The organism is Nonomuraea sp. NPDC050022 (assembly GCF_044460705.1).
Classification (GTDB): Bacteria; Actinomycetota; Actinomycetes; order Streptosporangiales; family Streptosporangiaceae; genus Nonomuraea.
In genome coordinates, this window is record NZ_JBITKE010000007.1 from 117,752 (window position 1) to 174,123 (window position 56,372).

The following is a 56,372-nucleotide window of genomic DNA, read 5'->3' on the forward strand; positions in this document are numbered from 1 at the left end:
CATCGACCAGCGACATCGACCAGCGACATCGACCAGCGACATCGACCAGCGACATCGACCAGCGACATCGACCAGCGACATCGACCAGCGACATCGACCAGCGACATCGATCAGCGGCGTCGCCAGAAGCGGCGCGCGGTGAGCCGGCGGGGAAGTCTGAGATGGAAGCCGGTGGCGTCGAGCACGGCGTCTAGGAGGGCCAGCAGGACGCCTGCTCCGCCCGCCAGCCCGGCGGCGCGGAAGTCCTCGGCCGGGGTGTCGCCGGGCGCGGCCGGGCGTGGGTCGATTCGTCCGGTGGGATCCCAGAGGACCGCGATGGTGGTGCCCGGCCGCGCCACGGAGATGCGAGTCGTCATCGAGTCCGGACCGCCCTGTGAGCAGCCCAGGCGGTAGTCGTAGTAGGTCTCGCTGCGCGTGGACGTCCATGTGGTGCCCGGGTCGCCGGGGGAGGTGCCGGGCTGGTAGTGGGTGTCGGTGACGGTGCGCTGTTGCGGGGTCTCCTGGCGTACCAGGCACTCGCTCACCTGGCCGCGCTGGGCCAGCGCCTGCCGCGCCACGGCCTCGTGGGCCAGATTGAGACAGTAGATCAGCGCCATGCCCATCGCGAGGCTCAGTAACACCCGGGTGCACCTGAAGAACGCCAGGCCGATCGGTGCCACCGCCACGAAGAAACCGATGATCGCCAGGACGACCCCGACCCAGCCTGCTGGGCCGTAGGCGTCGAGATAGCCTCTTCCGAAGGCCAGCGCGATCGCCAGCACGGCCGGCCACACGCGCAGCAGAATGCCCCGTACGTCCGTGGAGCGTGTGTATCTGCCAGGCATCTGATCACCCTCGCCATCGGTGCCCGCGCCGCTCACGACGTAAACGTCATCCCGTCGGGCCGCGGCTTCCCGAGAGGGGAGGTCATGGCGGCGTTCTCAGGTCAGCGACCGGCGGCGGAAGCTCACCATCCCGACGGCGGTCAGCGCCACGCAGAAGCCGGTGAGCACGGCGATCGAGATCCACGGCTCGATGTGCGGCACCTGCGGCTCCAGTGCCGCCCGTACTCCCTCGCTCGAGTACGTCATCGGATTGAGCGCCGTCAGGACGTGGAACCAGGGCAGCTTGCCGAGCGAGGGCCACGGGTATTGGGTGCCGCCGGTGAACAGCATCGGCGCGATGATGAGGGCGAACATGATGCCGACCTTGCCGGGCGGCAGCAGCGTACCGATGATCAGCCCGATTGCCCCGGCCGCCCAGCCACCGAGCAGGACCGACAGCACGAGCAGCGGAAGGCCGTCGACCCGGAACGTCGCGTCCTGGATGATCAGCATGCCGGCGGGCAGCGTGACCGCGGCGGCGAACAGCGCGCGCAGCGCCGCCGCCAGCACCTTCTCCAGGCCGACCAGGGAGATCGAGACCGGCGCCAGCAGGCGATCCTCGATCTCCTTCGTGTAGCCGAACTCCATCATCAGCGGCAGGGCGACGGCCTGGAGCGCCGCCACGAAGCCGCTCATCGCGACCACGCCGGGAAGCAGCACGTCGTTGTAGGAGGGGTCGACGTAGGCCAGGCGGCCGAGCACGCCGACGAAGATGAAGAGCATGACGAGTGGCTGGAGTACGACCTGGGCGAGCACCGAGGTGATGTCGCGCCACGTCACGACGGCATCGCGCCACAGGATCGCGAGAACCACGCGCAACGGGCTGACGCCCCTGCGGACGGCCGTCTGGGCGGACACGCTCATCGCAGGCTCCTCCCCGTGAGGGTGATGAAGACGTCCTCCAGGCTCGGCTCGCCGATCTGGACGTTGGTGATGGGACAGTCGCGCTTGGCCAGCAGCTGCGCCACCGGTCCGAGCACGGCGGCGGGATCCTGGCTCACGTAGAGCCGGAAACGCGTCTCGCTCATGGCTGGCTCGGCGGGTGCGGACTCCACGCGTTCAACGCGTTCGACGCCGTCGACATCGGCCAGGACGTCCAGCAGCTCCCGGGCACCCGGCGGCTCCTGGGCGCCCTGCGACGCTAGGACGTCCGGCAGCTCCCGGGCGGCCGGCCCGGGGACCTGCGCGATGGTGATGTCCAGCATGCTCTTCCCCTCCAGACCGCGCGTGAGCGCGTGGACCGTGCCGAGCGCGAGCAGCTTGCCGTGGTCGATGATGCCGACCCGGTCCGACAGGTCGGCGGCCTCGTCCATGTCGTGCGTGGTCAGGACGACCGTCACCCCCGCGGCGCGCAGCTCGCGGATCCGGTCCCACACGAAGAGCCGCGCCTGCGGGTCGAGCCCGGTCGTCGGCTCGTCGAGGAACAGCACGCGAGGGTCGTGCATCAGGGCTCGGGCGATCAGCAGGCGCTGGGCCATGCCGCCCGAATAGGTGTTGACGCTGTCGCGGCCCCGCCCGGCGAGCCCGAAGGACTCCATGAGCTCGGTGGCCCGGCTCTTGCTGACCGCTCGCGGTACGCCGTGGTAGGCGGCGTGGAAGAGGAGGTTCTGCCAGGCGTTGAGGGAGCGGTCGAGGTTGTTGACCTGGGGCACGACGCCCAGGAGCCGGCGCGCCGCCACGGGGCGGGCCACGACGTCCACGCCCAGGATGGTGGCCGTGCCGCCGGTGGGGATGACGCGGGTGGTGAGGATGCCGATCGTGGTGCTCTTGCCCGCACCGTTGGGGCCTAACAGGCCGAAGATCTCTCCTGGGCGGACCTCGAGGAAGAGCTCGTCGACGGCGTTCGCCGGAGCCCCGGGATATCTCTTGACCAGGGCGTCGATGGCGACGGCGGAGTCACCGACCTTCGCCGCTCTCTGTGTCTGCGATCCGGGCACGAGTGGCCTCCCGTTCGTCGAATTCGATCGTGTCGATGAGGAACGCGCGGATGATCGCCTCGTGCTCGGGGTCCGCCAGGCTGGGGGTGAGCGGGGGCGCCTCGCTCAGGACGTTCCCCACGCGCTCGGTGATCTTCTTGCCGCGCGGCGTGAGCGCCAGCAGGACCTTTCTGCGGTCCACGGTGTCCCGTAGGCGGTCCACGAGGTGATCGCGGGCGAGCGTGTCCACGATTCCGGTCAGGGTGGAGACGTGCACCCGGCAGCGCCGGGCGATCTCGCTGTGGGTGCCCGACCCGCGGCTCAGGGCCAGCAGCACGTTCATCCCCGCGACGGACACGCCGTGCTCCTGGCTCAACAGAGCGTTCCAACGGCTGTTCAGCACGTTTCCCGCGATCGACACCAGATAGGGGAGCGGTGCCTGCTGGAGGTCGGACTCCGCTGAATGGTCAGACGTCATGTTCGTCAGGATAGCGAATTTGTTTGGAGCCATACATTACGAGCTCGTATATTTTTGTCCCATAGCTTTTTGGGGTCGGCCGGTTTCGTCGGCCGCGATCATCAAGGGGCGTCTTCCCGGCGGATCTGCTGGAGGATGGTCTCGTCGGTGATCTTGCTGTCTTGGGCGAGCAGGAAGGCTTTGCTGAGGATGAGAGCCAGGCGGCCGTCCTCCTCGAAGGGCAGGAACAGCTTGGCGTCCCGCTTACGGGCTGTGACGATGCACAGGTAGACGTCGCCGGGGCTCATGAGGATGTTGCCGCTGCCCAGGTGGATCCGGTAGGTGCGCAGGACGCCGCGGACGACCAGGTAGCGGTCGGTGAGCGTGCAGCGGTCGGCGATCGCCGTACGGGGGAGGATTCGGGCCAGCGCGTCGCGGCGGACCTCGGCCGACGGCGGCAGCGCGCCGAAGGCGGCCTCCCGCACATACCCACCGAAACGTTCTCCGTCGCCGAATCGCTCCTGGCCGCTGAAACCGTCCTCGCCCCGGTCGATCCAATCCGGGTCGGCGGCGATCGAGGTGACCGCGATGAACAGGTCCACGTCCCGCATCGCCTCGCTGAACACCAGCGGCGGAACCAGCGCCAGCGGCGTCTCCCGCCAGGCGCGCCCCTCACGCCGGTCGAAGCGGACCTGATCGGTGGCGGCCAGGGTCACCTCGTGGTCGGCCACCGCGGCGGTCTCGTAGCGGAAGCGGACCCGCCAGGCGCCCTCCGCCAGTTCCTTCTTGGCCACGGCTTCCTGCTCGCCGTGGAAGGCGCGCAGCCAGAGCGTCTGCCAGCCGCGCTCCTTGAGCAGCGCGTACAGCCGCGCGTGGTCGACGATGTGGGCGGCGAACCGAGGGAAGTAGAAGCCGCCACGAGCGGGTCCCGTCGGTGGCGAGTCCGTGGGCCGGCACACCCCGCTCCAGCAGCTGGGCCGGTGTGATCCCGGCGTGTCCGGCGGCCGTGGCGAGCGCGGTGTCGACCTGCTTGCGCAGCGCCCGGTGCTTGATCGAGGTCTGGAGCCGCCAGAGCGGCTGCGGGTCGTCGCCCTCGCCGAGCGCGTTGATCGCGGCACCGGCGACCACCAGATCCTGCGTGAATCGGGCGCGGTCACCACCCAGATGGACGGCCAACCAGGTCAGAGTGGCCGCCAGATCGTCGACCCGGGCCAGCGTCGCCGCCCAGATGGTCCCGCGGGCCACATCCGTGTTCGCCTCGGACACCATCCGCCGGTTGCCGTCGTCGGACACCTCGCGGATGAAGGCCGCCAGCGCGAACCGCACGAACTCCCGCGCACCGGCGGGCTCCAGCAGGGTCAGGCAGCGGGCGCGCCACGTCTGGGTGGGCCGCGGCGTATGTACCTCGCACAGATGCTCGACCAGCTTGACCAGGTGGGGTGCGGGCGCGTCCCCAAGATGATCGCGTACGGACGAGGCCCAGGCGTCGGCGCGTACCAGTGCCGACAGCGGCAGCGTCGTCGGGTCGCCGGGCAGGGCCAGCGTGATCCGGCGGTGCAGACGTCGTCGGTCATCGGCAGGTAGCGGGACGTGGGCCATGGCCTCGATCAGCCGGGTGACTGACTCGCGCAGGGATTGCCGCTCGGCGATGTCGATTTCCAGCACCAGGTTCACGACCTGGCACACCCAGGTGACGTCCCAGTATTGAAGCTCCCGGCTGCCCACGACCGAGAGCAGCGCGGTCACGCCGGTTGCGGTCCAGCCGTCGGAGCCGGACAAGGCCAGCTCCAGCTCCTCGTAGTATTCGTCCAGCCCGGGTTGAGCCAGGTAGATCACAGCGGCCCGGCGGTCGGTTCCCTCGGTGTGGCGCAGCCGTGCCACCCGCTCCTGCCGGACATTCCGGGCCTGGCGCCGCAGTTTCTCGGCACCCCGTTCGTCCCGGTCATCCGGCCAGAGCCAGGAGTATGACCGTCCCTCCAGCTCAAGCTCCTGGACGATCGCCTCCATGATCCAGCTCGCGGACGCGAAGGCGGCCGCGACCGTCTCGTCGACGGTGAGTTCGCGCATGCCTGGATCATGCCGAAGCCGTCCGACAGAATTCGCCGCAGGCCAGTTTGTCGGAGGCGGCTGGTAGTCAAGGGTCATCCCACTGCCACAGGAGATCATCGATGGCTCAGGTCACCTTCCGTGATGAGAGCGCGAGTGGCCGGCCGCTGGAGGAGTTCACGCTGCCCGGCCTGCCGGACCGGATCACCGCTCGTGAGCTACTGCGGCTGCGCGTGCGCGAGGAGGTCGCCCGGTACAACGCGGCGCCCTCGCCCAGGTTCAACGGGCTGGTCAAGCCGGACGACGCCGAGGTCGAGCTGAACGGCTACCGGATGCGCGCGGCGCGGCGGATCGACTGGGAGCGTCAGGCGGACATCGCCGAGCGGGCGTTCGTGCGCAACGGGTTCATCCTGCTGGTCGGTGATCGTCAGATCGAGGATCTGGACGAGTCGATCGACCTGACCGCGGATCCGGTGATCTCGTTCGTCAAGCTTGTCCCGCTGGCCGGAGGCTGAGACGGGTGCGGCGGCGTCCTCCAGAGACCGCCGCCGCTGGTTGGCGGCGCGGCTGTCGCCCCTGGCGCCCGCTCGCGCCAGCGCCTCCTCGGCCGCGCGGGGCCGTCACAGAGAGCGTTTATACAAGTGCGCTGAGTGATATACGGTGGTCGGGTGGCTTCCGAACCCCCCACGGGCGCGTACATCCCGAGCACCTTCGACACCGAGCCGCGCTCCGCGGCCGGTCTGCCGCTGGCGCTGATCCAGCAGTGGCGTGACACCGGTCAAAGCCACGAGGACGCGCGGCGGCTGCTGGGCCGATTCGCGGTCCGCGGTTACAACGTGGTGTCCGACTCGGCCGGGCTGACGAAGCTCAGCCAGCGGCTGGGGCTGCTGGAGGTGCTGGCGCTCATCGACCGGCCCAAGCGGATCCTGCACGCCCGCACCAGGGCCATCGGCGGCGAGGCGGTGGGTGTGTGGGCGGCGGACAACGCCCAGATGTTCCATCCGGAATCGGCGGACGCGGGGGTGCTGCTGTCGGCCCTGCTGAAGGTCCAGGACGAGATCGAACGCTCTTGCCGCGTACGGATCGGCATCGGTGCGCACTGCGGGAGTTTCTACGGCCTGGCCGGTGGGCTGTACGGCGCGGAGGCGGACGCGATCGAGGACATCGCGGAGAACCACACCGAAGGCGGGGGGCTCGTGGTGACGGGGGCGGTCGTCGACCGGCTGCCGCCTGACCACGCCTTCGTCCTGCGCCGCAAGGACGGCCCCGAGAGCCTGGTCGGCGCCGTCCATCAGGTGCTCGACGGCCCCCGTCCGGAGGATGTGCGGCCGGTCGCCGAGGATCTGCGTTACCCGATTCCCTACTCCGCGGCCTTCTACGCCGACCTGCTGAGGTTGGAGCGCCGTCCCGAGGACGTCGAGCTGGCCCGGCGGCTGGCCGCCGAGCATCTCCAGGACCGGACTGTGGTCCTGGTCGAGCGGAGCGTCGCCCCGGCCGAGACGCCTGAGCTCGGGCTGCTGAGAGGGCTGGCCCTGTCGGCCGTGCTCAGGGAGACGGGGCTCCGGCTCATGCCCGCGCGGGGTGCCGTGGAGATCAAGATCGCTGGACCTCTGGCTCTCTACCTGTTCGAGGAGGCCGCGCCGGCCGTACGCTTCGCCCAGGGCTTGCGCGCGGGCCTGGCCGAGTACGAGATCGTCTGCCGGATCGGGGTGGCCGCCGGGCCGGTGCTGGCGGGTGAGACGCCGGGTGGTGGGTGGGATATCGCGGGCGCGCCGGTGAATCTCGCCTCCAAGATGGCGCAGGATCTCGGCGGGCCCGGTCGCGTCTATCTGAGCGAGGCCGTACATGAGCGGCTGGCCGAGGCCGGGAGCGAGCGCGCCCAGCTGGACGGGTTCGCCGCCGTCCAGCGCACGGTCTCCGGAGTCCAGCTGACCTTCTTCGAGGGCTGAATTCCCGGGAAACCACTCTTCCCCGGCGGGAGATCCTTCTTTATTCTCATGCTCAAGAGGGTCTGTGAACGTTCACAGAGAGGCGCTCAAGAGCCTCTGTGAACGTTCACAGAGGAGCCCACCCATTTCTTGAGCAAGGAGATCGGGATGGCCGTCAACCACCTGAACCGCCCCTGGAGGATCGGGGGCACGCTCCTCCTCGCACTGGCGACACTGCTCGCCGTCGCACTCGTGAACCCCGCCCCCGCCTCGGCCGCCACGCTGACCATGCGCGGCGCCGACGTCTCGTCGGTCCAGCGGAGCCTGGACCTCGGGGCCAAGTACTACAACGCCGCCGGGACAGCCGCCGACCCACTGGACATCCTCGCCGGCGTCGGCGTCAACTACGTCCGCTTACGCGTCTGGAACAACCCGGCGAGCGGCTACAACAACAAGGCGAAGGTCCTGGCCTACGCCAGGACGGTCAAGGCCAAGGGCCTCGGCCTGATGATCGACTTCCACTATTCGGACACCTGGGCCGACCCGGGCAAGCAGTTCAAGCCGGCGGCGTGGGCGAGTCACGGCATCGGCCAGCTCCAGACGGACGTCTACAACTACACCTACGACGTCTGCAACAGCCTGAAGGCGCAGGGCACCACGCCCGACAGCGTGCAGATCGGCAACGAGATCAACGTCGGGATGCTCTGGAACGACGGCAAGGTGATCAACAACGACTTCACCAATCTGAGCCTGCTGCTCAAGGCCGGGTACAACGCCACCAAGGCGTGCAACGGCGGCACCCAGGTGATCATCCACACCGCCGACGCCGACAGTCTCGCCAACGCCCGCTGGTTCTACGACGGGATCAAGGCCAAGGGCGTGCCGTGGGACATCACCGCCCTGTCCTACTACTGCATGTGGCACGGCCCGCTGTCCACCCTGTCCACGGTGATCAACGACGCGAGGTCCCGGTACGGCAAGCCGGTCATCGTGGCGGAGACCGCCTACCCGTTCACCGCGGCCAACGCCGACAGCGAGGGGAACGTGGTGACCGGCTCGGCGCCGTGCTCGGGCTACCCGGCCACCTGGGCGGGGCAGGCGAACGAGTTCGCCGCGGTCCAGAACACGGCGCGCGGCGCGGGCGCGATCGGCGTCTTCTACTGGGAGCCGACCTGGTACGCCATCTCCGGCAACGGCTGGGACCCGGCCAACATCAACGGCACCGGCGACCAGTGGGACAACATGGCCACCTTCAACTGGACGGGCGGCATCAATCCCAGCATCAGATGGACCCCGTAGGTCGCGGAGCCAAGATCTCCAGGTAGTGCTCGTTGTACATCACGCCGAGGATGTTCCCGAAGGGGTCGACCACGGACGCGGTGACGAATCCCGGCCCCCGCTCGACCGGCTTGTCGTGCGCGGTGGCGCCCAGGGACAGCAGCCGCTCGAAGGCGGCCTCGACGTCGTCCACGTGCCAGTAGATCACCGCGCCGCTGGCCTGGTCGGCCCGGCTGTGCGGGGCGAATCGGCGGTCGACGATGCCGAGCTCGTGCTGGTAGTCGCCGAGGCGGAACTCGACGTAGGCGGGCGGCCCCTCGACCGGGCGCGCGAAGTACGGCTCGATGCCGAGCAGTTCGGTGTACCAGTCCCGGGCGGCCGGGACGTCGTCGGCGAAGAAGCTGACGGTGGTGAGTCCACGCAACATGGGGTGTTCCTTACGTTCGGTCGGTGTCTATGGCCATCCTCCAAGCTAAAGTGCTCACCAATTGACCACTTTCTTGGCGAAGATGGGGACATGCGCGCTGACCGGCTCGTCGCGGCCCTCCTGCTCATGCAGAGCCGTGGCCGGGTGACCGCCGCCGAGCTGGCCGACGAGCTCGAGGTGTCCGTCGCCACCGCCCGCCGCGATCTGGAGGCGCTGTCCGCGGCGGGCATCCCGGTCTATCCGCAGGCCGGACGCGGCGGCGGCTGGTCGCTCGTCGGCGGCGCCCGTACCGATCTCAGTGGCCTGTCGGCGATCGAGGCGCAGGCGCTGTTCCTGCTCGTCGGACCGGCCGCGGCCGTCTCGGGTGAGGCGAAGGCGGCGCTGCGCAAGCTCGTACGGGCGCTGCCGCAGACCTTCCGGGCCGACGCCGAGGCCGCCGCCGCCGCGACGATGATCGACCCCACCCGATGGGGCGAGCGTGATCGCCGCCGCCCCGAGCTGGTCGACCTGCTCCAGGCCGCCGTGGTCCGCCGGCGGAAGGTCCGACTGACCTACGCCGGCAGCGCCCGCGAGCGGACCGAACGGCTGATCGACCCGTGGGGCCTGGTCGATAAGGACGACATCTGGTACCTGATCGCCGGGACCGAACGAGGACAGCGAACCTTCCGGATCGACCGGATCATCGAGGCCGAGCCGACCGACCAGCCCGCCGAGCGCCCGGACGATTTCACGCTCGCCGACGCGTGGGAGCAGGTCGTGGGGGAGGTGGAGCGGCGGCGTTCGCGTACGTGGGCGACCGTGATCATCGAGGCCAGGTTCGTGCCGGTGCTGCGCACCCACTTCGGGCGGCACTGCCACACCGACGGCGAGCTCGACCACGGCCGGGTCCGGGTCCGGGTCCGCCTCGCCGCGCCGACCCCGCTGGACATCGCCAGGAACCTGGCCGGCTGGGGCGCGATGATCGAGGTGGTCGAGCCGCGGTCGGTCCAGGCGGAGCTGGCGCGGATCGGCGCCGAGCTGGCCGGCCAGTACGCCGGCGAACGCTGACCTGGCAGCGGTCAAGGCCCAAACTTACCGAAGGTCCGCAGAAAGTCTCAGCTTTCAGGCCGGGGATGAATGCAGTCCCCTGCGGATGGCCCGCCGCAGGCGGGGCATCCCGGTGCGTGGACCTGGAACCTCAGGTGGGGCGGCGCCTCGATAGTGGGGCTCCGCCGCAGGAGGCGGCGAGGTAGCTGGGTGACCAGAAGGGGTCGTGCATGGTGGCGGGGTTGATGCGGCCGGTGAACTCCTTGCGCAGGTAGTGCGAGGAGACGCCTTTCAACGAGTTGACGAGTTTGCTGATCGCGACCTTGGGCGGGTAGTGGACGAGCAGGTGGACGTGGTCGTGTTCGCTGTTGAACTCGCGGAGTTCGGCCTCGAAACTGTCGCGCACCTCGATCATGATGTCTTCGCAGCGGCGCAGCATCGCGTCGTCGAAGGCGTTTCGGCGATATTTGGTGACAAAGACCAGATGGGCGTGCATCGCGGAAACCACGTGTCTGCCTCGTCGATATTCCGCTTCCTGGCTCATAGACCAGATGATAATGTGTTCGAGTCGGTGAGACGTGAGCATCCCGTGGAAGAGGGGGTGTTGCGCATGCTTGCGGGCCGGAAGTACCGCTTGGAGTTCGACTCCGGGCAGGCCGCGTTCGCCGAAAGGCTGGGCGGGATCTGCCGGGCGGTGTGGAACACCGGTCTCGAACAGCGGCGGGAGTACCGGCGGCGCGGAGGGTGGATCACCTATGCCGAGCAGTGCGGGCAGCTCGCCGAGGCGAAGAAGGACCCGTACTGCGGCTGGCTCGCTGATGCGCCCGCCCAGGTGATCCAGCAGACCCTCAAGGACCTGGACCAGGCGTGCCGCAAGCATGGCACATGGAAGGTGCGCTGGAAGTCGAAGGCGAAGTGGCGGCCCTCGTTTCGCTTCCCCACCGCCGGACACCTGCCCGTGGAGCCGATCGGCCGCAAGTGGGGGCGAGTCTTCCTGCCCAAGTTCGGGTGGGCGCGGTTTCGGATGTCGCGCCCGCTCGGGGGGAGCGTCAAGTCCGCGACCGTGTCCCGGGACGGCAAGCACTGGTTCATCAGTTTCCTGGTCGACGATGGGATCGCCGAGCGGCAGGAACACGCCCGCCCTGGATGGGTGGGCGTGGACCGGGGGGTGGTCACGGCCGCCGTGACCTCGGACGGGGAGTTCTTCGACCGCCGCCACGCCGGAAGCGGCGGTGTCTCCTCCAGGCGGCTGCCGCGGGAGACGAAACAGGACCGCAAGGACGACCTGGGGTATGTGACGGTCGGCGAAGCGGAACGGTATCTACGGCTGCAACGCCGGCTCGCCCGCACGCAGAAGGGATCGAGGCGGCGTCAGAGGGTCGTGGCCGCGATGGGTGAGGTCATGCGGCGGGTCCGGTGGCGGCGCGCTGACTTCAACGCCCAAGCCGCGCATCGGCTCACCGGTGTGTACGGGCATGTGGTCATCGAAGACCTGAACACGAAGGGGATGAGCGCGGCCGTCAAGCCGAAGCCCGACCCCGACCGGTCGGGCAGGTTCCTGCGCAACGGCGCGGCGGCGAAATCCGGGCTCAACACGGCGATTGTCGACAAGGGCTGGTACGGCCTGGGAGTCGCCCTTCGCTCGAAGGCGCGCTATACCGGCTGCGTCATCCATAAGATCAATCCTGTGTACACGTCCCAGACGTGCCCGGAACCTGTGTGCGGGAAGGTGGAGGAGAAGAGCCGCAAGAGCCAAGCGATCTTCTCCTGCACTTCCTGCGGGCACAGCGAGCACGCCGACATCGTCGGGGCGAGGAACATCAAGAGCAAAGGACAGGCGGCCGGGCTGGTCGTCTCAGGGCGTGGAGACCCACCCGGGTCCGCGAAACGTCAAGCACCCCGTTCCACAGCACAGGCCGCGCAAGCGGCACGAGCTGCCGCATAGCGGCACGGGAATCCCCGCCCCTTCAGGACGGGGAGCAGGTCAACTTGTACGATATGGCGCGGAGGTTGATCTAGGTGGCCACGCGGAATGGACCAAGGACCGAGCCCCGCACCCCGTTGAGCAGAGATCGGGTGCTCCGGGCCGCGATCAAGGTCGCCGACGAAAGCGGCATCGAGTCGCTCACGATGCGTCGTCTCGCGGAAGAGCTCGGCGCCGAGGCGATGTCGCTCTACTACCACGTGGCCAAGAAGGAAGACGTCCTCGACGGCATCGTCGGCGTCATCGCCGGCGAGATCAACGAGGCGGTCGGCCGGATCGACATGCCCTCCAAGGGAGCCGCCTGGAAGACGGCCGTGCGGCAGCGGATCCTGACCGCCCGCCAGGTCTTCCTGCGCCACCCCTGGGCGCCGCGCGTCTTCGAGACCCGTACCGACGTGAGTCCGGCGGTCGTGCGGTACTTCGATGCCCTGATCGGGCTCATGCGAGACGGTGGCTTCTCCAACGACCTGGCCCATCACGCGCTGCACGCCCTGGGGAGCCGGGCTCTGGGGTTCACCCAGGAGATGTTCGATCCGGGTGACGGGGCCGGTGACGATTCCGCGGCCATGCTCGACGCCATGGCCGAGCAGCTGCCCCACCTCGTCGGCATGCTGCGGGAGATCGCTCACGACGACCCCGACTCCACGCTGGGCTGGTGCGACGACCAGACCGAGTTCGAGTTCGGGCTGGATCTGATCCTCGATGGTCTCGACAGGATGCGCGAGAGCGCCTGACCCCCTTCGTGCTCGCCGGTCGCCTCCGGCGGCCCCTTGACCACCTTACGCCGTACGAGTACCTTACGGCGTACGACTTACGTTGTACGAATCGGAGGCACCCGCGATGAAGGCGATCGTCTTACGCACGTACGGCTCACCCGACGACCTGGCCGTCACCGAGATCGACAAGCCCGTGCCCGGCGCCGACGAGGTACTGGTCCGGGTCCGTGCCACCTCCATCCAGCCCTACGACTGGCACCACATGAGAGGCGAGCCGTACATCGCGCGCCTGATGCCCGGCAGCCTCGGGCTGCGCGGGCCGAAGATCCACATCCTGGGCGCCGATCTGGCGGGGCAGGTCGAGGCGGTCGGCAAGGACGTGACGGGGTTCAGCCCCGGCGACGAGGTCTTCGCGCAGTCCAACCAGGGCGGCTTCGCCGAATACGCGTGCGTCCGGGCGAGCGACCTGGCGCCGAAACCGAAGAACCTGTCCTTCGAGCAGGCGGCGGCGGTGCCGATGGCGGCCAACACCGCCCTGATGGGCCTGTGCGACCAGGGCCGCCTCCAGTCCGGGCACAAGGTCCTCGTCAACGGGGCGTCGGGCGGGGTGGGGACGTTCGCCGTGCAGATCGCCCGAGCGCTCGGCGCGGAGGTCACCGCCGTCTGTGGCGCGCGGAACGTGGACCTGGTCAAGTCGCTCGGCGCCACCGAGGTCATCGACTACACGACGGAGGACTTCACCCGGACCGGACAGCGTTACGACCTGCTGCTGGACATCGCGGGAAGCCGTTCAGGAGGGGCCTGCCGCCGGGTGCTGACCCCCAAGGGCACCTACGTCGCCATCGGCGGACCGCCCGGCCGATGGTTCCAGCCCGCCGCTCACGTGTTCGCGGCGGTGGCGTTCTCGCCGTTCGTGTCCCAGAGAATGGTCATGACGGACGTGGTCACCTGCCGGCAGAAGCGGCAGAATCTGCTCACGCTGACCCGGCTCATCGAGGACGGCGAGATCGCTCCGGTCATCGACCGCGGTTACCCGTTCGAGGAGATCCCGGCGGCCGTCCGCTACCAGGAAGAGGGTCACGTGGTGGGGAAGGTCGTCATCACGGTCTGAACGAAAGGGCCGAGGGTCGCCGACTACGGTCGCGCCGGCGACCCCCGCTGCGAAAGCAGGCCTCAGGCGCTCCGTGCCTTGGCGTACTCCGCGGCGCCGCCCGCGAAGTCGTACACCTCTACCTGCTCGTTCCCAACCACCCAGGCGTCGTGTCCGGGCGGGGCGACGAAGACCTCTCCCGGGCCGATCTCGGCCTCGGTGCCGTCGTCCATCCGGATGCGGAGCCGGCCTCGGACGACGAACCCGTTGTGATGGACCTGGCACGAATCGGTGCCGACGATCGGCTTGATGGACGCCGACCAGCGCCATCCGGGTTCGAACGTGGCCACACCGAAGCTCAGGCCCGTCAGGTTGCACACCTCGAAGTGGCCCATCGGGAAGTCCCGGCGCTCGTCGGGCTTGTCGATGCTCTTGACCTCGATCATGACGTCCCCCTTCGTCACCTTTCAGTCTCCCACCGGGTATTTCTCCGAACAAAGCCGACCAAGGGAACGAGGACGACGTGGGGTTGAGCCGTGGGCGCACCGGGTAGGCGAGCGCCATGGAGATCAGCCTGCAGGTCAACGGTTCGCGGCGGACCGTGGAGGTGGACCCGCGCGTCTCGCTGCTGGATCTGCTGCGCGAGCGGCTCGGACTGACCGGCTCGAAGAAGGGTTGCGATCACGGCCAGTGCGGCGCGTGCACCGTGCTGATCGACGGCCGGCGGGCCAACGCCTGCCTGGCGCTGGCCGTGGCGCAGGACGGATCGGACATCACCACCGTCGAGGGCCTGGCGGACGGCGACCGGCCGCACCCGCTCCAAGCCGCCTTCATCGAGCACGACGCCTTCCAATGCGGCTACTGCACCCCCGGCCAGCTCTGCTCGGCCGCCGGAATGCTGGCCGAGGGCGGTCCGAGCGCCGTCACCGAGGACATGGCCGCCGACCCGGCGCTGACGGCCGAGGAGATCCGCGAGCGGATGAGTGGCAACCTGTGCCGGTGCGGCGCCTACCCGAACATCGTCACCGCGATCGCGGAGGTGGCGCGATGAGACCCTTCGAGTACGCGCGGGCCGGCGACCCCGCCGACGCCGTGGCCAGGTTCCGGCCCGGTGCGATGTACCTGGGCGGCGGCACCAACCTCGTCGACCTCATGCGTCTGGGCGTGGCCGAGCCCGAGTTCCTGGTGGACGTGAGCCGGCTGCCGCTCGACCGGATCGAGCCCGACGGCGACGGGCTGCGCGTCGGCGCCGCCGTGCGCAACAGCGACCTCGGCGCCCATCCGCTGGTCCGCGAGCGCTACCCGATGCTGGCGCGGGCGGTGCTGGCCGGGGCGTCCGGGCAGATCCGCAACATGGCGACCGTGGGCGGCAACCTGCTGCAACGCACCCGCTGCTCGTACTTCCAGGACGTCTCCAAGCCGTGCAACAAGCGGCGGCCCGGATCCGGCTGCCCGGCGATCGGCGGCGACCACAGCAACCTCGCCATCCTCGGACATTCCCCCGCATGCGTGGCCACCCACCCGTCCGACATGGCGGTGGCGCTGGCCGCGCTCGACGCCCGCGTGCACGTCACCGGGCCCGGCGGCGACCGGGTGATCCCGATGCCGGGGCTGCACCGGCTGCCCGGGGACGAGCCCGAGCACGACACCGTGCTGGCGCCCGGCGAGCTGGTCACCGCCGTGCACCTGCCCGCCCCGCCACCGGGCGCCTCCCGTTATCGCAAGGTCCGCGAGCGCGCCTCGTTCGCGTTCGCACTGGTGTCGATCGCCGCCGCCCTCGACGTCGCGGAGGACGGGACCGTACGCGACTGCCGGATCGCGCTCGGCGCGGTGGCGCACGTGCCGTGGCGGTGCGAGCGCGCCGAGCGGGCGCTGCGCGGCGCCCGGGCGGACGAGGAGAGCTTCACCCGGGCCGCCGAGGCCGAGCTGGAGCGGGCCCGCCCGCTGCCGCGCAACGCGCACAAGGTGCCGCTGGCTCGCAACCTCATCGTCCGCACCCTGCTGGAGCTGGCACCATGACCCGGATCGAGGGGCACGACAAGGTCACCGGCCGCGCGACCTACTCGGCCGAATACCCGATCGAGGGCGTCACCTACGCCTACCCGGTCCAGGCCGGGATCGTCAGGGGCCGCATCACCTCGATCGACGCGGCGGAGGCGCTCGTCCTGCCGGGCGTGCTGGCCGTACTGTCCAGCGAGGACCCGCCCGAGCTGGCCCCCGACGCGGACCCGGAGCTGGCGCTGTTCCAGCGCCGCGAGGTCGCCTACCGGGGGCAGTTCGTCGCCGCCGTCGTCGCCGACACCTACGAGAACGCCCGCGCGGCCGCGCGGGAGGTGCGGGTCACCTACGAGGAGGACCCGCACGACGTACGGCTGCGCGGCGACCACCCCGGGCTCTACCGGCCGGAGAAGGTGAACCCGTTCTACCCGGCCGACACCGAGAAGGGCGACCTGGCGGCCGGGCTGGCCGCGGCGGCCGTCACCGTGGACGTGACGTACACGACCCCGGCCGTGCACAACAACCCGATGGAGCCGCACGCCACGCTCGCCGTCTGGAGCGGTGACGGCGACCTGACCGTCTACGACTCGACGCAGGGCGTGTCCACAGCTCGCGTCATGATCGCCAAGACGCTCGGCCTGCCCGCCGAGCGGGTGCGCGTGGTCTGCCGCCACATCGGCGGCGGCTTCGGGTCCAAGGGCACCATCCGCCCCGGCACCATGCTCGCCGTCCTGGCGGCACGGGCCGTCGGGCGGCCGGTGAAGGTGGCGCTGACCCGGCAGCAGCTGTTCGACGTCACCGGCTACCGGACGCCGACGATCCAGCGGGTCCGGCTCGGCGCCGACGCCGACGGCCGCCTCACCGCCGTCGAGCACGAGGTCGCCGAGCAGAGCTCGACGCTGGTCGAGTTCGCCGAGCAGACCGCCACCCCGGCCCGCACCATGTACGAGACGCCCGCGCTGCGCACGGCCCACCGGCTGGTCCGGCTGGACGTGGCCACCCCGTCGTGGATGCGCGCTCCGGGCGAATGCCCCGGCATGTACGCGCTGGAGTCGGCCATGGACGAGCTGGCCATCGCCACCGGCCTGGACCCCGTCGAGCTGCGCGTGCTCAACGACGCGGAGACCGAGCCGGAGAGCGGCCTGCCGTTCAGCTCCCGCAACCTGGTGGCCTGCCTGCTGGAGGGCGCCCGCCGGTTCGGCTGGGAGGGGCGCGACCCGACGCCGGGCGTCCGCCGCCAGGGGCGCTGGCTGATCGGCACCGGCGTCGCCTCCTCCACCTTCCCGGCCTTCCGGCGCCCGTCCCAGGCCACCGCCACTGTCGAGAACGGCGGCTATGTCGTGCGCGTGGCCGCCGTCGACCTCGGCACCGGCGCCCGCACCGCGCTGACCAAGATCGCCGCGACCGCGCTCGGCGTCCCGCCCGACCAGGTGCGGATCGAGCTGGGCGACAGCGATCTGCCCCCCGCCCCGGTGGCCGGCGGCTCCATGGGCACCGCCTCCTGGGGCTCGGCCGTGGTGGCCGCCTGCGAGGAGGCGCTGCGCGACGGCAAGCACGGCGCAGCCGACACCACCGACGCCATCAAGGCGCAGCAGGACCTGGCCAGACACGCCTTCGGCGCCCAGTTCGCCCGGGTACGCGTGGACATGGACACCGGCGAGATCCGCGTGTCGCACCTGCTGGGCATCTTCGCCGCCGGGCGGATCATCGACGAGCAGCTGGCAATGTCGCAGTTCGTCGGCGGCATGACGATGGGCGTGGGCATGGCGTTGATGGAGGAGAGCGTCATCGACGACGAGTTCGGCGGGTTCAGCAACCACGACCTGGCTCAATACCACGTGCCGGTGTGCGCGGACATCGAGCGGATCGACGCGGCCTGGATCGAGGAGGACGACCGGCACCTCAACCCGATGGGCACCAAGGGCATCGGCGAGATCGGCATCGTCGGCACCGCGGCCGCCATCGGCAACGCGGTCTATCACGCGACGGGCATCCGCGTCCGCGACCTGCCGATCACCCCCGCCCGCCTGCTCTCTTGAAGCTGGTCCTGCGCGAATAGATCGCACTTTCGCATGAAATTCCCTGATCTAGGTAGATGAAGGCACATGGAACCGGACAGGGAAACGCAGAAGGAGCGGGCCGATCGCAACTTCGTGGAGCTGCTGCAGAGCGCACGGGTGGCGGTGACCGGAGTCCAGGTGCTGTTCGCGTTCCTGCTGACGGTCCCGTTCTCGCAGGGGTTCGACAAGCTGAGCCTGGCCGACCGGCGGCTGTTCTACGTGGCACTGGTCAGCGCCGCCATCGCGTCGATCTGCTACATCGCCCCGGCCGCCCAGCACCGGGTGCTCTTCCGCCAGGGCCTGAAGGAGATGCTGGTCCGCCGCTCCAACTTGTACGGCATCGCCGGGGCGCTGGCCCTGGCCGTCTCGATGACCGCGGCCACCATGCTGGTGGTCGACTACCTGTTCCACAGCACGGTGGCGGTGATCACGGCCGTCGTCGTCGCCGCGCTGGCCGTGTGGACCTGGTTCGTGCAACCGGCGATGGACCGCTCGGCCAAGGGCGACGACGACACGAGCTGACCCCGGTCGCGCACGACCGGGGCCGGGTCAGATCTTCGGGCACATCTTCCCGTCGCGCGGCGGCACCCGGGTGATCAGATAGCGGTCGACGGAGGTGTTCACGCAGGCCGAGCCGGTGCCGTAGGCGGTGTGGCCGTCGCCGTCGAAGCTCAGCAGCACGCCCGAGGACAGCTGAGAGGCCAGCGCCTTGGCCCACTTGTACGGCGTGGCCGGGTCGCGCAGGGTGCCGACCACCAGGATGGGCGGCGCGCCCTTGGCGTGGATGGCCCGGTTGACCGTCTTGCTCCTGACCGGCCAGAAGTCGCACGCACTGGCCACGGCCTTGCCGGAGCTGATCGCCTTGGCCTGGCGCACCGCTCGCCGCCAGGTCGGGTGGTCGAGGCAGTCGATGGCCGCGTGCGCCTCCATCATGTTGGCGTAGGTCGCGTCGGGGCCGCGCTCGTTGTACTGGTCGGCGTACTGCAGCAGGAGCGTGCCGTCGCCCTTGAACGCCGTGCCGAGCGCCTGCCGCAGGGCCGGCCACGACCGCTGGTCGTACAGGAGGCTGTTGAGGCCGGTGTACACGATCGCCTGCGTGGCCTGCCTGCCGTCGTAGGTGTTGACCAGCGGCGCCTTCTCGGTCCGGTCGTGCAGGGCGCGCATCTGCTTGGTGATCGCGGTGACCGTGTGTTTCTTGAAGGGGCAGTCCTTGTGCTTGAAGCAGTCACGCGCGAAGGACTCGAAGGCCACGCCGAAGCCGTCCTGCTGGCCCGCGCCGAACTCCGTCGCCGTCGTCGTGGGGTCCTCGGCGCCGTCGAGCACCATCGCGCGCACCCTGGCCGGGAACAGGTTCGCGTAGGTGGCGCCGAGCAGGGTGCCGTACGAGAAACCGAGGTAGGTCATCCGCGACTCGCCGAGACCGGCGCGCAGCACGTCCATGTCACGGGCGGCGTTCGGCGTGCCCACGAAGGGCAGGAGCGCGCCGGAGTTGGCCTGGCACGCCTGCGCGAGCCGCAGCTGCGCGTAGTTGTACATCTTCACCTCGGCCTTCGAGTCCGGGGTGTCGTCGACGGAGTGGTACCAGTCGGCCACCTGGGTGGGCATGCAGCGCACGGGGCTGGAGGCGCCCACACCGCGCGGATCGAAGCTGACCAGGTCGAAGCGCGAGCGGAGGGCGGCGGTGAACTTCACCTTCGCGGTGCCTCTCAGCAGGTCGACGCCCGACCCGCCGGGGCCGCCGAAGTTGATCACCACGGAGCCCAGGCGCTTGCCGCCCTTCGCCGGCAGTTTGATCACGGCGATCTCGATCCGTTTGCCCGACGGCTTGGTGTAGTCGAGCGGCACCTTGAGCTTCGCGCACTGGAAACCCCCCTTGCAGGGGGTCCAGGCGAGCCGCTGCCCGTAGTAGGCGCTCAGGCCGGGCGGTGTGTCGGCCGTCCGCGCGGGCTGTGCCGTCGCGGGCTCGGCGGTGACCAGACCCGCGGAGAGCAGGCCGATGACTAACGGGGTGATGACCCCGAGAAGGCGTCGCATATCTCTGTCCTCGTCTGGCGGCCGAGTGGATATCGCTCAGTGACTCTCCGATGGTTGGGCGCGGTGGTTGCGAGGCTCTTGAAGGCCGCTGGCCGAGCGCGTGCAAGCGTTATTTGGAAAGTTTCTTTACTAGCGCGGATCACGTCCGTATGGTGAGGCCATGAGCCTGCGCACAGTGCTGATCCTGGTGGCGGCGCTCGTCGCCACGTCGGTCTCCGCCTCCCCGAGCGCGCGCGCCGCCGCGCCCCTGAGCTTCGGCGGGGTGGTTCCCGCCCCGGTCAGCGCGACGCCCGCCGCCGGAGTCACCTACCGGATCACCTCGGCCACCAGCCTCTACAGCGACGTCCCCGCCGTCGGCGAGCAGCTCGCCCGGCAACTGCGGCGCTCGACCGGCTTTCCCGTGCCGATCGTGGTCGCGCCGCCCGCCGGCGGCATCTCGCTGCGGCTGGGCAGCGTGAGCGGCGGCGAGGAGGCCTACCGCCTCGACGTGACCGCCACCGGGATCACCGTGCTGGCCAACGGGGCCGCCGGGCTGTTCAACGGGGTGCAGACGCTGCGGCAGCTGCTGCCGTACGCGGCCGACAGCGCGAGCGTCCAGCCGGGGCCGTGGCCCGTGCAGGGCGGGCGGATCACCGACGCGCCGCGCTACGCCTACCGCGGCGCCATGCTCGACGTCGCCCGCCACTTCTTCCCCCTGGCCGCCGTCCAGCGGTACATCGACCAGATCGCCCTCTACAAGATCAACTACCTGCACCTGCACCTGTCCGACGACCAGGGCTGGCGGATCGTCATCGACTCCTGGCCCCGGCTGGCCACCTACGGCGGCAGCACCGCCGTCGGCGGCGATCCGGGCGGCTACTACACCAAGGCCCAGTACCAGGAGCTCGTGGCCTACGCCGCGGCCCGCAACATCACGGTCGTGCCCGAGATCGACCTGCCCGGCCACACGAACGCCGCCCTGGCCTCCTACGCCGAGCTGAACTGCGACGGCGTCGCGCCGCCCCTGTACACCGGCACCGACGTCGGCTTCAGCTCGCTGTGCACGTCGAAGGAGCTCACCTACACCTTCCTCGACCAGGTGCTCGGCGAGCTGGCCGCACTCACCCCCGGCCCCTACCTGCACCTCGGCGGCGACGAGGCCAGCTCCACCAAGCCGGCCGACTACGCCGCGTTCATGAACCGGGCGCAGGCCATCGCCGCCGCGCACGGCAAGACCGTCATCGGCTGGCACGACATCGTCAAGGCGACGCCGCTGCCCTCCACGGTCGCTCAATACTGGGGCACCACGCCGGACGACAGCGCCGTCGCGGGCGCCGGGCGGAAGGTCATCATGTCCCCGGCCAGCCGCGCCTACCTCGACATGAAGTACAACCGGCGCACCCCGCTCGGCCAGGACTGGGCCGGGCTGATCGAGGTCAAGGACGCCTACGGCTGGAACCCGGGCGCCTACCTGACCGGCCTGCCGGCGCAGCAGGTCCTGGGCGTGGAGGCGCCGCTGTGGACCGAGACGATCAGGACGTCGGCCGACATCGAGTACATGGCCTTCCCGCGCCTGCCCGCCATCGCCGAGCTGGGCTGGTCCCCGTACGCCAAGCACGACTGGACCGCATTCAAGCAGCGGCTCGGCGCGCAGGGGCCGCGCTGGCGCGTCCAGGGTGTGAACTACTACCACTCCGGGCAGATCACCTGGCCCGCCGGTTCCTGAACCGACTCTTGTACGGCGTCACCGCCCGGCGGTCTCGTTGAGCTGGTGCGCCCACGGCGGGTTGGCCCCCGCGACCGAGCACGTCAGCGCCGCCACCCGGGCCGCGAAGGCGGCGGCGTCGGCGGCCGTCTCCAGGTCCAGCCCGTCCAGCCGGCCGCCGAGCAGCCCCCGCACGCCCAGCCGGTGCAGCAGCCCGGCGGTGAAGGAGTCACCGGCCCCCACGGTGTCGACGACCTCGACCCGGGGCGCCCGTACCGTCGCGCGCTCCCCGTCCAGCGACACCAGCGCGCCGTCCGCGCCCCGGGTGATCACGATGAGCCTGGCACCGGCCGCGTGCCAGGTGTCGCAGGCACGTTCCAACGGCTGATCCGGCATCAGGAAGGACAGGTCGTCGTCGCTGAGCTTGAGGATGTCGGCCACCGCGCACCACCGCTCCACCGGGTAGGCGTCCCGGCCGGCCAGGCTGGGCCGTACGTTCGGATCGATCGAGACCGTCGCGTGCGCGCGGGCATCCGCCGCGAACGACTCCACCGCGGCGCTGCCCGGCCGCCTGACCAGCGCGAGCGACCCCGTGTGCAGGCAGGACCACCCGCTCGGGTCGACGGCGGCCAGCTCTTCGGCCGTCCACTGCCAGTCGGCGGTGCCCTCGGCGTGGAAGCTGTAGGCCGCCTGGCCCCGCTCGTCGAGTGAGGCCACCGCCAGCGTGCTCGGCTCGGCGGCCGGTACACAGGCCGACAGGTCCACCCCGGAGGAGGCGAGGTGCTCGCGGAACAGCTCGCCGAACACATCCGCCGACACGCGCCCCAGGAACCGCGTCGAGGTGCCGAGCCGGGCCAGAGCCACCGCCGTGTTGGCGGGTCCGCCGCCCGGCAGAACCCGGAGCTCCAGCTCGCCGGGGCGCCGGTCGGCGAAGGCGTCCGCGACGCATTCGCCCAGGACAGCGATCATCAGGGCCAACCTTTCAGCCATGTTTGCAGATTTGTTACACCCAGGGGGCATTGACGTTTCTAGAAAGGGAGTCCATCATCGCAGCACGGCGAATGTCAACGTTGACATATGTCAACGATGACATTGAATCATCCCTGATAGGAAGCCACTATGATTGCTAGGCTCTCGGCCGGACTTCTGGCCGCCGCGCTCCTCGTCACCGGCTGTGGCGGCAACGAGCAGAAGGCATCCACCAGCACCAACAAGGTCGGGCTGATCACGAAGACGGAGACCAACCCGTTCTTCGTCAAGATGAAGGAAGGCGCGCAGCAGGCCGCCAAGTCGTCGGGCCTGGAGCTGATGACCGCGGCGGGCAAGTTCGACGGGGACAACGCCTCCCAGCTCACTGCCATTGAGAACATGGTCGCGGCCGGGGTGAAGGGCATCCTCATCACGCCCAACGACACCAAGGCGATCGTGCCCGCGATCAAGAAGGCCAGGGACGCCGGCGTCGTGGTGATCGCGCTGGACACGCCGACGGACCCGCAGGACGCCACCGACGCGCTGTTCGCCACCGACAACCTCAAGGCGGGCGAGCTGATCGGCCAGTACGCCAAGGGCGCCATGGCCGGCAAGACCGCCAAGATCGCCACGCTGGACCTGGCGCCCGGCATCACGGTCGGCCAGCTGCGTCACGACGGCTTCCTGAAGGGCTTCGGCATCGCCAACGGCGACCCGTCCATCGCCTGCTCCCAGGACACCCGCGGTGACCAGTCCAAGGGCCAGGAGGCGATGGAGAACTGCCTGCAGAAGGCGCCCGACATCAACCTCGTCTACACCATCAACGAGCCCGCCGCGCTCGGCGCCTACACCGCGCTCAAGGCCAAGGGCCGCGAGAAGGATGTGCTGATCGTCTCGGTGGACGGCGGCTGCACCGGCGTCAAGGCCGTCAAGAGCGGGCAGATCGCCGCGACCTCGCAGCAGTACCCGCTGAAGATGGCCGAGGACGGCGTCAAAGCCGTTGCCGACTTCGCCAAGGGCGGGGCCAAGCCCAAGGGCTACATCGACACCGGCGTCACGCTGATCACCGACAAGGCCGTCCCGGGAGTGGAGTCCAAGGACACCACCTTCGGCCTGGCCAACTGCTGGGGCTGACATGGCCGTCATGGAAGCGACGCTGCCGCGCCGCATCATCACCACACCGACGGCGGGACCGCTGGCCGCGCTCGTGCTGGCCTGCGTGTTCTTCGCGGTCAACAGCGACCAGTTCCTCACCGGCGGCAACTTCTCGCTGATCATCCAGCAGGTGATGGTCGTCGGCACGCTGGCCATCGGCCAGACGCTCATCATCCTGACCGCCGGCATCGACCTGTCCAACGGCGCGATCATGGCGTTCGGCGGCATCGTGATGACCAAGCTGGCCGTCGGCAGCGGGCTGCCCCCGCTGCTCGCGGTCGCCGCCGGACTCGCCGTCTGCGCCGCGTTCGGGCTGGCCAACGGGCTGCTGGTGACGCGGATCTCGCTGCCGCCGTTCATCGTCACGCTGGGCATGCTGAACGTGGTGTTCGCGCTGACCCACATCTACTCCGAGGACCAGACGGTCACCGACCTCCCGAACGCGCTGACCTTCCTGGGGCAGACCTTCAAGGTCGGCGGCACGAACGTCACCTACGGGTCGCTGCTCACGATCCTGCTGTTCCTGCTCTTCGCCTACCTGCTGGGGTACACCGCGTGGGGCCGTCACGTGTACGCGCTCGGCAACAGCCAGGAGGTCGCGCGGCTGACCGGCATCCGCACACAGCGGCTGACGATCGGCGTCTACACAGTCGCGGGCCTGGTGTACGGCATCGCCGCCCTGCTGCTCGTCTCCAGGACCGGCGTGGGCGACCCGCAGGCCGGTCAGACGGACAACCTCGACAGCATCACCGCGGTCGTACTCGGCGGGACCAGCCTGTTCGGCGGCCGGGGCCTGGTGATCGGCACGCTGATCGGCGCCCTCATCGTGGGGGTCTTCCGTAACGGCCTGCAGCTCATGGGCGTACCGTCGATTTACCAGACGCTCATCACCGGCATCCTGGTGATCCTCGCCGTCGCCGTCGACCAGCTCTCCCGCAGGAGGACCCGATGACCCCCGTGCTCCAGGCCCGCGGCCTGGTCAAGCGATACGGCCACGTGGTCGCGCTCGACGGCGCCGACTTCGACCTGATGCCCGGCGAGGTGCTCGCCGTCATCGGCGACAACGGCGCCGGCAAGACCAGCCTGATCAAGGCGCTGACCGGCGCGCTGCAGCCCGACGAGGGCGAGATCCTGCTCGACGGCAAGCCCGTCCGCATCCGCGACCCCCTGGAGGCGCGCCGGCTCGGCATCGAGACCGTCTACCAGGAGCTCGCCGTCGCGGCCTCGCTCGACATCGCGACGAACATGTTCCTCGGCCGCGAGCTGCGCAAGCCCGGACCACTCGGCGCGATCTTCCGGATGCTCGACAAGAAGCGGATGCGCGAGGAGTCGGCCAAGCACATGGCCGACCTGAAGATCGGCCTGCGCTCGCTCACCCAGTCCGTCGAGTCGCTGTCCGGCGGCCAGCGGCAGGGCGTGGCCGTGGCCAGGGCCGTGGCGTGGGCCTCCCACGTCGTGGTCATGGACGAGCCGACCGCCGCGCTCGGCGTCAAGGAGTCTGGGCAGGTGCTGGACATGATCAAGCGGGTCCGCGACCGCGGCATGCCCGTCGTCCTGATCAGCCACAACATGCCGCACGTCTTCGAGATCGCCGACCGCATCCACGTCCAGCGGCTCGGCCGCCGCGTCGCCCAGATCAAGCCGGGCGACCACAGCATGGCCGAGGTCGTCGCCATCATGACCGGGGCACTCCAGGTGTCGGAGGGCAAGTCGGTCGTGACGGACAAGGACGCGGCGGAGGCGATCGGCCTCTAGCATGGGCGAAATGCGGCGTCCCACCATGACAGACGTGGCCCGTGAGGTGGGCGTCACCGCCAAGACCGTCTCACGGGTGCTCAACGACGACGGACCCGTGGCCATCGAGACGCGCGAACGCGTCATGGCCGCGGTCCGCAAGCTGGGCTACCAGCCCAACCTGATGGCGCGCAACATGCGGGTCGGCGCCAGGGACGCCGCGATCGGGCTGGTCATCCCCGAGATGGGCAACCCGTTCTTCGGCACGGTGGCGGGCGGCATCGAGAACGCCGTCCGGGCCCGCGGCCTGACCCTCATCGTCGGCTCCTCCAGCGAGACCGCCGAGCTGGAGCAGTCCCTGATCGCCACCTTCCTGGCCCGGCGGGTCAGCGCCCTCATCGTGGTCCCCTCGGCCGGCAGCGACCACCGCTACCTGCGTACGGAGCGGGTCGCCGGCCTGCCCATCATCTTCCTCGACCGCCCGGCCGTCGGCCTGACGGCCGACAGCGTGGTCAGCGGCAACCGGGCCGGCGCGCAGGCCGGCATCGAGCACCTGATCGGGTACGGTCACCGCCGGATCGGCTTCATCGGTGACCTGCCCGCCACCCTCTACACCCGCCGCGAACGCTTCCAGGGCTACCGCGACGCCCTGGAGCAGGCGGGGCTGCCGTTCGACCGCACCCTGGTGGAGACGGGCCACGACCAGGAGGCGGCCCGCGCGGCCACCCTGCGCCTGCTCGCCCTCGACCGCCCGCCCACGGCTCTGTTCGCGGCCAACAACCTGGCCTCCATGGGGGCGGTGGTCGCACTGGCCCGAGCAGGGCGGCGGGACGTGGCGCTGGTGGGGTTCGACGACCTGCCGCTGGCGGAGGTCCTGGACCCGCCGCTCACCGTCGTGGCCCAGGATCCGGCGGCCATCGGGGAGGTGGCGGCGGAGCTGGTGCTGTCGCGCCTGGACGGCGACCGCTCCCGCGCCCGGCGACCACTGGTGCCCACCCGGCTGATCGTCCGGGGGTCGGGTGAACTGCCGGCGCCCTCCTGAGCCGATTATCGGCAGTCGCCGACGAAGTCAACGGCCGCCTACGCGAAACGCTCGACCGGGATACCCCGGCCGAGCGTTTCGCTGAGCTCCTGGCCGCAGCCGGCTGACAAGCGGCGTTGAACCCGCCCATCGGCGGGTTTCAGGTCAGCGCAGCCCCGCGAACAGGTCGTCCTCCTGGTCCGGTGCCGCCGTCACGCGATTGACGATCCGGGTGAACGCCTCGCTGGAGAACGCCGCCTGCTGGGCCTCTTCGGGCATCTGGAACAGGAAGATGTTGTCGCCCTGGCTCGCGTGCGCTCGCAGTGCCTTGAGCTTGCGTTCGACGTAGGGGGCGACGTCGACGACGGCGGTCACGAGCTCGTCGGGGGTGCCGAAGTCGTCGGAGGGCTCGAAGTCGCCCAGGTCGATGCCGCTGCTGCGGACGAGCTCGAACATGCGCTTCATCGCCGAGCGGGGGAGGGCCGTGTAGTAGAGCTTGTCGGCGACGCCGGTCGCCTCGACGGCCGCGACCGTGATGCGATGGGCCTGGACGTGGTCGGGGTGGTTGTAGCCACTGCCGCCGGTCTCGTCATAGGTGACCACGACCTGCGGGCGATACTGCTTTATCAGCTCGCCGAGCCGGCCGGCGGCCAGGTCGACGGGCACGTTGGCGAAGGCGTCGGGGTGAGCGTTGGTGTCCCAGCCGTCCATGCCGGAGTCGCGGTAGCCGAGCAGCTCCAGGTGGTCGATGCCCAGGTGACCCACCGACTCGCGCAGCTCCGCCAGTCGCCGCTCGGCCACCTCTTCGGCGACGTGGCCGGGGTCGCCGGGCTTGACGCCGCCGGGCCCGTCGCCCTGCTCGCCGTTGGTGCAGGTGACCAGGACCGTGCGGATGCCCTCGTCGGCATAACGAGCGAAGACGCCGCCAGTGCTCAGGCATTCGTCGTCGGGGTGGGCGTGCACGGCCATCAGGGTGAGTTGCCGATCCATGGTGGAGACCCTACTGCGCGGAGCCGACAGTTCCGCACAAGGCGGACAGCGGTGCTCGGTCAGGTGCGGTGGGTCAGTTCGTCGGCTCGGAGGCGGGCCGTCGCGGCCGCCGCGCGGTCGCCGAGCGCATCGGCGAGGGCACCCTGCTTGAGCCAGTTGAACGGGCTGCACGGCCGCACGCTGATCCGCTCGCTGACCAGGACCCGCGCCAGATCCCGGCGCCCGCCGCGCAGTGCCGCCTCCAGGAGCGTCTTCTGTACGGCGTCCCGCTGCGCGTGGCTGCCGCCGAACTCGTTGACCCGATGCCTGATCGGATAGAGCAGGTCCACGACCGCGTCGTGGTCGCCCCGGCCGAAGGCGACCAGCGACCGGCAGACCGGCAGGCCGACGCGGGCGGTCATGGCGTGGTTGGTGATGTTCGGGTGGGATTCGGACAGGTAGGTCTCCCGGCTCGCGATGAGCCTCTCGGCCTCCGCGACCCGGCCCGCGCCCACGTACGACATGACGGCGTGCATGTCGTTGAAGGCGTAGAACGGCTCGGCCACCTTGGCGGGCCACGCGTCGGCCAGCGCCCGCCAGCGTTCGTGCTGGCCGGAGCCCTCCAGGAGCAGCCGCCACAGCAGCGCGGCGGCGTCGAGCAGTTCCATCGAGCCCTGACCGCCCGCCAGCGCCGCGTCGTAGATGGCCAGAGCCCGGCCGGTGTCGCCGGCCTCCAGCGCGTAGAGGGCGTAGTGCCACCAGGTGTGCACGTTGAAGAACGTGCCGGTCGACCAGTCGCCGAGCCGGGCGTCGAGATAGCGGATGCCGTCGCCGAACCGGCCCTGCATCTCGTAGGTGTGCACGACCGCGTGGATGCCCCAGACGTCGCGCGCGTTCAGCTCGACCGCCCGCAGCCCCACATCCTCCGACCGGTCGTAGTGCCCCGCCTCCTCCAGGCCGAACGCGTACATCCCGAGCACATGACCGTAGTGCCGGTCGTCCTCGTGCCAGGCGTTGAGCGCGCCGCCGATCCTGTCGCGCAGCGAGCGGGCGTCGCCGGTGAAGAAGTCGACCTGGTGCCCCGCCGCCAGCGCCAGGGCGTCGCGGGGGTACTGCTCGGTGATCGCGCCGAGGAGCCTGCCGCAGGTCAGGAAGTCGCCGTCGAGCAGCGCCTGGACGGCCTCGACGTGCGCGCGTTCGCGGGGCAGGAGCGCGGCGGCGTCGCCGCGGCCGCGCCAGGCGGCGAAGCGCTGCCTGGCGGTACGCGCGTCCTCCACCTCCGTGGTCAGCAGCCCGAGGTACGCGGTCAGGACCTGCCCCATCGGGAAGTCGGGCGCCTCGGCCAGGGCGGCGGCGGCCTCGATGTCGACCTCGGCGCGGAAGTGCAGCAGCTCGTCGATCGCCCGGTTGTAGTGGCGGGCGGCGGCACCGCCCGCGCCGCTCATCGCCAGCCCGTGCTGGTCGTCGGTCACCCGGCCACTATAAAAGGCGGCCGGTCGGCAGGAGCTGGGCGGCGCGCGGCGCGGTCTTGCAGTACGGCCGGTCGGCAGGAGCTTGGTGGCGCGCGGCGCGGTCCTGCTGTACGGCCGGTCGGCAGAAGCCGGAGCGACGCGGCACGGCCCTGCGTGTTGGGCCGGTTGGCAGAAGTCGGCGCGGCGCGGCGCGGCCCTGTGCCAGTCTGGTCAGCAGGAGGCGCGGCCCCTGTGTCAGCGGCCGGTCGGCAGGAGCCGGGGCGGCGTGCGCCTCCGATCCGTCAGTGGCCTCGTCGGCGCCGCCCCTCGGCGCGTGTCGGCGGCGAGCCGGTGCCGCGCTCGGCGCGCGTCGGGACCGTTGGCGGCCCCTCCGGCTGCGGGCGTGTAAGCCGTTTTGTCGGGGGAAGCGCCTGGTCGTGGAAGCTCCATTACCAATGGCCGCGGACCCCGGTCATCAGGGCGGTTAGAAAAGGTTTTTCGGCCGGTCCGCTAAATGGCCGGCGGGGTCGGGATTCAAGATTGTAACGAGGGCCTGGAGCGATATGTCGGGCAATGGCGGGGGCGTTAGGGTGCAATCCCTGTCTATTTCGTGGTGAGGTGGAGGAGGGCCGGTGGTGTACCGCGCGCGTGGCCGCCATGCGTCATCCGGCCAGGCCAAAGCCGCCTCACCCGCGTCGCCGGAGGGGCCGTGGCTGCCCGCCGGCAGCGCCATCCATCTCGCCGGCCTGAACATCATCGGCGGCCTGCTCTACGTGGGCTCCGAGCTGCCGTCCGCGTCCGGAATGTCGGTGGAGCCGTCGCTGATCGACCCTGAACTGCCGGTGGACATGACGCAGCCGGACTGGGACGGTCAGGGGCTCGACCGCTGGCCCAGCTACGCCGCCCTCCCGCCGCCCTCCCGGGCCGCCTATCTGAGCTGGCTCGCCGACGGGCGATGCTATTCGCGGACACCCCTCGGCTACGTTTTCCTCTATTTCTACGGCCTCGAACGTCGCGTGCTACACGACCTGCATCTGGACCGCTCCACGGCCCAGGAGGAGCTGCCGGTCATCCACGAGGAGGTGCGCCGCCTTCTCGGCGTCTATTCCCGGCACGACGCCTTCCAGCGGCACGCGGGGCCGTTCGCGGAGCTGCTGGCCGCTCTGTGCGAGCCCGAGGTGACCGGCGCCGCGTTCGCGATGCGGGCCCGGCTGGGGGAGCTGGCCGCGCGGGGCGAACCGGTGCCCGCCGACTGGGCGCTGGCCTGGCTGCGCGGCCACCCGGCCTACCGGCCGGGCGCGCCGGCGACGCGATGTCCGGCGGAGTTCGGGGCGCTGTTCCAGCGGCGGTACGCGGCACGTCACGGTGAAGGGCTCGTCGTCCGGCCCGGATCCAAAGAGCTGGCCTTCGAGTATCGGCCCGCGAGCTCCGGGTTCGCCGGGGCCCCGCCGGTGCTGCCCGGCGTACCCGATGTGCTGACGCTCGCCGCGCCCACCCGGCAGCTGTTCGCGCTGGCCGAGGAGTGCTGCTCCGAGCTGGAGGCGTACAGCCGCTTCCTGGGCCGGCTGCCCGGCGCGAAGCAGAGCGTACGGGCCCAGGCGCTGCTGCCCGCGGAGCTGCTCGACCTGGGCTCCGGCGGTGCCGGGCGGGCGGTGCGGTGGGCGCTGGGCGGGCTCGCGGGGCAGGAGACCGCGCTCGTGCCCGCCGAGGAGTTCGTCGCCCTGCTGTCCACGCCCGAGCCCGCCAGGAAGGACGTCATCGCGCTGGCCCAGATCCTCGGGCGGGCCGGGGTGGGGATCGAGCCGGACCCGCGTCTGGGCGGTCCGGTGCCGGGCGCTGGGGTGATGGCCTTGTTCGCGGCGCCGGGCGGGCCGACGGCGGCGGCGTCCGAGGTGTACCGGGCGGCCACCGTACTGCTGCACCTGGCCGCCGTCGCTAGAGCTCCGGGCGAGGACGCGCTGAATCCGCCGGATCACGCGAGGGACCAGGCACGTCAGGTCGCGTACCGTCGGCTGAGCGAGCATCTCGAGCGGGTGCTGAGCCTCACGTCCGGTGAGCGGGCCCGGCTGCGTGCGCATATGGAGTGGGTGCTCGCGGCGGATGTGCCGCTGGCTGGTCTGGCCGCTCGCGTCCAGGAGATCGACCGGTCCGAGCGTGGCTATGTGGCGGAGTTCCTGAGGGACGTGACCGGCGCCAACGGGCACTTCACACCGGCCGAGGCCGAACTGCTCACCAGGATCCACTGGCTGCTGGGGCTGGATCGGGATCCCGAGCCCGCCGGGCGTGCGGGGGGCTCCCCATATGTCGCGGTGCGGCATGCGCCGATCCAGCTGGCGTACTTCCCGCACGCGCCCGCCCAGCAGGTGCCCCCGCCACGCGGCGACATGCCCTATCTGTCCGGCCCCGACATGCCTTACCCGTCCGGTTTCCACATGCCCGTACGGCAGGTCGTTCCGGGAGCGCCCGTCTTCGGGGTGCCCGTCCTCAGCGCCCCGACGGTGTCCAACGGGCGCGCCGTCGCCCGGCTCGTCGAGACGGCCAGGGTGGGCACGCTGCTCGATTCACTGCTCGCCGGTGATGAGCCGCCCCCCACAGCCGCCCCGCCTCCTCCGGTGCCCCCGGTCGCGGGGCTGGACAGCCGCCACTCCGGCCTGGTCCGCGCCCTGGCCGCCGTCGATCAGTCGCAACTCACCCGGGGTCAGTTCGAGATGCTCGCCGACGCCTGGAAACTGCTGCCGGAGGGCGCGATGGACCGCGTCAACGAGGCCGCCTACGAGAGCGCGGGCGATCCGCTGCTCGACGGAGACGACCCGATCCTGATCGACCGGCTACTGCTGGGGGAGATGCTGAAGTGACCGTTCGGGCCCGCGAACGCGACGCCCTCCTCAAGGCGCTGCGGGCAGGGGTGGTCCCGCTGATCGGGCAGCGCCACATCCAGGCCGGTCGTACCGCCGAGCTGGCGGTTCTGACCGGCGACATCGAACGGGTCGTGGTCGGCGGCTCGGCCGTCCGGCTCGTCATCGGCGAGCACGGGGCGGGCAAGACGTTCCTGCTGCACCTGGCGCGCTCGGTGGCGTTGGACAAGCGGTTGGTCACCCTGCACGCCGACATCACCGCCGACCATCGGCTGCACTCGGAGGAGGGCCAGGCCCGCGCCCTCTACACCGAGCTGGCCCGCAGCATGGCCACCCGCGCCCGACCCACCGGCGGCGCGCTGGCCGCCGTCGTCGAACGCTTCCTGTCCACCGTGCTCGACGAGGCCCGCCAGGCGGGCACCGACCCCGGCGAGGCGATCAGGGAACGCCTGGCCCATCTGGAGGCGCGTCCGGGCGGCCACGACTTCGCCCAGGTCGTCGGGGCGTACTGGCGCGGCCACGACACGGGCGACGAGCACCTCAAGTCGGCCGCGCTGCGCTGGCTGCGCGCGGAGTACCCGACCGCGGCGGAGGCCAGGTCGGCGCTCGGCGTGCGGTCGATCATCGGCGACTCGACCGTGCTCGACCATCTCGCGCTGATGAGCCGGTTCGTCCGGCTGGCCGGGTACGGCGGGGTGATGGTCTTCCTGGACGAGCTGGTCAACCTGTTCAGGCTCGCCTCTCCGCAGGCCCGCGACGCCAACTACGAGCAGATTCTGAGCATCGTCATCGGGGGAGTGCCGCATCTGGGGTTCGTGTTCGGGGGCACTCCCGAGTTCCTCATGGACGGGCACAGCGGGCTTTTCAGCCACGTGCCGCTGCGCCGGCGGCTGGGCGCGCGCGCCTTCGCCGAGCCCGGGCTGATGGATCACGCCGGGCCGGTGAACAGCGGTGGGCCGGTGCTCCGGCTGGCGGCGCTGACGGCCGAGGAGCTGTACGTGGCGCTGGCCAAGATCCGGTTCGTCTACGCCTCCGGCGAGGACGGGCGGTACCTCGTGGACGACGACGCGCTGGTGGCCTTCATGCACCACTGCTTCGGGCGGGTGGGGGAGTGGTACTGCCGGATGCCCCGGGCGACGTTCAAGGCGTTCTGCGATCTGCTGGCCGTACTGGAGCAGGATTCCGGCGCGAGCTGGCGGCGGCTCCTGCCGGGGGTGGACCTGTCGGCCGAGGAGGAGGACGACCGCCCGGTGTGACGGCGGCTCGGTGTTCTCGTCGGTGGGTTCTGTCAGGGGGATCGGGCAGACTCGTCGTCCATGACGAGGAATGACGACGGGGCGGCGCACGATGGCGACGCGGGTGTGCCGGGGTCGCTGGCCGGGGTGCTCGGCGACGTGGCGGCCGAGCGGGCGGCGCAGGACGCCAAGTGGGGCATGCAGGCCGTACCCGACGGCACCGGGGCCGAGGGCGCGGTGGCCGAGGCCGACCGGGCGCGGCGGGAGACGGAGGAGGCGGCCCGGCGCGGGGAGCTGACCTGGCGGCACATCCTGCGCGAGGAAGTTCTGGAGGTGTTCGCCGAATCGGACCCCGAGGCGCTGCGCACCGAGCTGATCCAGGTGGCCGCGGTCGCCGTCAAATGGGCCCAGGCACTCGACCGACGCCCCGAGGACACCGGCAAGCCACCGTCAGGCCCCGGCGAGACGGTCCCGAAGGGCGTTGAGGAGGCGGTCGGGGAGGCGCGTCCTGAGCGGTTCCGGGCCATCGTCGACGTGCACGTGATGCTCGTCCGTGACGGCACGGTGCTCCTCGGCAAACGGGCCGGCACCGGCTACGGCGACGGCCAATGGCACCTGCCCTCGGGGCACCTGGAGCCCGGTGAGTCAGTGGTCGGCGCGGCCGTCAGGGAGGCCCGCGAGGAGGTCGGCGTCACCATCCGGCCGGAGGACCTGGAGTTCGCCCACGTCATGCACCGCGCCCCCGACCGCGTCGGCCTGTTCTTCGTCGCCAGGAAGTGGACCGGCGAGCCCTACAACGCCGAGCCGCACAAGTGCTCCGCGCTCGCTTGGCGGCCACTCGGTCAGCTGCCCGACGACACGATCGGCTACCCGGCCGAGGCCATCGCCAGGGTGCTGGAGGAGGAGCCGTTCGCGCTGTACGGATGGCCCGCGGAGCAGCGTTTGACATCATCGTGACGCCCCGCAAGGGAGGTGTCACATGTTCCGCAGCTCGTCCCACTGCCGCCGCGCGCCCGCCAGCCAGGTGCCGTGCAGGTCGTTGAAGACGTTGGCCGCGCGCACCCCGATCCAGTTCGGCGGCGACAGCTCCAGGGGCAGGCGCGGGTCGAGCATCGGGAAGCGCCGCCACTCGTGTACGAGCCGGACCTGCGCCAGCAGCACCGGATCGCCCGGCTCGGGCCGCATGCCGGCGAATTCCTGGATGAACCCCTGATAGTGCGCCGCCAGCTCCCCCAGATGCCAGGCCTGCTCCACCAGCGTCCGTTCGGAGCCGATCCCCGCGTAGGGCCCGTTGAAGGAGAACACCGCCACCTCCAGCCCCAGCCCCTCGACGACCTGCTTGGCCTCGGCCTCGCGGGTGGTGTGCGGGCTGACCCACACCCCGGGCACGGGACTGCCGAAGCCCGCCCACGTCAGACCGGTACGCAGCCGGTGGCGTAGCTCGCGCCTGGACTCCGGCACGCTCGCGATCAGCACCACCCAGCGGCCGTCCCACGGCTCGCGGTCGCGGCCGAACGCGTAGATCCGCTCGGCCCCCTCCGTCAGCAGTTCGCGGCCGCGCCGCGTCAGCGACCATCGCACCCGCCGCCCGGACCGCGCCGATACGATCCACCCGTCGGCGGCCATCCGCGCCAGTGCCTGCCTGGCCGACTTCTCCTCCACCCCGAGCCCGCCCATCACGTGCAGCAGCGCCGACGTCCACGCCGGCTCATCGGAGGGCAGCACATGCTCGCCCAGCACCGTCAGCAGCATCGATCTCGCGCTCGACTGATGGTGGCGGGGCAGCCTGGCCATTTATCCTCCTTTGGAGGCGGGAGTCTGATTCAATGCTACAAGTAGTTGACGATGCATCAATTCTGTATAGAAGATTCTCGTACGGCGTGTCTCCCTCCCTGTAAGGACGACCATGTCATCGGAGTCGTTCAACGCCAGTCTCTATCTCGTGGATCGTCAGGTCGAAGCCGGTCGCGGTGCGCACACCGCGGTCGCGGGCTCGGCCGGCACACTCACATACTCCCAGCTCGCGGCCCATGTCGGTGAGCTCTCCTCCGGGCTGCGGGTGGTCGGCGTCCGGCCCGAGGAACGCGTGGCGCTCGTCATGTCCGACCGCCCCGAGACGCTCGTCACCATCCTGGCCGTCATGCGCATGGGCGGCGTCGCGGTGCCGCTGTCCACCATGTACAACGGCGTGGAGCTCGGCGCCCTGATCCGCGACTCGCGGGCCCGCGTGGTGGTGGCGACGCCCGAGTACGAGCCGGCGGTCAGGGTGGCGCTGGCCAACGCGCCCGAGGTCGCCCTGCTCGTCCTGACCGGCAACGTGGGCCAGCGGGCGGCCGACGTCGTCCCGGCCTCCGACGCGGACGTCGGCGTCCCGGTGTGCTCGCTGGCGGACGTGGTGGACGCCGGCCGTTCGGTGGGCGAGCCGTACCAGACCTGGACGGACTCGCCGGCGCTGTGGCTCTACACCTCGGGTACGACCGGCGCGCCGAAGGCGGCCATGCACCGGCACGGCGCCATCAGGGACGTCTGCGAGACCTACGGCCGGCAGGTCCTGGGCATCACGCCGGAGGACCGGTGCTTCTCGGTCGCCCGGCTGTTCTTCGCCTATGGCATCGGCAACTCGCTGTTCTTCCCGCTGTCGGTGGGCGCGACGACGGTGCTCGACCCCTTCAGGCCCACGCCGCCGGGGGTGGTGGCGCGGGTGGTGGCCGAGCGGCCGACGCTGTTCTTCGCCGGGCCGACGTTCTACGCGGGCCTGCTCGCCTCCGACGCGCCTGACGACACCTTCTCCTCGGTACGACTGGCGGCCTCGGCGGGAGAGGCGCTGCCGGTGGAGATCTACCGGCGTTTCACCGAGAGGTTCGGCGTCGACATCATCGACGGCATCGGCTCGACCGAGGCCCTGCACATCTTCATCTCCAACCGTCCAGGCCAGGTCAAGCCAGGCACCTCGGGCACCGTCGTACCCGGCTATGAGTGCAAGCTGCTCGACGACGCCGGCAGTCCGGTGGCCGACGGACAGCCGGGCCACCTGTACGTACGCGGCGACTCCATCGCTACCGGCTACTGGTGCCGGACCGACACCACCCGGCAGGTGTTCCAAGGGGAGTGGTTACGCACCGGCGACACCTACGTACGCGACGCCGACGGCGTCTACCAGTGCCTCGGCCGCTCGAACGACATGATCAAGGCGAGTGGCATCTGGGTGTCGCCGATGGAGGTCGAGTCCCGGTTGCTGCAGCACGAGTCGGTCGGCGAGGCCGCGGTCGTCGCCGTCACCGACGCGAACGGGCTGGAGAAGCCGGTCGCCTGCGTGGTGGCCGCCGCCGGGAAGACGGTGGACGCGGCGGAGCTCATCGCCTTCTGCCGCGACGGCCTGGCCTCCTTCAAACGGCCGCGCGAGGTGCTGGTGCTGGAGGAACTCCCCAAGACCGCCACCGGCAAGATCCAGCGCGTGGTCATCCGGCAGATCGCCGCCGACCGGCTCGGCAAATAGGCAAATAGCCGCTCCGGCCTGGGACAGCGCCGCTCAGACCGGGCTCCGTAGCCGGTCACGCCCGTGCCGGCCCCGGATGTCAGAACGCGTCACGCAGCTCCCTCTTCAGCACCTTGCCGCTGGCGTTCTTGGGCAGCGACTCCACGAACACCACCGTCTTCGGCGTCTTGAAGGCCGCCAGCCGTACCCGCAGGAAGGAGATCAGCTCGTCGGCGGTCAGGCCGGCGCCCTCGCGCAGCACGACGGCGGCCGTCACCGCCTCGATCCACCGAGGGTCGGCCACCCCGAACACCGCCGCCTCCGCGACGGCCGGGTGCTGGTAGATCGCCTCCTCGACCTCCCGGCTGGCCACGTTCTCGCCGCCGGACTTGATCATGTCCTTCTTGCGGTCCACGACCGACAGGTAGCCGTCGGCGTCCAGTACGCCCAGGTCGCCGCTGTGGAACCAGCCGCCGCGGAACGCCTCGGCGGTCTTGTCCGGGTCGTTCCAGTAGCCGAGCATGGCGTGCGGGCCGCGGTGCACGATCTCGCCGACCACACCGGGCGGCACCGGCTCGTCGTTGTCGTCGACGATCCTGGTCTCGACGTTCAGCGCGGGACGGCCCGCCGAGCCGAGCCTGGTCAGCTGCTCGTCCGGGCCCAGGATGGTGGCCACGGGCGCCATCTCGGTCTGGCCGTAGAAGTTGAACAGCCGCACCCCCGGCAGCCGCGCGGCGATCTCCTTCAGCACCTCGACCGGCATGATCGACGCGCCGTAGTAGCCCTTGCGCAGTGACGACAGGTCGCGGCGGTCGAAGTCGGGGTGGCGCAGCAGGCCGATCCAGACGGTCGGCGGGCAGAACAGCTTGGTGGCGCCCTCCGCCTCGATCGCCGCCAGGATGGCCGCAGGATCGGCGCCGGGCAGGATCACGTTGGTGGCGCCGAGATAGAGGCCGGGCGTGAGAAAGCAGTGCAGCTGCGCGCAGTGGTAGAGCGGCAGCGCGTGCACCTCCACGTCGGCGGGGCTCATCTCGCCGTCGATCACGCACGAGGTGTACTGGGCGATCAGGCCGAGGCTGGACAGAGTGGCGCCCTTGGGCCTGGACTCGGTGCCGCTGGTGTACATGAGCTGGATCGGGTCGTCGTCGGCGATCTCCACCAGGGGCTCGGTGTCGTCGTCGTGCGCCAGCCAGTTCGTGACCGGCTCCCACCCTTCGGCGTGCCCGATCACCCCGCGCACCGCGACGCCGTCGGAGACGGCCCGCTCGGCCACGGGCAGCAGCGCCTCCTCCACCAGCAGGCCCGTCGCCCCCGCGTGCCGCAGGATGTAGGAGACCTCATCGGCGCCCAGCATGAAGTTGATCGGCACGGAGATCGCGCCCAGCCGGGCCAGCGCGAAGTACGCCACCACGAAGACGTCGTTGTTATGGCTGAACAGGGCGAACCTGTCGCCCTTGCTCACGCCCCGGGCGGCCAGCGCGTTGGCCATGCGGTTCACCGCCCGGTCCAGCTCGGCGTAGGTCCACCGCGCCTGGCCGTACACGATCGCGGTCTTGGCGGGGAACCGCGCGGCCGAGCGCCGCAGCAGGTCGCCGATGGCATGCTGGCGAGTCGTCATGAGCACATCCTCATCTCCACCGGACCAAGAACCGAACCATGTTCGGCGATCCTAACCCGCGGTGGGAACACGAAAGCGCCCGCCGCGAGACGCGGCGGGCGCTCTCAGGTCATACCCTCACTTTCCGCCGGGCTGGACGACGCCGTTGACCTTGAGCGTGTACGGCGCGTACTGGCCCACCTGCTCCGTCGAGTCGTCGTAGGCCACGACCGCGACCACCGTCGGGAACGGCAGCATCGTGGCCAGCTGCAGCCGGTTGAGGCTGACGCTGTTCTTGCCGTTGGACTCCAGCTGCAGCGCCACCGAGTGCTTCTCGTCGAGGCCGATCAGCCGGACGTTCCAGTTCTCGACCGGAGTCGGGAAGACCTCGGTCGGCGAGTCGAACGGGTCGAGCGACGAGCCGTCGCTGACCGCCGTGGCGCCGACCGTGATGTCGTCGATCTTCCAGCCGCCCTCGTTGACCCCGCCGTCGCTGACGTAGCGGAAGCCGAGGAGGATCTCCTTGCCGGAGTAGGCCGACAGGCTGTAGGTGTGCGGCTCGAAACCGGTCGTGGTGCCGTTGACGCCTGGGCCGAGCGGGCCCGTGACCGTCTTGTCACCGGGGATCGAGGTGTAGGTCTTGCCGCCGTCGGTGGAGACGATCACGTAACCGTAGTCGAATCCCTGCTCCGCCCCGTACTTGGCGAGGAAGCGCAGTGTCGGGTCGGCGGCCGGGACGGTCACCTTGGTGACGGCGGCGGCGTTGGTGTTGCTGGCGTTGCCGGAGAACAGCACCGGGTTGCCCGCGCGGTCCGGGTCGTCGGAGACGACGGTCCAGGTCAGCGGCTGGGCGGGCAGGTTCTTGGCGCCCTCGAACGACAGCGAGCGCAGGTCCGCCCCACGCAGGAACTTGCCGTCCGCCTTCTGCAGCGGCACGTAGTCGGCGCCGTTGGGGGCGGCGCCGGCGGTCTTGTAGGTGGCCGGGTTCGCCAGGTTGACGGTGGCGTTCAGGCTGGCGGTCGTCACGCGCTTCTTGGGCACGCCGAGCATGACGCCCTTGGTGCCGCCGACGATCCGGTCCACCAGGGTGGAGGTCTGGAAGTCGTGGATCACCTGGTACATGTTCTTGGCGCCCGCCGCCGCCAGGTTCGCCTTCAGGCTCGCCAGGCCCTGCAGCGTGCCGTCACGGTGCAGCCCCGACATGAACGCCGTGCCGTATCTGTCGTACAGGAACACCATCAACGAGTAGGCGTTGCCGTAGTCGGCCAGCACGCCGTTGGCGTTGGCGCCCTCACCCCAGATGTTGAGCGAGTTCTCCGGGCCGCCGCAGTCGCGCGGGTTGGTGTTGTACGGCGTCTGGACGATGCCGAAGCCCTGGAAGCAGTAGATGTGGGTGTCGGTGCCGCGCTCGTTGACGGTCGCCTTGGGGTTGGAGTAACCGACCAGCGACATCGCGAAGTCCGACAGGCCCTCGTTCATCCAGGTGGTTTCGAGCGGGTCGGTGTAGTAGTGCGCCAGGTGCTGCCACTCGTGCGCGAACGTGCCCTCGTACTGGCGTGGCCGGGCCGGGCGTGAGGTGCACAGGTCGGCGGTCGGCTCGTCGGGCGGGTTCGCGCCGGTGCGGTGCGCCCAGTCGAAGGCGTCGATCGTCATCACGTTGCGGTCCAGCAGCTCGTTGAACTGGCTGGAGAAGAAGCCCGCGATGTACGTCGGAGCGGCGGGGAAGCTGTAGTAGTTGTCGTCCCTGACGTTGTCGACCAGGGTGACGGTCTTGTTGCCGCCGCCGGTGTAGACGCCACCGTTGCCGTTGGCGTCGGGGCCGAGGACGGCGTTGGTGCCGTCGCGGTCCGGCGGCGTGCTGAAGGTGGCGGTCTCCTTCGGGTACATGTTGGTGTCGAACTGGGTGACCAGGTCCGCCACCTGCGCGTCGGTGACCTGCGTGGAGTTGGCGATCTGCGCCCGGCAGTCACCGGCGGGGAAGGACAGGTCGTTGGCGACCCAGACCTCGATGTTGTTGCCGACCCCGCGCAGCGTGTAGTCCTTGCGGTAGAGCGTGCCGTTGAAGTCGTCCAGTCCGAGCCACTGCCGGACCGTGCCGACCGGCGGGGTGTCGGCGGCGGCCTTCGTCTTGGCCCGCGCCTTGGCCTCGTACTTGGCGGGCACGTCCACGGGCTTGCCGTCGAGCTTGAAGTCCTTACGGGAGAGCTCTCGGATGTCGCTGGCCGGCGGAGCCTTCGGGTCGGCCTGCGCCGGTATGGCGGACAAAAACGGTAATGCCATGATTAAGGCCGCGATTCCGATGAATCGGGTGCGCCCCATGAAGCCCCCTTGGAGTGGTCAGCGAGGGTGACAAAATGTGACTATCTGACCAAGGGATGGGCGCGCAAGTAAGTCAATTGCCAAAAAGCTTTATCGAATTCGTACTCGCTCGGCTATCCGAGCCAGCCGCTGGTAGGAATCGAGCCTCCGGTCCAGGTCAAAGCTGTTCATGGTCACCAGGACCTCGTCCGCGCCGGTCAGCTCGACCAGCGCGCCGAGTTCGATCTCGACCTCGTGCGCGGTGCCGTGGATCTGCCCCTTGCGGGACTCCTCGAACAGCGCCCGCTCCCGCTCGGTCATCTCCGCCGCCAGCACCCGCTCGGCCGGGGACAGCGGAGGGAAGGCGCCACTCGTGCGCGAGCGCGCGGTCGCCCACGCCTCCGGCACCTGCAGCAGCTCCGCCTCGCGGCCCGTCTCACCGACCGCGACGTTCGCCGCCACGATGACATACGGCCTGGCCGCCCAGGCCGAGGGGCGGAACCCGGTGCGGTAGCGCGAGGTCGCCTCCCGCAGCCGGGCCCCGCCGCCGCCGATCACCATCGGCAGCCCATGTTCGGCGGCGATGTCCGCCCCTGAGCCCATGGCCAGTACGAACACCTGCGGCCGCAGCCCTTCGGCGGGCAGCGCGTGCACACCGGGATGCCCCCGCTGGTCCCCGGTGAAATAGCCGAGCAGTTCTTCCAGCTGCCCGCCGAAGTCGTCGGCGTCCTCCTTGCCATGGCCGAGCGCCCGGCGAATGCCGCCGGTGAAGCCCACCGAGCGGCCGAGCCCCATGTCGACGCGGCCCGGGTTCAGCGCCTCCAGCACCCCGAACTGCTCGGCCACCACCAGCGGCCGGTGGTTGGGCAGCATCACGCCACCCGTGCCCACCCGGATCCGGTCGGTGGCCGCGGCGACGGCGGCGGCCAGCACGGTCGGCGCCGAGCCGGCCACCCCCGGCACGCTGTGGTGCTCCGAGACCCAGAACCGGTGGTAGCCGAGCTCCTCCGCCTGCCGGGCGAACCTGACGGTGTCGCGCAGCGCCGTCGCCGGGTCGTGCCCCTCGCGGACGAGGGAGCGATCGAGGATCGAAAGCTTCATCACGTATGTCGGTAACAGAACCGGGGCGTGACTACTTCCGGTAGACGCCGAACGACCAGCGGACCGGGCGGTTGGTGCCGCTGCCCAGCATCGTCCAGGTGACCTTGACGGTGGTCGTCCGGTCCGTGGGGTTGGCGAAGTCGCTCACCGCCGAGGGGAATGCGCTGCCCTCCCACGAGCAGGAGCGACTGCCGAATTGCTGCCGGCCGTCCACCTCGAAGCTGAACAGCAGGCGCCCGGCCAGGTCTCCGGTACACACGGCGGCGAAGCCGGCCTTGCCTCGCACCTTGAACGTGGCGGAGCTCTCCTGCGGCCAGACGCCGGTCTTCCTCTCCGCGAGCTGTGCCTTCCCCACGTGGTCCGGCAGGTCTTTGAACGGCGGTGGCTCAACCGGCCGCGCGGGTGGCGTCCACTCGTACACGGCCAGCGACCAGGCGCCGGGGACGGTCTTCGGCTGCACACACTTGCCGTTTCGCGACGTACAGTCCCAGTCGATCGCATCGAACGTGACCGTGAGCTTCGTGCCGCTCGTGGAGCCGGGCACCGGTAGCGGCTGCAGTTCCATGCGCTTCGAGCACCTGGTGAAGATTGCGGATGCGGGCCCGTGGGCACTCGTTGACACCCTGACCCCGCCCTTGTTCGGCCCCGCGCAGACCGCTGCGACGTCGAGCGGCTTGCCGGAGACCGGGATCGTCACCGAGACCTTGGTCGGCCCGGTCCTCTTGATCGACGTGATGGCGATCCGCCGGTACTTCGTGCCGTCCGAGGCGGTGAACTGCTCCGGCAGCAAGCCCGTCAGCCCCGTGGGGGTGGCGGTGGCCTCGGCGGCGGGCCCGCGCCGCGTCTCCGCCGACCCGGGGAGAAGCCCGGGGAGAAGGGAGACGCCCAGCGCGACGGCCGCCGCCACCGCGACCACCCCGCCGCCGCCCAGCATCCGCCTGCGCAGGCGGATCCGCCGGATGCGGGCCGCTATCTCTTCGTGCCGGGCCAGGTTGGCGGGGGATGGACCGTCACCGTGCTCGCGCAGGACGTCCCGCAGGTCATGAACGGTCATCGGTGCAGCTCCTTCACGATCGTCTCGTCCACTCGCAATTTGGCCAGCGCCTTGGCACTCTGGCTCTTGACCGTGCCGGGCTCGCAGCCCAGTAGCCGGGCCACCTCCGTCACCGGCAGGTCCTCGTAGAAGCGCAGCACCACCACCGCCCGCTGCCTGGCGGGAAGCCGGCCGACGGCCCGCCACAGCGCGTCGCGGTCGTCGGAGACCGGATCGCTTGCCGGGGTGTCCGGCAGATCGTCGCTCGGCAGCTCACGTCGCCATCTCCTGCGCCACCACGAGGTGTAGGTGGTCACCAGGACCTTGCGCACGTACGCCTCTGGCTCCTCCACACGGGCCCAGGCGAACCACGCCTTGGCCAGCGACTCCTGGAGCAGGTCTTCCGCGCTCGCCCAGTCGTGGGTCAGCAGGTACGCCGTGCGTAACAGCCGATCCGATCGAGTGACCACGAAGTCCTGATATATCCCCCGGTCCGCCACGTACCGCCTCCTGTCGTCGCCTGTCGTCGCCTGTCGACGGTAGGGACGCATCGAGTGCGGACCTAGGTTGCCCCGTCCACTTGGCGGCTGAGCGTGAAGGGGACCAGCTCGCCCAGCCCTCGTACGGACAGGCGTCTGACCGGGCGCAGCTCGAAGGCCCGGTCGCCCTCCAGCTCCTCGGCCATCTCCGGGCCCGCCAGGATCGTGTCCGGATAGGCCAGCGCGGTCAGCCTGCTGGCCAGGTTGACGGGGGTGCCGAACACGTCGCCCATCCGGCCGAGCACCGGCCCCACGGCCAGCCCCACGCGCAGCTGCGGCATGCCCTTGTCCTTGGCGTGGGTCTCGATCAGGCGCAGGCCGATCTCCGCCGCCTCGTGCGCCTTCCCGGACACGAACAGCACCGAGTCGCCCAGCGTCTTGACGATGCGCCCGCCGCCCGAGGTCACCACGTCGGCCGAGCGGCCCTCGAACCTGTCGACCAGCCCGGCCAGCTCCGTCTCGGTGATCTGCCTGCTCAGCCTGGTGAACCCGACCAGGTCGGCGAACCCCACCGTCAGCCGGGCCGCGCTCGTCTCCTGCTCGGCCAGCCGGTGGGCGGAGGCGGCCAGGTTGCGCCGCCACGCGTAGACCAGCAGCCGGGCCAGGTCGGGCATCACCCGATCCGCCCGCCTGCGCCACGCCCGCGGCCGCTCGCTCAGCGGCACGCCCGCCTGGTCGAGCGCGTCGGCGCCCAGCTCGGCCTGCGACTCGGCCAGCCGCGCCGTCGCCCGGCCCAGGGACCTGGCCATCAGGAGTACGTGCTCCTCGTCGTAGACCCCGTCGCTCACCATGCCGAGCAGCGTCCGCAGGGCCGCCACGTCGGAGTCGGTGAACTCGACGGCGTCGTCGGCGACGTTCGCGAAACCCAAGGCGCGCCAGAACCTGCGGGCGCGATAGACCGGGACACCGGCCATGTCGGCGACCTGGTGGCTGGTGTAACGACGGGGCTCGCGAAGGAACGCCTCCGTCAGTCCGTCGGGATCCTCGCGCGCCACGACCGCAACATAACACCTGGCTACTCCAGTAGCGCCGGGCGGAGCACCCATGAAGGCCCCTTGACCCGAGCCGCCGCGGACTGGCAATCTGCGTAGCCTACTGGTCCGACCAGTGCACTAGCCGACAGGTAGAGCGTCGCGGTCATGAACGGCGGCTCGATCGTGCAGACCGGGCCCGTGGAGGAGGTCCGCGCCGCCGCACGCTTGCACGCGGACGTTGCCGCAGGCCGTACCGACATTGGAGGGATTGCTGTGATCGAGGTGGATGAGGTCGGGGTCGTGGAGTTCACCCAGGCGCTGGTCCGCATCCCGAGCACCAACGACCCGGCGCGCGGCCGCGACGAGCGGCCCGCCGCCGAGCTGGTCGCCGCCAAGATGCGCGAGTGGGGATGGGAGCCGGTCGTGGACGAGGCCGCGCCCGGCCGGCCCAACGTCGTGGCCGTGGTCGAGGGCGGCGGGGGTGACGGGCCGACGCTGATGTTCGAGGGGCACACCGACGTGGTCACCGAGGGCGACCTGTCGACGTGGACCGTGGACCCGTTCGGCGGGGAGATCCGCGACGGGCGGTTGTGGGGGCGCGGCAGCGCGGACATGAAGTCGGGCCTGGCCGCCACCCTCTACGCCACCCGTGCCCTGCAGCTGGCCGGGCCGTTCCCCGGGCGGATCAAGGTGTGCGCGCTGGCCGACGAGGAGGGCCTGATGCTCGGCGCCCACCACTTCGTCGCCTCCGGCCTGGCGGCCGACGTGGACGGGACCATCGTGGCCGAACCTGAGGCCGGGGAGATCTGCGCGGTCGCCAAGGGCGCGCTGCGGCTGCGGGTCGACTTCACCGGCAAGATGGCGCACGGCGCGATGCCGCAGCACGGCCGCAACCCCGTCCAGGCGGTCGGGGCGCTGCTGGTGGCGCTGCGCGCGCTGGAGACGGAGCTGCAGGGGCTGCACCCCGCGCACGAGCACCTCGGCGAGGTGTACGTGACGCCGACCGTAGTGCGGGCCGGGACCGAGGAGCAGGTGAACGTCATTCCCGCGACCGCGTCGGTCTTCATCGACGTGCGGACGATCCCCGGCGTGGAGCACAAGCCGGTGGCCGAGCGGGTGGCCGCGCTGGCGGCCTTCGAGGGGATCGCGGCGGAGGTGTCCATCCTGGTGGACCGGCCGCCGGTGGACGTGCCCGTCTCCGACCCCGTGGTGGTCGCTTTGGCCGCCGCGCACCAGCACGTGACGGGCGCCGCGCCCGTTTACGGCGGCGTGCCCGGATCCACGGACGGCACCGTGCTGACGCATTGGGGCGGGATCCCGTCGGTCGTGTACGGGCCGGGCGGCAAGTGGATCGCGCATCAGGCGGACGAGTACGTGGAGGTGGCGGAGATCGTGCGATGCACCCGAGTGTTCGCCGAGGCGGCCTGGCGCTTCCTGACCCGGTCCGCGTCGTGACGGCCGGGGGAGAGCCGGTCCGTGGTGAGACGGGCGGGTCAGGCCCGATTCGCGTGGCTGCCGGAGCTCAGCCGCGCGTTGTCGTGACGGCCGGGGCGACGAACTCGCTGGTGGACGTCGCCGGGCTGCGGGTCGGGCACGCGCAGCGGGTGGGCGATGGTTACCGCACGGGGACCACCGTCGTGCTCGCGCCGCCCGGCGGCATGGTGGCCGGGGTGGACGTGCGGGGAGCCGCGCCGGGCACCCGGGAGACCGAGCTCCTCGACCCGCGCAACCTGGTGGAGCGGGTGCACGCCATCGTCCTGACGGGCGGCAGCGCGTACGGGCTCAGCGCCGCCTGCGGGGTCATGGACCGGCTGGCGGACGCGGGGATCGGCTTCCCGGTGGAGGGCGGAGTGGTGCCGATCGTGCCCGCCGCCGTCATCTACGACCTGGGCCGTGGCGGCGCGTTCCGAGCCGTACCGGACGGCTCGCTGGGCGCCGAGGCGTACGACGCCGCCGCCCACTCCCACGGCCCGGACCCATGGACGTGCGGGTCGGTCGGGGCGGGCACCGGCGCCGTGGCGGGCGGGCTGGCCGGCGGCATCGGTACGGCCAGCGTCGTCCTGCCCTCCGGGGTCACCGTGGCCGCGCTGGCGGTCGTCAACGCCGTCGGGTCCGTGCTGGACCCCACCGGCGGACGGCTGTCCGGGACCCGCTACGGACTGCCTGGCGAGTTCGACCACCTCCGCGAGCCCGGTGAGGACGAGGTGGCGGCCTGGCCGGGCGCCACGGTGACGTCGTTCAACACGACGATCGGCGTGGTGGCCACCGATCTGACGCTCACCAAGGCGCAGTGCGGCAAACTGGCCGGCGTGGCGCACGACGGGCTGGCCCGGGCGATCAGACCCGCCCACACCATGGTCGACGGCGACACCATCTTCGGCCTGTCCACCTGCGCCCTCCCCTTCCCCTTCCTCGGGCCTACGGCGCCGGACAACCCGGAACCCGGCACGGTGGGCCTCGGAGGCGCTGCTGGGAGCACCGTGGGCTTCGAGGGTGCGGCCGGGAGCAGCCGGGGCCTTGAAGGCGCTGCCGGGAGCGCCCAGGGTTTTGACGGCGCCGCCGGGCCGGCGCCTGTTGGTGCCGGGAGGAACGCGCCTGGTGCCGCTGGGCTGCATGACGTGCTCGCCGCCGGGGCCGATGTCTTCAGCCGGGCCGTGGCGCACGCCATGCTCGCCGCCACCGGCCGCGACGGCGCGCCCGCGTATCGAGACGTGTTTCCAAGCGCTTGGGGGAAGTAGCGTGACATTTCAGGACTGGCCGGGGAACTGGCCCGGCGGGTTGCCCGTGGGTGACGGGTGGGTCGAGGTCGAGGACACCGCCGACGTGGTCTTCCCGTACGACGGTTCGGTGGTGACGGCCGCCCCCGTCGGCACCACCGCGCTGGCCCGGCAGGCCGTCGAGGCCGCGCTGGCGGTCGCGCCCGCCATGGCCGCGCTCCCCTCGCACGCCCGCCGCGCCGCGCTCATGGCCGCCCACGACGCCCTGGCCGCACGGCGTGCGGAGTTCGAGCGCCTGCTCGTCCTCGAGACCGGGAAACCGCTGGTCGACTGCCAGGTCGAGGTGGCGCGGACGCTGGTCACCCTCCTCACCGCCGCTGAGGAGGTGGCCCGGCTCCACGGCGAGACCGTGCCGCTGGACCTGCTGCCGTCGGGGGAGGGGCTGATCGGGTTCTGGACGCGGCGGCCGATCGGGGTGGTGGTCGGGATCACCGGCTTCAACTACCCGCTGCTGCTGGCCGCGCACAAGATCGCCCCGGCCGTGGCCGCGGGCTGCCCGGTGATCGTCAAGCCCGCGCCCGCGACGCCTTTGGCGACGCTCTGGCTCGTCCATCTTCTTCGCGAGTCGGGCGCGCTGCCGCCCGCCGGGGTACAGCTCGTCACTGGCGACGTCGAGGTGGGCCGGACGCTGGTCGAGGACCGGCGGATCGGGGCCGTGTCGTTCACCGGCTCGGCGGCGGCCGGGCACGCCATCGCGAAGAGCGCGGCGCCCACCAAGGTACTGCTGGAGCTTGGGTCGAACGCGGCCCTCGTGGTGGCGGCCGACGCCGACCTGGAGGCCGCCGCCGCGGCGGTGGTGCGGGGCGGCTACTACGCCTCCGGGCAGGCGTGCATCTCGGTGCAGCGGGTGCTGGTGGAGGAGCCGGCGCGCGAGGAGTTCCTGTCGCTGCTGGCCGGGCGGATGAAGGACGTGGTCGTGGGCGACCCCCGCGACCCGCGGACCCGGGTGGCGCCGCTGATCGACCCTGCCGCGACCGAGCGGGTGCTCGGCTGGGTACGCGACTCGGGCGCGACGCTCGTCACCGGCGGCGGGCTCGACGGGCGGGCCATCGCGCCCACCGTGCTCGCCGACGTGCCCGACGGGGCCGCCGCCTGGGACGAGGAGATCTTCGGCCCGGTGGTGTGCGTACGCTCGGTGCCCGGCCTGGACGCCGCGTTCACCGCCGTCAACGCCTCCAGGTACGGCCTGCACGCCGCCGTGTTCACCCGCTCGCTGGCCACGGCCTTCGCCGCGATCGACCGGATCGAGGCGGGTGGGGTGGTGGTCAACGAGGTGCCGGGGTTCCGGGCGGACAACATGCCGTACGGCGGCGTCAAGGACTCGGGCGCCGGGAGGGAGGGGCCCCGCTTCGCCATCGAGGAGCTCACGGTGACCCGGATGGCGATCATTCGGCCCTGAGGGGATGTGGGGTCCTCGGCGTCGCGAGGTTGGACAGACCGGTTCGGTCGCCTGGTGAGCGTGTCGGGGGCTCCGGCCCTGGTCTCAGGTCCCAGGGCCGGGACCGGGTCCGGGACCGGGGTCAGAGTTCGTCGAGGATCTCGATGTCCTCCGCGGTGACGTCGCGGGCCACCCCGAACGCCGCTGTGGCCGCGGCGGTGCCGGGCAGTGTCTGGCGGGCCGCTCGCAGGCTGGCGGCCGAGTCCCAACGCCAGACGCCGACCCACGTCTCGTCGTCGAGCCGGCCGAGGCGCGCCTCGGTGAGGCCGGGCAGCTTGTCCCTGACCGCGGAGACCAGGGTCGCGTGCCGGGCCCGGACCTGTTCGGCCTCGGCGGGATCGGCCTGGAAACGGGTGACGCTGATGACTGACATGGCTGGACCATTCCTCTAGAGTTGACTTCTAGCGATGTAATCTAGAGATAGACTCTAGCCATGAGCGATGTCAAGCGGCCGAACAAACGGGCGGAGAAGGCGAAGGAGACGCGCCGGCGCATCCGTACTGCGGCGTTGGAGCTGTTCACGCAGGACGGATACGGCGCGACGAATCTGCAGGACGTCGCCGAAAAGGCCGGGGTCGCGGTGCAGACGATCTACTTCGTCTTCGGCAACAAGCGCGCCCTGCTGAAGGAACTGGTCGACGTGACGATCGCGGGTGACGACGAGCCGGTGGCGACGATGGACCGGCCGTGGTACGTCGCGGCGCTGGCCGCCGACACGGCCCAGGACATGCTGCGCGCCTACGTCGCGGGCGCGACCGCGGTCCTGGAGCGGATCGCGCCGATCGGCAAGGTACTGGAGGCGGCGGCCGCGAGCGACCCCGAGGTCGCCGCCCTGTGGCCGCACGACGTCGACCCGCGTTACGTCGTCCAGCGAAGGGCGGCCAAGGCGCTGGCCGGCAAGCCGGGCGCTCGAGCGGACCTGACGGAAGAGGAGGTCGCTGACGTGCTGTACGGGCTGCTCAGCCCGGAGCTGTACCTGCTGTTCGTCCGGGAGCGCGGCTGGTCACGCGAGCGCTGGGAGAGCTGGGTCGGCGAGACCTTGCGCGGCCGACTCTGCCGGCCCTGACCTGGCGACGTCGGTCCTGGCCCGATGCTGCGGGTCCTGGTCTGGCGACGCCGGTCACGCGTCGGCTGCTCAGTTGGGCGGGTCGAAGCGTCCGTCCACGGCGGTCCAGCCGCCGTCCACGTACAGGACGGAGCCGGTGACGAAGCTCGCCGCGTCGCTCGCCAGGTAGACCACGGCGCCCGCCATCTCCTCCGCCCGCGCCCACCGGCCGAGCGCGCTCTTGGCGGCGTACGCGTCGTACCAGGCGGGATCGTCCTTGATCTGCCGGGTCAGTGGCGTCTCGACCACGCCCGGCGCGACCGCGTTGACCCGCACGCCGGACGGGCCGAACTCGGCGGCGGCGGTGCGCAGCAACTGCACCAGCCCGGCCTTGGTGGCGGAGTAGACGCCCTGGCCTGGCTCGGTCACCGATGCCCGGATCGACGCGAACCCGATGATCGACCCGCGCCCGCGCTCCACCATCCCGGCGCCGAACGCGCGGACCACGTCGAACGAGGCTCGCAAGTTCAGGCGTACGACCCGCTCGAACTCCTCGCCGGAGTAGTCCAGCAGCCGCTTGCGCACATTCGTGGCGGCGGTGAACACCAGCACGTCGGCGGGCGCTTCGGCGGCGAGGGCCCGCACGGCGGCCGCGTCGAGGACATCGACCCCGCGCGACGCCGCCCCGCCGCACCGCTTCGCGGTCTCCTCGGCGGCGGCGGGATCCAGGTCCGCGCAGACCACCTCGGCACCGTGCGCGGCCAGTGCCAGCGCTGACTCTCGCCCGATCCCGCTTCCGGACCCGATAACCACTGCGCGCCGCCCATCCAGGCGGAACAACGCGTCGTATGCCGTCATGGCGACCAGCCTAGCAACTGGTCTGACCAGTACACCAGGTCTGCCCTGAGATGGAGTCGGCGATTCCCAGGGACAGGTCAGGGGCGATCACCGATGATGCGGGCCGGGGCGGCGCGGCATCGTGGTGGCATGATCTCCACCGACACCCCTGCGAACAGCCTCGCGAACAGCGTCGCCAGGGCCTCCTTCACCGCCGGCCCCGCCGCCTTCCTTGGCGGCTGGCTGCTCATGCGTCCCATCGGCGGCGATCTCGTGCCCGGTCCGTGGTGGACGGCGGCGCACGCGGTGTGGTTGTTCGGGTTCCTGCTGTTCGGCGTCATGGTGCTGGAGCTGCGGCGGATGGCGGCGCCCACGACTCGCGGGCAGAAGGCGGCCGTGTGGGCGGCGACCGGGGTGGCGCTGTTCAGCGTCCTGGCCAACGTGGCCCAGCTCGTCATCGACCTGGTGGCCGGGTTCACCTCGGCGGACGGGGCGGCGATGCGGGCGATGTTCGACCAGGTGCGGGAGTATCCCGGGGTGGAGCTGGTCGTGTACTCGGTGGGGGCCCAGCTGTTCTTCGTGGCCCTGCTGGTGCTGGCCGGGATCATGGCGGTGCTGCACCGGGCCACCTCGCTCAGCGCCGTGGTCGTCGCGGCCGGGGTCGTGGTGCTGGCCGTGGCGATGCTCGGCGTCGGCCGTGACTCGGCGCTGGTCGCGGTGGGGATGGCCGTGCTGTGGCTGGGGGCGCTGCTGCTCGGCCGCGGACCCGCCGCGCCGGCGCTCAGCGCCTAGCGCTTCGTGCGGGCCGTCCAGTCCGATCTGAGCAGTTCGTACTCCACCTCGCCCTGGTCGGAGCCGTCGATGGGGTCCGGCCAGTCCGGGAAGAACGTCCGTACGAAGCGGAGCCCGCACTTCTCCATCACCCGCCGGGAGCCGCGGTGCACCGACATCGCCAGGGCGAAGACCCGGCGGACGCCCAGCTCGGCGAACGCCTTGTCGATGAGGGCCAGTGAGCCCTCCGTGGCGTAGCCCTTGCCCCAGCACGACTTGCGCAGCCGGTAGCCCAGTTCGAGCTCGTCGTCGGCGCCGTCCTTGGGCGGCCGCAGGAGGAACCAGCCCAGGAACTCGCCCGTCTCCCGCTCGACGACGGCGAAGAAGTGGCCGCCGCTGATGAAGACGGGCAGCGTCTCGCCGACGATCACCTCGCGCGGGGTGGGCTTGCCGCCGTTGAGGTAGCGCATCACGTCGGGGTCGTTGTGCAGCTCGACGAGGTCCTCGGCGTCGGCCTCGGTGAAACGGCGCAGGGTCAGGCGGTCGGTCTCCAGGTAGATGTGCACGCGCACACGCTAGCCACCGGGGCCGCGGTCCCTCGACCGGTTTTCCGGGTGATTGAGGCCCGCCTGCTCGAAGGCGGCACCGCGGACCAGGTCTACATCTCGGCCGCGGCCGGCCGCGACGACGGCTTCCGCGCCGTCCGAGCGGAACTCCTCGAACCGATAGCGTGTGATCACAGTTGCGATACAAGCCGCTACGCGATGGGATGATCACATGGCTCGTGACGGATACGCCTTCGAGAAGGGCGGCTTCGCGAACGCGACGATGAGCCTGGAATCGGCGGCGAAAGGTCTGGGCTCGACATATTACGCGGCATATCGGGTCTCGCTCGGCATGTTCGCCCTGAGCGCGGCGTGCGAGTGGCCTGCCCGGCACGAGTACATGAACACCTGGGAAGACCTCAAGCAGGAGTTCCGCCACGGTGACAACGAGGCCACGACCCTGGCCGGCCTGCTGAAGAAGACCGAGGACGGCTACAGCACGGCTGAGAGCGAGAACGCCCGCACGGTGCTCGCCGCCGTGGTCGAATCGCAGGAGGCGAAGCCCGCCGAGATACCCGAAACCTACTTCGATGATGATCCCTATAGTTTCGAGACGCCCTTTTCGTGGTCGTTCACCGGTGGTGCGGGCGTCGCGGCGACGGGCTTGGCGGCCCGGTTCACCGTGGCGTACGAGAAGGAGGAGGCACTGCTCCGTGCGGGCAATGATCGGGCCGCGGTGTGGAACACCTTCCGGTCCAGTCCTGAGGCTCGTGCAGAGAGGCTGTCGAAGATCGCCGAGCGGAGCCAGGCCACGCTGAGGAACCTGACGTACGCGAAGGCGTTCTCCTATACGGCGGCGGCCGCCGGACTCGCCTGGCTCTCCATGATCGTGCCTTCGGACGAGGACATCGACCGCGCGATCTCGGCCTGGGACAACATCGCCTACGACTTCGGACAGATCTTCGGACACGACACCCGGGCCGTCCGGGAGGCCATCGCCGCGTCCTGGGACGGGCTCGCCAAGGACTCCGCAGACCTGAGGCTGGTCGAGTTCATCGCCGCGGGCAATCACCTGACCGAGAGAACACGCCGGCTGTCCGCCGCGCTGTCCGATACGGTCCGGGACCTCGACCGTATTCACCAGATCGCGCTGGCATTCTCCGCCGTCAGCCTGGCCGCCATCGCGGGCGCCGGAATCGCGGCCCGGTTCAGCCCCGCCCTGCGTCCCGTCACCGAGTTCCTCGGCACGCGGCTGGCCATGGTGATCCTTTCCTGCGCGCAGTTCGCGCCGGCGGTGGCCGCGGGAGCGCTCGCCTGGTACCGGATGGCCGACGCCAGCCGGCCGACCACCATCGGGGGCCGCGAGATCACCGGCTTCAGGCGTCCCTGAACCGCCCGTAACCGGCACCGGCCCGCTCTCAGCACAGCCCGCTCCCCGAACGGCCCGCTCACCGAATAGCGCGTGAGCGGGCCGTCGTCGTCTTGGCCGCCGTTCCTTCCCGCTCGCCCGTTTTCCGGTTGTGCCAGGTCGTGCCAGAACATCTGTCCGGACATTTGCCGAGGTTGGGGTCCCATGTCGGATCCGATTTGACGGTGAGTGATGAAGTGTGGTCGTGTCGTGACTTATGTTTCTGATGGGCTGATTGAGACCGCTTCGGGGGTAACTGTTCCGTGCGGTATCCATGGCACGCCTTGGGGCGCGTGCTCGTTTCCGCTTCCATGATCAGCGCGACCCTGGTGGTCGTGCCCGTCACCGCGCACGCGGCAGCGCCGTCGTACGAACGGCCGTACAACAAAGAACGGCCGCAGAACGCACAGGCGGCCGGGCCCAAGATCCGCCCGGTGCCCGCCGTACGGCAGCCGGCGCCCGCGGCCGTGAACGTGCCGATGGAGGCGTCGCCGGCCCGCAGGGACGCGGGCTCGGAGTCCGTCGGCCCGCAGGCACCGGAGGTGACGACGCCCGCCGGCCCAACGCTCGTCAACGAGATCACCGCCGAGGCGGCCAAGCGCGTCGGCGCCCAGCGGCCCGATCCCAAGCGGCTGCTGCCCGACACCGGCCAGGCGGCCACGCTGGCGGTGAAGAACCCGGTCGCCGGGCTGTTCGACCGGCTCGCTTCCCAGAAGGTCGTCTCCGCGCTGACCTACCGGCTCTGCGTGGAGAGCGAGGCCGTACCGGTCTCCTGCTCGGTCACCCGCCCGGTGGGCGTGCCCGCCGCCGCCGACGTGACCGGGGACAGCATGCCGGACCTGGCCGCCGACCTGGTGCCTACGGCCAGTCCCAAGGACTCCTCCGTCGGGCTCGGCTTCGCGGTCAGGCGGCTGCCCGGCGCCGAGACGAACCTCAAGGCGCAGGTCTGGGCGGAGTACGACGGCCGGGTGTCGGTCGGTTTCGACGGGCTGCACCGGGGCGGTTCGCTGTCCGGCGCCGACTGGGGCACCTTCACCGTCGACCTCACGGGCAAGCGGGTGAAGGCGAGCGTCGACCGTACGGATCCCGGAGCCTCTGCCGCGATCGTGGCCGGGCTGACCGGCCGCAGCGTGGTGAGCCTGCGCCAGACGCCCGCCACCGAGAAGCTCGCGGTCGACGTGGACCTCGACTCGACCACCCTGGACGTCACCAGCTCGGCCGCCGCCAGGCTCGACGCGCTGGCCGTCAGCGGCAGCCGTTACACCCAGGCGACGCTGGACAAGATGCCGACCAAGGCCAAGATCGGGCTGACCCGGGGCAAGGACGGCGCCCGGCTCCGCTTCAGCGGCACGACCTCGATCCGCCACGCCGAGCTGCACAACTACGTCTACGCCGACGGCGCTCTCGCCCGGGCGGCGAGCGTCGAGGTGCGCGGCGCCCCGCCGTCCATGACCGCCGCCTACACCGCCACGAACGGCAAGCAGATCCTGACCGTCGACTCGGGCCATCCGCGGGCCGGGTCGGCCAAGCTGCTCTACTTCGACCGGGCCGCCGCCAAGACCGTCCTGCGGGCCGAGCTCAGCGGGCTGCCCGCCAAGGTGCGCTTGGTGAACGACCTGGCCGAGCATCGCGTGACGCACACCACCAGCTCGAAGATCGGCAGGTTCGCGGTCGTGCTGCAGCGCGACGGAGGCGCCGTCTCCAGCCCGCGCGGCAGCCACGTCACGATGATCAAGAACGGTGACGCCGTCGGTGTGTCCGGGCTGCTGACCGGCCTGTCCGGATTCGACGTCACGTACGGCGCCGCGCCCCACGCCCAGCTGGAGGTCGGCGCCAGCGGCCGGTCCTTCCTCGGCGCCGCCAGCATCGACGGCACCCGCCTGGCCAGGCTGGAGATCTCCAACACGCCCGCCAAGGTCGACGTGACCCTCGACCCGGCCGCGCGCAAGGCCGTCTACCAGGCCAGCGGCGTGATCGACAAGATCAGGGCGGCCTACACCGACACCCGGTCGGGGCCCACGATCGACGGCACCATCCAAGGCGTGCACGATGACGTCAAGGCCGGCTGGGAGCTGGGGGAGCGCTCGACGGTCGACATCGCCTCCTCTTCCACACTGGGCAGGGCGCGCATCTACGCCAACAAGGCGCACGTCACCAAGCCCCAGGGCGAGGACGTCCTGGCCGAGGTGTCGGGGGTGCGCAAGCACGTCCAGCTGGTGGCCGACACCGCCGCCAAGACCCTGACCTGGACCTCGGACGGCCCGGTGCGTTCGGTCTCCGCGCTGGCCCGCGCGAACGTGAAGGGCCGCTACATCACCGCCGCCGCCGAGGTGAGCGGCGTGCCCGCCCGCTTCGACGCCTCCTGGAGCGGCGCGGCCTACCGCTTCCGCGGGCTGTCGGGCCCGGTCGGCTCGGCGGCCGTGGCGTTCGCCAACCACGACGGCGTCAAGGTGCCCGCCGGGCCGCACCTGTCGGCCCACTACGACGAGGCCACCGGCGACCTCGACGCGAGTGTGCGGGTCAAGGGCCTGCGCACGGTCGAGTTCAGTCCGGGGGACCAGGGCTTCACCGCCGACTTCAAGGCGGCCCGGCAGACGCTCGCCCTCGACACCGATGTCACCCGGGGCGACCTGCGCTTCGGCCTGCTCGGCAGGCTCGGCCCGCTGCCCGGCCGCCTGGCGGTCTCGGCGGCCGGGGGCGCGCTCACGTACTCGGGGTCCCGGCTCGACGTGACGGCCCGCGCCTGGCTCGGCAAGGCGGGCGCGCTCAAGAACATGGCGGCCGCCCCGGGCGTGCCCGGCGGCATCTCGCTGGTGGACGGCGGCTGCGTCGCCGGGTCCGCCGGTTGCGGGCAGGGCGCCTTCTGTACGGAGCGCGGCTGCTTCGGCGTCCAGGGCTACCTTGACGTGTCCGGCCTGCCGGACCAGGTCACGGTGGATCTGGCGAAGAAGACGTTCACGTTCGCCGGATTCACGCCCAAGCGCCGCTCGCTGGGCGTCTACCTGGCCAGTACGATCCTGGCGCCGGTGCCGATCAAGGCGCGGGCCACGCTCACCGGACTGCCCTCCAAGATCACCAGCATGTCCGTCGGCCCGTTCGACGTGACGCAGGGCAACGCCATACAAGCGAACTACCGGATCGAGCCCGCCGCGACGCTGGGCTCGCTCGACCTGCTGGCCGAGGCGGGCACCCTGCGCGGTCACGTGGCCATCGACCCGGTCCCGGCCGCCGTCGCCGTACAGGGCAGCTATGGCGCGCAGACCCGCATCCGCGTCACGAACTCCGCGGCCGTCAAGCGCCTCAGCGCGAAGGTCACCGTGGACGGGGCGGGCACCGGCGAGCTGCGCTTCGGCGACGTGCCGGCCCGATTCGGCGTGGACGCGGACGCCTCCGGCGCGAACCTGCGCGTGCCCACGCTCACCTACAAGGCGCTGGGCGGCGTCAACACGCTCGACGGTCACCTCGGCGTGGAGGGCGGGCTGATCGACCGGACGGGGCGGCTCGGCGACGTGTCGCTCGACGTCACCGACCTGGCCGCCGACACCACCGTGCGGCTGAACCCGGACCAGTCGCTCGACCTGGTGTCCCGGCCGGTGCCGACAGGCCGGGTCCAGGTGCGCGGCGGGCTGACCGTCGAC

The 56,372-nt window shown here is 70.8% G+C and carries 50 protein-coding genes (1 of these 50 cut by a window edge); 27 read left to right on the forward strand and 23 right to left on the reverse strand.

What is annotated here, in order from left to right; translation table 11 throughout:
* Positions 1-110: 110 nt before the first annotated feature.
* From ACIBO2_RS29670 to ACIBO2_RS29690, 5 genes are all read right to left on the reverse strand, one after another.
* Positions 111-824, reverse strand: coding sequence for a hypothetical protein (locus ACIBO2_RS29670; RefSeq protein WP_397301017.1), 714 nt, complete (start codon positions 822-824; stop codon positions 111-113).
* Between the two features lie 96 nt (positions 825-920).
* Positions 921-1,727, reverse strand: coding sequence for an ABC transporter permease (locus tag ACIBO2_RS29675; protein WP_358552691.1), 807 nt, complete (start codon positions 1,725-1,727; stop codon positions 921-923).
* Positions 1,724-2,800 (reverse strand): ABC transporter ATP-binding protein, encoded by a 1,077-nt coding sequence (locus ACIBO2_RS29680; RefSeq protein ID WP_358552689.1) that lies wholly within the window; start codon positions 2,798-2,800, stop codon positions 1,724-1,726. Before ACIBO2_RS29680 ends, ACIBO2_RS29675 begins: the two co-directional genes overlap by 4 nt.
* Entirely contained in the window at positions 2,760-3,257 is a 498-nt protein-coding gene (locus tag ACIBO2_RS29685; protein ID WP_358552687.1) for a MarR family transcriptional regulator, read from the reverse strand. Before ACIBO2_RS29685 ends, ACIBO2_RS29680 begins: the two co-directional genes overlap by 41 nt.
* Positions 3,258-3,908: 651 nt before the next feature.
* Positions 3,909-5,303 carry a hypothetical protein gene (locus ACIBO2_RS29690; protein WP_397301020.1) on the reverse strand — a complete coding sequence of 465 codons (1,395 nt, stop codon included), beginning with the start codon at positions 5,301-5,303 and terminating at the stop codon, positions 3,909-3,911.
* 101 nt (positions 5,304-5,404) lie between these two features.
* Here ACIBO2_RS29690 and ACIBO2_RS29695 point away from each other — a divergent pair, with 101 nt between their 5' ends.
* The 3 genes from ACIBO2_RS29695 to ACIBO2_RS29705 all read left to right on the forward strand — a co-directional run bounded on the left by ACIBO2_RS29695 (position 5,405) and on the right by ACIBO2_RS29705 (position 8,509).
* Positions 5,405-5,797: a hypothetical protein gene (locus ACIBO2_RS29695; protein WP_358552683.1), complete on the forward strand. Its 393-nt coding sequence runs from the start codon at positions 5,405-5,407 to the stop codon at positions 5,795-5,797.
* 153 nt (positions 5,798-5,950) lie between these two features.
* Positions 5,951-7,231, forward strand: coding sequence for an adenylate/guanylate cyclase domain-containing protein (locus tag ACIBO2_RS29700; protein ID WP_397301022.1), 1,281 nt, complete (start codon positions 5,951-5,953; stop codon positions 7,229-7,231).
* 129 nt (positions 7,232-7,360) lie between these two features.
* The gene (locus ACIBO2_RS29705; protein ID WP_358552679.1) at positions 7,361-8,509 is read left to right on the forward strand and encodes a glycosyl hydrolase 53 family protein; all 1,149 of its coding nucleotides are present in this window, start codon (positions 7,361-7,363) and stop codon (positions 8,507-8,509) included.
* Here ACIBO2_RS29705 and ACIBO2_RS29710 read toward each other — a convergent pair.
* Positions 8,493-8,915, reverse strand: a complete 423-nt coding sequence (locus ACIBO2_RS29710; RefSeq protein ID WP_397301024.1) for a VOC family protein — start codon at positions 8,913-8,915, stop codon at positions 8,493-8,495. The genes ACIBO2_RS29705 and ACIBO2_RS29710 overlap by 17 nt on opposite strands.
* Positions 8,916-9,005: 90 nt before the next feature.
* On the opposite strand from ACIBO2_RS29710, the gene ACIBO2_RS29715 reads away from it, so the two are divergent.
* Positions 9,006-9,962: a helix-turn-helix transcriptional regulator gene (locus tag ACIBO2_RS29715; protein WP_397301027.1), complete on the forward strand. Its 957-nt coding sequence runs from the start codon at positions 9,006-9,008 to the stop codon at positions 9,960-9,962.
* Between the two features lie 130 nt (positions 9,963-10,092).
* Here ACIBO2_RS29715 and tnpA read toward each other — a convergent pair whose 3' ends face one another.
* Positions 10,093-10,485, reverse strand: a complete 393-nt coding sequence (tnpA, locus tag ACIBO2_RS29720; RefSeq protein WP_397301029.1) for an IS200/IS605 family transposase — start codon at positions 10,483-10,485, stop codon at positions 10,093-10,095.
* 66 nt (positions 10,486-10,551) lie between these two features.
* Here tnpA and ACIBO2_RS29725 point away from each other — a divergent pair, with 66 nt between their 5' ends.
* The 3 genes from ACIBO2_RS29725 (at position 10,552) to ACIBO2_RS29735 (ending at position 13,752) form a co-directional block, all read left to right on the forward strand.
* Positions 10,552-11,886 carry an RNA-guided endonuclease InsQ/TnpB family protein gene (locus ACIBO2_RS29725; protein WP_397301031.1) on the forward strand — a complete coding sequence of 445 codons (1,335 nt, stop codon included), beginning with the start codon at positions 10,552-10,554 and terminating at the stop codon, positions 11,884-11,886.
* Positions 11,887-11,960: 74 nt separating this feature from the next.
* Entirely contained in the window at positions 11,961-12,659 is a 699-nt protein-coding gene (locus tag ACIBO2_RS29730; RefSeq protein ID WP_397301033.1) for a TetR/AcrR family transcriptional regulator C-terminal domain-containing protein, read from the forward strand.
* A gap of 106 nt (positions 12,660-12,765) precedes the next feature.
* On the forward strand, positions 12,766-13,752 hold the full coding sequence (locus ACIBO2_RS29735) for an NAD(P)-dependent alcohol dehydrogenase (RefSeq protein WP_358542290.1): 987 nt from the start codon (positions 12,766-12,768) through the stop codon (positions 13,750-13,752).
* A 62-nt stretch (positions 13,753-13,814) separates the two neighbouring features.
* Here the strand turns inward: ACIBO2_RS29735 and ACIBO2_RS29740 are convergent, their stop codons facing one another.
* On the reverse strand, positions 13,815-14,195 hold the full coding sequence (locus ACIBO2_RS29740; RefSeq protein WP_358542292.1) for a cupin domain-containing protein: 381 nt from the start codon (positions 14,193-14,195) through the stop codon (positions 13,815-13,817).
* Positions 14,196-14,293: 98 nt separating this feature from the next.
* Between ACIBO2_RS29740 and ACIBO2_RS29745 the strand changes: the two genes are divergently transcribed.
* From ACIBO2_RS29745 to ACIBO2_RS29760, 4 genes are all read left to right on the forward strand, one after another.
* Positions 14,294-14,782, forward strand: coding sequence for a (2Fe-2S)-binding protein (locus ACIBO2_RS29745; RefSeq protein WP_397301036.1), 489 nt, complete (start codon positions 14,294-14,296; stop codon positions 14,780-14,782).
* Entirely contained in the window at positions 14,779-15,750 is a 972-nt protein-coding gene (locus ACIBO2_RS29750) for a xanthine dehydrogenase family protein subunit M (RefSeq protein WP_358542297.1), read from the forward strand. Before ACIBO2_RS29745 ends, ACIBO2_RS29750 begins: the two co-directional genes overlap by 4 nt.
* Entirely contained in the window at positions 15,747-17,768 is a 2,022-nt protein-coding gene (locus ACIBO2_RS29755; protein WP_397301038.1) for a xanthine dehydrogenase family protein molybdopterin-binding subunit, read from the forward strand. The genes ACIBO2_RS29750 and ACIBO2_RS29755 overlap by 4 nt, the downstream gene beginning before the upstream one ends.
* A 66-nt stretch (positions 17,769-17,834) precedes the next feature.
* Positions 17,835-18,311, forward strand: a complete 477-nt coding sequence (locus ACIBO2_RS29760; RefSeq protein ID WP_358542302.1) for a DUF6328 family protein — start codon at positions 17,835-17,837, stop codon at positions 18,309-18,311.
* Between the two features lie 27 nt (positions 18,312-18,338).
* Here the strand turns inward: ACIBO2_RS29760 and ACIBO2_RS29765 are convergent, their stop codons facing one another.
* The gene (locus ACIBO2_RS29765) at positions 18,339-19,823 is read right to left on the reverse strand and encodes an alpha/beta hydrolase (protein ID WP_358542305.1); all 1,485 of its coding nucleotides are present in this window, start codon (positions 19,821-19,823) and stop codon (positions 18,339-18,341) included.
* Between the two features lie 160 nt (positions 19,824-19,983).
* Between ACIBO2_RS29765 and ACIBO2_RS29770 the strand changes: the two genes are divergently transcribed.
* Positions 19,984-21,528, forward strand: a complete 1,545-nt coding sequence (locus tag ACIBO2_RS29770; protein ID WP_358542307.1) for a beta-N-acetylhexosaminidase — start codon at positions 19,984-19,986, stop codon at positions 21,526-21,528.
* Between the two features lie 18 nt (positions 21,529-21,546).
* On the opposite strand, the gene ACIBO2_RS29775 is transcribed toward ACIBO2_RS29770, so the two are convergent.
* Positions 21,547-22,476 (reverse strand): carbohydrate kinase, encoded by a 930-nt coding sequence (locus tag ACIBO2_RS29775; RefSeq protein WP_358542310.1) that lies wholly within the window; start codon positions 22,474-22,476, stop codon positions 21,547-21,549.
* Between the two features lie 150 nt (positions 22,477-22,626).
* Here ACIBO2_RS29775 and ACIBO2_RS29780 point away from each other — a divergent pair, with 150 nt between their 5' ends.
* Genes ACIBO2_RS29780 through ACIBO2_RS29795 form a run of 4 tightly spaced genes read left to right on the forward strand, consistent with a single transcriptional unit; the run spans position 22,627 to position 26,407 of the window.
* Positions 22,627-23,610 carry a sugar ABC transporter substrate-binding protein gene (locus ACIBO2_RS29780; protein WP_358542313.1) on the forward strand — a complete coding sequence of 328 codons (984 nt, stop codon included), beginning with the start codon at positions 22,627-22,629 and terminating at the stop codon, positions 23,608-23,610.
* Positions 23,611-23,620: 10 nt separating this feature from the next.
* Positions 23,621-24,583 (forward strand): ABC transporter permease, encoded by a 963-nt coding sequence (locus tag ACIBO2_RS29785; RefSeq protein ID WP_358542315.1) that lies wholly within the window; start codon positions 23,621-23,623, stop codon positions 24,581-24,583.
* The gene (locus ACIBO2_RS29790) at positions 24,580-25,386 is read left to right on the forward strand and encodes an ATP-binding cassette domain-containing protein (protein ID WP_358542317.1); all 807 of its coding nucleotides are present in this window, start codon (positions 24,580-24,582) and stop codon (positions 25,384-25,386) included. Before ACIBO2_RS29785 ends, ACIBO2_RS29790 begins: the two co-directional genes overlap by 4 nt.
* Before the next feature lie 10 nt (positions 25,387-25,396).
* Positions 25,397-26,407 carry a LacI family DNA-binding transcriptional regulator gene (locus ACIBO2_RS29795; protein WP_358542319.1) on the forward strand — a complete coding sequence of 337 codons (1,011 nt, stop codon included), beginning with the start codon at positions 25,397-25,399 and terminating at the stop codon, positions 26,405-26,407.
* A 144-nt stretch (positions 26,408-26,551) separates the two neighbouring features.
* Here the strand turns inward: ACIBO2_RS29795 and ACIBO2_RS29800 are convergent, their stop codons facing one another.
* Together ACIBO2_RS29800 and ACIBO2_RS29805 are read right to left on the reverse strand one after the other, a co-directional pair.
* Positions 26,552-27,376 carry a PIG-L family deacetylase gene (locus ACIBO2_RS29800; RefSeq protein ID WP_358542321.1) on the reverse strand — a complete coding sequence of 275 codons (825 nt, stop codon included), beginning with the start codon at positions 27,374-27,376 and terminating at the stop codon, positions 26,552-26,554.
* A 59-nt stretch (positions 27,377-27,435) separates the two neighbouring features.
* A complete protein-coding gene (locus ACIBO2_RS29805; RefSeq protein WP_397301046.1) occupies positions 27,436-28,827 on the reverse strand; it encodes a tetratricopeptide repeat protein in 1,392 nt (463 codons plus the stop codon).
* A gap of 611 nt (positions 28,828-29,438) precedes the next feature.
* Between ACIBO2_RS29805 and ACIBO2_RS29810 the strand changes: the two genes are divergently transcribed.
* The 3 genes from ACIBO2_RS29810 to ACIBO2_RS29820 are packed head-to-tail and all read left to right on the forward strand — an operon-like array spanning position 29,439 to position 33,853.
* Positions 29,439-31,661, forward strand: a complete 2,223-nt coding sequence (locus ACIBO2_RS29810) for a TerB N-terminal domain-containing protein (RefSeq protein WP_397301049.1) — start codon at positions 29,439-29,441, stop codon at positions 31,659-31,661.
* Complete coding sequence (locus ACIBO2_RS29815) at positions 31,658-32,917, forward strand: ATP-binding protein (protein WP_358542329.1); 1,260 nt, start codon at positions 31,658-31,660, stop codon at positions 32,915-32,917. The genes ACIBO2_RS29810 and ACIBO2_RS29815 overlap by 4 nt, the downstream gene beginning before the upstream one ends.
* A gap of 60 nt (positions 32,918-32,977) precedes the next feature.
* Positions 32,978-33,853: an NUDIX domain-containing protein gene (locus ACIBO2_RS29820; protein ID WP_358542332.1), complete on the forward strand. Its 876-nt coding sequence runs from the start codon at positions 32,978-32,980 to the stop codon at positions 33,851-33,853.
* A gap of 18 nt (positions 33,854-33,871) precedes the next feature.
* Here the strand turns inward: ACIBO2_RS29820 and ACIBO2_RS29825 are convergent, their stop codons facing one another.
* Entirely contained in the window at positions 33,872-34,690 is an 819-nt protein-coding gene (locus ACIBO2_RS29825; protein WP_358542335.1) for a PaaX family transcriptional regulator C-terminal domain-containing protein, read from the reverse strand.
* Positions 34,691-34,802: 112 nt separating this feature from the next.
* Between ACIBO2_RS29825 and ACIBO2_RS29830 the strand changes: the two genes are divergently transcribed.
* Positions 34,803-36,392, forward strand: a complete 1,590-nt coding sequence (locus tag ACIBO2_RS29830) for a benzoate-CoA ligase family protein (protein WP_397301053.1) — start codon at positions 34,803-34,805, stop codon at positions 36,390-36,392.
* Between the two features lie 79 nt (positions 36,393-36,471).
* On the opposite strand, the gene ACIBO2_RS29835 is transcribed toward ACIBO2_RS29830, so the two are convergent.
* From ACIBO2_RS29835 to ACIBO2_RS29860, 6 genes are all read right to left on the reverse strand, one after another.
* Positions 36,472-37,989: an acyl-CoA synthetase gene (locus ACIBO2_RS29835; RefSeq protein WP_358542340.1), complete on the reverse strand. Its 1,518-nt coding sequence runs from the start codon at positions 37,987-37,989 to the stop codon at positions 36,472-36,474.
* 117 nt (positions 37,990-38,106) lie between these two features.
* Positions 38,107-40,248, reverse strand: a complete 2,142-nt coding sequence (locus ACIBO2_RS29840; RefSeq protein WP_397301057.1) for a choice-of-anchor J domain-containing protein — start codon at positions 40,246-40,248, stop codon at positions 38,107-38,109.
* Positions 40,249-40,377: 129 nt separating this feature from the next.
* Positions 40,378-41,367, reverse strand: a complete 990-nt coding sequence (locus ACIBO2_RS29845; RefSeq protein WP_358542346.1) for an LLM class flavin-dependent oxidoreductase — start codon at positions 41,365-41,367, stop codon at positions 40,378-40,380.
* Between the two features lie 31 nt (positions 41,368-41,398).
* Positions 41,399-42,421: a hypothetical protein gene (locus ACIBO2_RS29850; RefSeq protein WP_397301059.1), complete on the reverse strand. Its 1,023-nt coding sequence runs from the start codon at positions 42,419-42,421 to the stop codon at positions 41,399-41,401.
* Positions 42,418-42,951, reverse strand: a complete 534-nt coding sequence (locus tag ACIBO2_RS29855; protein WP_397301062.1) for a SigE family RNA polymerase sigma factor — start codon at positions 42,949-42,951, stop codon at positions 42,418-42,420. Before ACIBO2_RS29855 ends, ACIBO2_RS29850 begins: the two co-directional genes overlap by 4 nt.
* A gap of 11 nt (positions 42,952-42,962) precedes the next feature.
* Positions 42,963-43,934, reverse strand: a complete 972-nt coding sequence (locus tag ACIBO2_RS29860; protein WP_358542355.1) for an adenylate/guanylate cyclase domain-containing protein — start codon at positions 43,932-43,934, stop codon at positions 42,963-42,965.
* A 252-nt stretch (positions 43,935-44,186) separates the two neighbouring features.
* On the opposite strand from ACIBO2_RS29860, the gene ACIBO2_RS29865 reads away from it, so the two are divergent.
* Genes ACIBO2_RS29865 through ACIBO2_RS29875 form a run of 3 tightly spaced genes read left to right on the forward strand, consistent with a single transcriptional unit; the run spans position 44,187 to position 48,089 of the window.
* Entirely contained in the window at positions 44,187-45,368 is a 1,182-nt protein-coding gene (locus ACIBO2_RS29865) for a M20 family metallopeptidase (protein ID WP_397301065.1), read from the forward strand.
* A 53-nt stretch (positions 45,369-45,421) separates the two neighbouring features.
* Complete coding sequence (locus tag ACIBO2_RS29870) at positions 45,422-46,651, forward strand: P1 family peptidase (protein WP_358542360.1); 1,230 nt, start codon at positions 45,422-45,424, stop codon at positions 46,649-46,651.
* A 1-nt stretch (position 46,652) separates the two neighbouring features.
* Positions 46,653-48,089, forward strand: coding sequence for an aldehyde dehydrogenase family protein (locus tag ACIBO2_RS29875; protein WP_358542363.1), 1,437 nt, complete (start codon positions 46,653-46,655; stop codon positions 48,087-48,089).
* A gap of 121 nt (positions 48,090-48,210) precedes the next feature.
* On the opposite strand, the gene ACIBO2_RS29880 is transcribed toward ACIBO2_RS29875, so the two are convergent.
* A complete protein-coding gene (locus tag ACIBO2_RS29880) occupies positions 48,211-48,501 on the reverse strand; it encodes an antibiotic biosynthesis monooxygenase (RefSeq protein ID WP_358542365.1) in 291 nt (96 codons plus the stop codon).
* Positions 48,502-48,561: 60 nt separating this feature from the next.
* Between ACIBO2_RS29880 and ACIBO2_RS29885 the strand changes: the two genes are divergently transcribed.
* On the forward strand, positions 48,562-49,194 hold the full coding sequence (locus ACIBO2_RS29885; protein WP_358542368.1) for a helix-turn-helix domain-containing protein: 633 nt from the start codon (positions 48,562-48,564) through the stop codon (positions 49,192-49,194).
* A 69-nt stretch (positions 49,195-49,263) separates the two neighbouring features.
* Here ACIBO2_RS29885 and ACIBO2_RS29890 read toward each other — a convergent pair whose 3' ends face one another.
* Positions 49,264-50,031 carry an SDR family NAD(P)-dependent oxidoreductase gene (locus ACIBO2_RS29890; protein ID WP_358542370.1) on the reverse strand — a complete coding sequence of 256 codons (768 nt, stop codon included), beginning with the start codon at positions 50,029-50,031 and terminating at the stop codon, positions 49,264-49,266.
* A 129-nt stretch (positions 50,032-50,160) separates the two neighbouring features.
* Between ACIBO2_RS29890 and ACIBO2_RS29895 the strand changes: the two genes are divergently transcribed.
* A complete protein-coding gene (locus ACIBO2_RS29895; protein ID WP_358542373.1) occupies positions 50,161-50,802 on the forward strand; it encodes a hypothetical protein in 642 nt (213 codons plus the stop codon).
* Here the strand turns inward: ACIBO2_RS29895 and ACIBO2_RS29900 are convergent.
* Positions 50,799-51,347, reverse strand: a complete 549-nt coding sequence (locus ACIBO2_RS29900) for a GNAT family N-acetyltransferase (protein WP_358542375.1) — start codon at positions 51,345-51,347, stop codon at positions 50,799-50,801. The two genes, ACIBO2_RS29895 and ACIBO2_RS29900, sit on opposite strands and share 4 nt — an antisense overlap.
* Before the next feature lie 9 nt (positions 51,348-51,356).
* Positions 51,357-51,521: a hypothetical protein gene (locus tag ACIBO2_RS29905; protein WP_358542378.1), complete on the reverse strand. Its 165-nt coding sequence runs from the start codon at positions 51,519-51,521 to the stop codon at positions 51,357-51,359.
* Positions 51,522-51,558: 37 nt separating this feature from the next.
* Between ACIBO2_RS29905 and ACIBO2_RS29910 the strand changes: the two genes are divergently transcribed.
* Together ACIBO2_RS29910 and ACIBO2_RS29915 are read left to right on the forward strand one after the other, a co-directional pair.
* Positions 51,559-52,716 carry a hypothetical protein gene (locus ACIBO2_RS29910; protein ID WP_358542381.1) on the forward strand — a complete coding sequence of 386 codons (1,158 nt, stop codon included), beginning with the start codon at positions 51,559-51,561 and terminating at the stop codon, positions 52,714-52,716.
* Between the two features lie 329 nt (positions 52,717-53,045).
* A protein-coding gene (locus tag ACIBO2_RS29915) for a hypothetical protein (protein ID WP_358542384.1) crosses the window boundary here: on the forward strand, positions 53,046-56,372 show its 5' portion. It continues 663 nt past the right edge of the window; only the first 3,327 of its 3,990 coding nucleotides appear in the window; its start codon is at positions 53,046-53,048; the stop codon falls past the right edge of the window.

Bases quoted from the DNA above. Each gene is read 5' to 3' on its own strand.
- ACIBO2_RS29670 (WP_397301017.1), bottom strand. From the start codon at position 824: ATGCCTGGCAGATACACACGCTCCACGGACGTACGGGGCATTCTGCTG.
- ACIBO2_RS29675 (WP_358552691.1), bottom strand. From the start codon at position 1,727: ATGAGCGTGTCCGCCCAGACGGCCGTCCGCAGGGGCGTCAGCCCGTTG.
- ACIBO2_RS29685 (WP_358552687.1), bottom strand. From the start codon at position 3,257: ATGACGTCTGACCATTCAGCGGAGTCCGACCTCCAGCAGGCACCGCTC.
- ACIBO2_RS29690 (WP_397301020.1), bottom strand. From the start codon at position 5,303: ATGCGCGAACTCACCGTCGACGAGACGGTCGCGGCCGCCTTCGCGTCC.
- ACIBO2_RS29695 (WP_358552683.1), top strand. From the start codon at position 5,405: ATGGCTCAGGTCACCTTCCGTGATGAGAGCGCGAGTGGCCGGCCGCTG.
- ACIBO2_RS29710 (WP_397301024.1), bottom strand. From the start codon at position 8,915: ATGTTGCGTGGACTCACCACCGTCAGCTTCTTCGCCGACGACGTCCCG.
- ACIBO2_RS29715 (WP_397301027.1), top strand. From the start codon at position 9,006: ATGCGCGCTGACCGGCTCGTCGCGGCCCTCCTGCTCATGCAGAGCCGT.
- tnpA (WP_397301029.1), bottom strand. From the start codon at position 10,485: ATGAGCCAGGAAGCGGAATATCGACGAGGCAGACACGTGGTTTCCGCG.
- ACIBO2_RS29725 (WP_397301031.1), top strand. From the start codon at position 10,552: ATGCTTGCGGGCCGGAAGTACCGCTTGGAGTTCGACTCCGGGCAGGCC.
- ACIBO2_RS29735 (WP_358542290.1), top strand. From the start codon at position 12,766: ATGAAGGCGATCGTCTTACGCACGTACGGCTCACCCGACGACCTGGCC.
- ACIBO2_RS29745 (WP_397301036.1), top strand. From the start codon at position 14,294: ATGGAGATCAGCCTGCAGGTCAACGGTTCGCGGCGGACCGTGGAGGTG.
- ACIBO2_RS29750 (WP_358542297.1), top strand. From the start codon at position 14,779: ATGAGACCCTTCGAGTACGCGCGGGCCGGCGACCCCGCCGACGCCGTG.
- ACIBO2_RS29755 (WP_397301038.1), top strand. From the start codon at position 15,747: ATGACCCGGATCGAGGGGCACGACAAGGTCACCGGCCGCGCGACCTAC.
- ACIBO2_RS29760 (WP_358542302.1), top strand. From the start codon at position 17,835: ATGGAACCGGACAGGGAAACGCAGAAGGAGCGGGCCGATCGCAACTTC.
- ACIBO2_RS29765 (WP_358542305.1), bottom strand. From the start codon at position 19,823: ATGCGACGCCTTCTCGGGGTCATCACCCCGTTAGTCATCGGCCTGCTC.
- ACIBO2_RS29770 (WP_358542307.1), top strand. From the start codon at position 19,984: ATGAGCCTGCGCACAGTGCTGATCCTGGTGGCGGCGCTCGTCGCCACG.
- ACIBO2_RS29775 (WP_358542310.1), bottom strand. From the start codon at position 22,476: ATGATCGCTGTCCTGGGCGAATGCGTCGCGGACGCCTTCGCCGACCGG.
- ACIBO2_RS29780 (WP_358542313.1), top strand. From the start codon at position 22,627: ATGATTGCTAGGCTCTCGGCCGGACTTCTGGCCGCCGCGCTCCTCGTC.
- ACIBO2_RS29785 (WP_358542315.1), top strand. From the start codon at position 23,621: ATGGAAGCGACGCTGCCGCGCCGCATCATCACCACACCGACGGCGGGA.
- ACIBO2_RS29790 (WP_358542317.1), top strand. From the start codon at position 24,580: ATGACCCCCGTGCTCCAGGCCCGCGGCCTGGTCAAGCGATACGGCCAC.
- ACIBO2_RS29795 (WP_358542319.1), top strand. From the start codon at position 25,397: ATGCGGCGTCCCACCATGACAGACGTGGCCCGTGAGGTGGGCGTCACC.
- ACIBO2_RS29800 (WP_358542321.1), bottom strand. From the start codon at position 27,376: ATGGATCGGCAACTCACCCTGATGGCCGTGCACGCCCACCCCGACGAC.
- ACIBO2_RS29820 (WP_358542332.1), top strand. From the start codon at position 32,978: ATGACGAGGAATGACGACGGGGCGGCGCACGATGGCGACGCGGGTGTG.
- ACIBO2_RS29825 (WP_358542335.1), bottom strand. From the start codon at position 34,690: ATGGCCAGGCTGCCCCGCCACCATCAGTCGAGCGCGAGATCGATGCTG.
- ACIBO2_RS29830 (WP_397301053.1), top strand. From the start codon at position 34,803: ATGTCATCGGAGTCGTTCAACGCCAGTCTCTATCTCGTGGATCGTCAG.
- ACIBO2_RS29835 (WP_358542340.1), bottom strand. From the start codon at position 37,989: ATGACGACTCGCCAGCATGCCATCGGCGACCTGCTGCGGCGCTCGGCC.
- ACIBO2_RS29840 (WP_397301057.1), bottom strand. From the start codon at position 40,248: ATGGCATTACCGTTTTTGTCCGCCATACCGGCGCAGGCCGACCCGAAG.
- ACIBO2_RS29845 (WP_358542346.1), bottom strand. From the start codon at position 41,367: ATGAAGCTTTCGATCCTCGATCGCTCCCTCGTCCGCGAGGGGCACGAC.
- ACIBO2_RS29850 (WP_397301059.1), bottom strand. From the start codon at position 42,421: ATGACCGTTCATGACCTGCGGGACGTCCTGCGCGAGCACGGTGACGGT.
- ACIBO2_RS29855 (WP_397301062.1), bottom strand. From the start codon at position 42,951: ATGCGTCCCTACCGTCGACAGGCGACGACAGGCGACGACAGGAGGCGG.
- ACIBO2_RS29880 (WP_358542365.1), bottom strand. From the start codon at position 48,501: ATGTCAGTCATCAGCGTCACCCGTTTCCAGGCCGATCCCGCCGAGGCC.
- ACIBO2_RS29885 (WP_358542368.1), top strand. From the start codon at position 48,562: ATGAGCGATGTCAAGCGGCCGAACAAACGGGCGGAGAAGGCGAAGGAG.
- ACIBO2_RS29890 (WP_358542370.1), bottom strand. From the start codon at position 50,031: ATGACGGCATACGACGCGTTGTTCCGCCTGGATGGGCGGCGCGCAGTG.
- ACIBO2_RS29895 (WP_358542373.1), top strand. From the start codon at position 50,161: ATGATCTCCACCGACACCCCTGCGAACAGCCTCGCGAACAGCGTCGCC.
- ACIBO2_RS29910 (WP_358542381.1), top strand. From the start codon at position 51,559: ATGGCTCGTGACGGATACGCCTTCGAGAAGGGCGGCTTCGCGAACGCG.